The organism is Collimonas antrihumi, from assembly GCF_018304965.1.
Taxonomy (GTDB): domain Bacteria; phylum Pseudomonadota; class Gammaproteobacteria; order Burkholderiales; family Burkholderiaceae_D; genus Collimonas; species Collimonas antrihumi.
In genome coordinates this window covers 57,672-106,873 of sequence record NZ_JAGQED010000014.1, presented here as the reverse complement: position 1 = coordinate 106,873, position 49,202 = coordinate 57,672, and the positions used below count along the sequence as shown (strand labels likewise).

The following is a 49,202-nucleotide window of genomic DNA, read 5'->3' as shown; positions in this document are numbered from 1 at the left end:
TCTTCGCGTATTTGTCAAATCCAGCAATGGCAAGTGTCGTTTGTTTCATGGGCTTCATCCAAATTTGTTTCGAATACCTCGTCTAACGCTTCAATGCGGTCGGGCGTTTACTTAATCAGAGATTCCCTAATAAAACGACTTATAAAAGGCGCTCAGCGGCGGAAAACTATCCCGCCGGTACCATCGAGCAGAACATCATTAAAAATCAATGAGTTAGCCAATACTCAGAATCAAATTTTGACAAAACTGATACAAAATCAGAAGACCAAAAAATTAAAGCTCGCTACAGATATTCGGCCGTAAGCTTCTGTTATCACGAGGCGTTGTCTTTGTCGGCAGACCAACATGCACGCGCTGGCGATCGTTGACCGCGCCGTTTCGGGTCATGTTAAAGAAATCACTGCGACGTTCCCTCCCAAATTTCGGTCGGCGGAAATCACTCTGTGCCTTGGCTCATAAAATTCTTGAGGCCCGGTGTTGTAAGCCCATTTATCGTTGATACGACTCCACCTTTTTCGGTGGGTGGTCCGATATCGAGGTCTCGTCCGGTGAGCGGTTCTAGCGCAAACCTCAAGTCATACCCAAATTCGCCCCTGGCAATGCGCCGTATGCGGTAGTCGCAGCCATCAAGGACCATTTGACCTTCTATCCCGATTGTGTCGACACGATAGAGGAGCGCCCCGCGGCATAACCATCTCCACGGACGACATGGCGGTCCTCAATCGAACAAGATCGACGCAACCTTGCCCAGGCACTACAATATCCACCACCCTCAACCCGTCCGCCGCGCCCATGCTGACTCCCGCGTCCATTCTCAGCACCACAGCGTTGCTCAGCCTGACGATGATATTGGTGCTGGGGTCGCTGCTGCGCACCGGCATGCCCGGAGTGCGCGAATGGTTTGCCGCCAACCTCGCCGTAGTGGGCGCGCTGCTGTTGCTCGGACTGCGCGGCATCGCTCCAGATTTTATTTCCATCGTCGTTGCCAATACCTTGCTGGCCCTGGCGGCGGCCGGCTACTACGCCGGTTGCGCACGCTTTCTCGGCCGGCCGCCGCACTTGCCACGACTGACAGCCGGCGTTGTGTTGCTGATCCTGGCGCTGCTGACCTGGCGCTACATCAACGACAGCATTCCGATGCGGGTGCTGGCGACGACCATGTTCAGCAGCATCGTCTGCGTTGCCGTGGCAGTCCTGCTGCTGCGTCATCGTCCGGCCGGCAGGCGCCGCTACAACTATTGGTTCGCCGCCGGCCTGGCGCTGGTGTTTGCGCTGTGCCAGGCAGTGCGCGGTCTGTACTTCATCTTGCTGTACTCGCCATCGGACCCGCTGATGCTCAACAGCAGCTGGAACATGGTGTTGCTGATCATCGGCGCCGTGATTATGCCAACCATGACCATGGCCGCGGTCATGATGATCCATGACGCCATGCTGGAAGTCGCCGAGGACGCGACCAATCACGACCACTTGACCGGGGCATTGTCGCGCAAGCACCTGGAAACCCTGGCCCGCGAACAGATCGTACGTGCTGGCAAATCCGGCCGGTCGCTGTCGCTGCTGATTATCGACCTCGACCACTTCAAGCACATCAACGATACCCACGGCCACGCCGGCGGCGATACCGTTCTACGGGAATTCGTGCGCATGACGCGCTCCAGCCTGCGCGATAGCGATGCACTGGGTCGGATGGGCGGCGAGGAATTCGCAGTGCTGCTGCCGGACACCGACACCGTAGGCGCGCTGAGGATAGCTGAGCGCCTGCGCGAACAGGCGAAAATGCAGCGGGTCGCAGGTACATTTGGCGAATGCAGCTACAGCATCAGCGCCGGCGTCGCCACCTGGCGCGCAGGCGAAACCTTCGACCATTTGAGCATGCGCGCTGACCGCGCTCTTTATACTGCCAAGAGCGCCGGGCGCAACCGTGTACTGCCGGACGATGGCGTAGCAACTACAGAAACAATGCATGCAACGTCCTAGCCAACTGGCGGTATAGCACACAGCGGCATTGCTCTCGGTTCGATATCGGACCCAGGCTCTCCATAAGCAGGAATATCGGTCGCCTGGTGGTATTCCTTGGGTTTGTGCAGATGCTGGTGCGAATTGACCACTGCGCCGGTTCTGGCTGACCTGCCGTGTTGGCCCACGCTGACTTATCCTGATGGAGCTGGCCTTACGGGACGCGATTGACTCATGCGTGTTGCGACAGGCAGCAGACGAAACCGATGCGGACATTTGTGATTTATCACAGCGGAGATTCATTGCTGCTCATAACGATTACCGATCCCAGCGCTCTTCTACGTCATCGAACCTTGGTGGTTGTTTCAACCTCGCCATCACGCACAGGTCACTTTGCAGGCTTCGCGCCTCGTAGTCCGCGCGCCATGAACTCAGCAGCGATTCGCGTAGCTCACGCTTGTTCAGAAAAAGCCCTGGCGGCACCCAATACAAGCCCGTGCCAGGACCGTTTATACGCTCTACGTATCCAAACGCCAACGCCATTTCCAAACGTGCAAAGGCGTCATCAAAGGCGTCCGATCCACTCAGTTCGTGCTTCGACACTGATCGTAAGGTGTCGGCCATCAGTTCTGATCCTGGTAGGAGCTTGTCCTCATAGGCCGTTAGGAGCTTGAAGCGATCATATCCGCCGTCCGTAATAACTGTTCCAATATTTAATGCGTCGCCTAGCGCATATTTGTTGCTGCCGAAGTCCGCGACCATACCAACGAATTTCCCAATGCTGGATAAGCGCCTGAGCGGCGGCTGCCGGATCACCCCGTGATGTCCAGTACATGGGGAAGCGCCTGGATGGCGCGCGGTCAATTGCTGCCTTCAACGCCCATCCCATTCACCAGACCAACCGCACACGATTAGGCCGAACTGATCAAGTACTTGATCGAGAAGGCTGTCAAAGGCCGGCTCGTAAGTCGATAGTTCGCCCAGGGTATTGCGGATGCGCGTATCCAAGTAATCGCCGTGTAACTTAACTATGGTCAGGCCGGCATGCACAAGAGGAAGAGCGCCAGCCACGTGATTTGCCGCGGCGATCACGGTAACGGGGGATATTCGCACTGGCAAACTTGGACGCCGTGAGGCGCTCAAGACCTACAACCTGTCAGCCTGGTTAAAGACGGAGGCAACTAGATCTCGGAAACAACGACGGAATTTGAAACAGATGCACATTGATCTGTGTGCGTTGGGATTTGAGAGGTCGTATGACAGGGTTGCTGCCTTCGCGAGACAGTGGAGACTGGATCAATTAGAGCGGGTCAACTTCGCAAGCAAAGGGACACCATTGATTCAGAAGCCACAATGCACGATGAGTAAATTGAAGCATGTAGATACAAAACAAAACGGGCCACGAAAGCCCGTTTTGTTTGATACGATAAAAGCAGCCGGATTTTAGCGCCCAGCCCAACAATCTGCGATGACAGTTGCGCTGCCAGCAGTGCCGCCGATCGTCACACTTTTCGCCCCGGTATTATCCAATGTAAAAGTACCGCATTTGTCGGCAGTACCTGTAGGTGCCGCCGACAATTTGTAGGCGGGGCCCGTCCCAACACTGATACTTATATTGTATTTTGCAGTTCCATTCGCCGGTGAAGTAGGTACTGGCAATGTTGCACCCGCGACGGGATAAGTATTGTTAATCGTGAACTGTTGTTGCATCCAATTACCATTCTGCAATAACGCCGCCATTGCCGCAGCGCGGTCGCCCCGCTGGACATATTGGCGATAGTTTGGTATCGCAACTCTGGCAAGAATCGCAATAATGGCAACCACTACCATCAGTTCGATTAGCGTGAAGCCGCCTGGCTTATTGGGATTTCTATATTTCATCGTTATTCCCTTGTTCAAAACAAATATCGGCAGCAATTAGTTCGGTTTAATTGTTAGCTGATGCCATGTACGAACCGGTCCAACTCCAGTATGAACCTTGAGCTCATCCGCAACACCGCCATCCAACGGGTTACTTTTTTGCGCCCAATCCCCTTTACCGAGAGGTGCCGACGTTGTATTGGTTGCAGTTGCCCTAATCGTCACCGAACTAAGGAGGGCACCGTCCGTAGTCAACGCCAAGATGCCATTTTTATAAATCTTCGTGTTAGGAGACGCGCCCCCCGTCAGGAAATTGGCCGCCAGGACCTGCGACACCCCGCCAGCGACGCAAATGTCACCTGTGGGAGCGAGAGTGGTCGCTAACAAAACAACATTGTCGAGAATTTGCAAATCACCGACAACACGTTCGCCGCTAGCGGGAAAATCGACATACCAGCCAGATTTGCTAGTCCAGTCAACTGCGGTATTGGTCAGGGTACGGCCAATCAGTGCGCTGCTCGCATCGAATTGATTCGTCAGGGTTTGCACTTGCAAAGCAGTACGCCCGGACACTGTCGCCGCAGTCGTGGTCGCAGTTGAACTATCCCAGATGCCGTAAAGACTCTGCACCTGCGTAGTACTCTTATCTGTCGTCGCCAGGAACTTACCGGTGCCGATTGTCACCAGATATCCGCCCGAAGGATGAGGCCCGACAACTGGCTTTTGCACGATGGGCTGCGGCTGCGGGGTAGTCGCGGCATCCATAGCGGTAAATAATTTGCTTTTAGTCCAATTCGCCGCAGACGTAGCATCGCTTAAATCAAATCTCCACAAATTTCCGGCCAGATCACCTGCGTACGCACCTATAAGTTCTCGATTCGCATTAAAGATGAGAGCAGGAGCTGACAAACCGTTCGCAGTCCCGCCGAGAGAGAATTCCTTGATGACACTGCCGTCAGACAAATTCACCACAAAAAGAGCAGCTACGCCGGTACTGCTGTCGTAACCGTTACCAAATACGACTCCCCACGCTCCCGTGGTCAATTTGACGATAGTCGCTTGCCCCAAGACTTTGCCCATGTCGGCAAAACCGGTATCACCGGAACTTTTCTCCCATTTCACGCTGGTCGCATCCAGCGAACCGGGATTAGTTACATCCAGCGCAAAGATACTATTGGCTCCAGCCCCGGTTGATCCAACCACATACGTCTTCCACGCAGCAGCAGTTGCATCATACGCATCGCCCTCAGTCAAAGGCCCATCAACGTAGTACAAATGCGCGTAGCTAGGACTGCTGAGTGTTTGCAGCTTGTTGTAAATCGAATTCGGCACATAGGCAAATTTCTCCACTCCGGTAGTGGCATTGAAACCATGCAGCATACCGTCGTTGGCGCCGACATACACCATCGGTGTCCGTGACGATTTTCCACTAAGAAAAGTGTTATAGGTTGCTCCACCGCCGGTGAAGCTTGAGTAGAAATAGCCAAAGTCCGATGCCTGGACAAACAGAGGAGCGGAATTAACGATATCGCCCAATTTGTTTGCACGGTATCGATAGGTTCCGGGGCCACCGCCACCGGCAGTTTGTTCATTGCTGCCGTCGCCCCTCAAATAATCCAGCACCGTCGATGCCGACAAGGCTGTTTTTTGCGTCGCTGTCAGATTCGCCCAGCTAAAAGCCACCGCGGCGGGTGGTGTGCTTGACGGGTTCCAAGTGACGATATTGCGACTCGCAGCGGCCGGCAGCAAATCCGCCGCATCGCTCCCGCTCCACGCTTGGGTGCCGGTAGTGCCATTGGTGTTCAGATTGAAAGCCTTCAAGTGACCGATCCATGCGCCGGATTCAAAACCTGGCACGTAAATCACAGAGTTGCCGCCGCTCACTCTGCCGCCACTCACCGATACTGCTGAAGCAGCACCTGGTTGCTTGGCGATATCCTTCAATACGCTGCTCAAGCCATTCTGAAGTTGAACAGGATCGCGGGCGCTGAAGTAACTTCCCCTGCCATTGACTGCTGCATGCCATAAGTCATCGATGGTTGTGGGCCTATCCGCACTAGGCGTAGGCCAGGTGGTGGGCGTTGAGTTGGGCGTGTAAGTCAGTGTTCCATTGGCTCCCAGACCGATTGTGAAAGTTGTCATGTGCTGCCAGGTTGCCGTATCTCTGGTGTTCGTCGGCTTAACATTATCCGTCAACGTTGGCCGCAAATCAGTGGTGTAGTAATAGTTTGTAACGTCTGCCAGGGTAGTCCCAATAGACGACACCGGGAAGTTGGTATCGCTAGAGCTGTCATTCCAAAAGCCGTCGGTCGACAGGATGTGATAACTGGCACGGCAACTGACCAAGGATGCGTCAGTCGCTGTATTTCGATAAGGGTCATTATTTGTATAATCAAAACCGCTGAGCGTACCTTGATAAAGTTGGCCGATTCGGTTCATTTGGGTACGTAACGGCGTGCCTTGGCCTGGGCTAATCGCATACAGCGCAGCATAGAACGCCTGCTTTTGAGTTGCATCGAAATCGCGAATGGTCAGCCAATCAGCGCCATCCGTAACGTCGCTATTGTTATAAGTAATGCCACCACTTGGATCGATCGCGTTAATGGTGTTGAACCCCACTCTGAACTTTGGCGTATAAGTTGAAGATAGCACAGGATCAATAGTCGAAAAAGCTAGACCTAAAGCCGTCTTTGTCATCAAAATCCGGGTGCGAGCATAAGAAAACCAGTTAGCGAAATTCTGGATTTCCTGCGCATAGGTGCAAGTTGAGCCGGTGCCGCAATCGGTTCGCGTCGACGCCTTGGGATAGGTTGTGGTAGTCGGAATAATATCCGTTCTTGGATAATTTGTATCGGTCTCAGTATTGCTGCCATTTGGTGTTCCGCTACCCTTCCAGGTGTAATAAAAAGCATACTGCGCGATGGCTTTTGTGTAGGTTCTATCCGAAGGATTACAATTAGCGGAAGATCCTCCGCTCGGCGTAAAATATGGACTAAAATCTGTTGGTCCATATAGTGGCAACGTTATCGAAGCAGATGGCCGAATGTAACAAAGAGCACTGACATCAATAGTCGCGCTAGTGCCGTTTATTGTTGGATACGGATCAATCGGGGCGCTGGTGACAGAAGTGCCCATTGCTACACCTTTGTAATCCACCCCGGGTGTGTAAGTCGTCGCCGGATTGTAATAAATTCCGTTGTAGGCGCTTGCGTAGTAAGCGCGTTGTGTCTTGCGTGAATTGAATTCGGCCGTAGCGTCGGTTCCCGTCACCGATCCCCACACCATACTGCCTGAATTATCCAGCGTGTACATGATGTTCGGATTGGGCGGCGTCACCACGAATAGCGGTGCATCCCCCACGGTAGGCGAAACCGCAGCAGACGACATGCCCGATACTAACGCCATCCCCAGACAAAGACTGTGCGCCAGAAATTTATGCATCCGGCCGCTGATCGTCCGACCTGAAAAAATAGTTTGCAGCATGGAGATTTTTCCTATCTCAATCAAAATTTTAGATAACTCTGCAGCATCACAACGGAATTATCGCTAGCCCCCACACCTCTTGCGGTAACCCGATACACCTGGATGCTGTCGTCCTTCTTAAGCTGAGTTGTATCCAATTTCAGAGTACTCTTTACGTCTTCCACCATGCACCTTGGCTGCGAAGAAACACCAGTAATTGTGCTTGTAATCTGTACCGAATTTGTGTCTGCCCATTTGGTCATGTCATCCCACAGATTTGTTGTGGCAAGCGGCGTCAGAATTGTTGGCTGTGTACCGGAACCGGTCAGCACAGCGTTTTCACAGGCCCGCAATGCCTGTTCCGCAGCCTGGAAAGCCAGTTCCTGGCTGCGCGTATTACCAGCCATTTTTTCTCCCAGCGTGACGTTACGTATCGCAGTCACGCCGAGCAGGAGCATGACGACCACAAAGATCAATACGACCGGCAATGCGATCCCTGATTGTGAATATTTTTTCTTTAACATAATGTTCTTAAGAAGTTCACGCTTTGGACTAAGTCGGACTAGAAAGCAAGAGTAGGTGCAGCACGATTTCGCAACGTGAATGTACGTGTCAAGGCGGCGTGCAATTTTTTATCTGTAGCGGTAGTACTTGTTGCACTGCAATTCAAATAAGTCTGTGCGCCATTTGTCGTAACAGAATTAGCACTATGAAGCTCCAGACAAATCGTGACACTGACGACCTGATCCCAATTCTTCTTGTTGTTACCCGTATTAGGCGGCAACGCAGCTACCGAGCTGGCGCCGTTGACGGAGAAAAATTTCGTAACAGCGTTAGCGCCGGTAGTATCGACACCGTAGGTCACCACCATTTTGTCGACATTGTTCAATATCGGTTGTGAGGTCGTGCTGCCGTTGCCACTGCAAAATAAAGACTGTGAACTTTCACCGCTCTTGGTAGCAATGAAAAAACTGTTGGTTACCATGCCGCCGGCGTCGTTGCCGTTGCAATCCGCACCGGCGCCTGACGTCGGGCTATTGGTAGCGTCATATGCATCAACTGCGTAAGCCACGGTAAGCCCGGGCTGGCCGCCGGATGTTGCACAAGTAAAATCCGGGGCCGTCGCGAGCGGATCTGTAAAACCGTTATCGCAAGCAGTCAACCCTTGTCCGACGGCCAGCCCTCGCCCCGCCAATCCTTTAAGATTTGTGGTGGTTGCAGTTACCATCTTTCCATAACCCGCCTGCATTAAATTGCGGCCGATTACGGTCAATGCAAAATTTCCGTCTTCTTGCAAGCGCGCATTGTCGTCATTCAGGCGGAAACTGCCTTTGCTGTTGAAGTACAGGCTGCTGATGAATATGAGCAGAACCAAACCGATAGTGACCGACACCATCAGTTCTATCAGGGTGAAGCCATGACTTCCCGCATGACGGATTCTGGTGACTTGATTTTTTTGCGAATTTTTCATGGCAGGAAATTTGTTTTAAAGCACCGCATATTTGTTATGTCCGTACCAGATGCAAACGCTGCAGATCTGCAATTTGCGCCGCCGGCGCTGCCGTCTCCTGGCTCATTGAAATACACAGTAACGACAAAACCATTAGTACTATCTCCCGACACCTCACCCCAGCCCCCTGCCATTGCGCTACCCAAGGCTTTGCGCCAGTTGTAAAGATCTCTTGTCGCAATCTGGTCTGGAGTACAGGTTGCGGTGGCGGCTACGTCAGTGCAGTTTTGAGGACTCGATGGCAGAGCTAGATAAGTGTCGGTGGTAACATACATGTGATTCGCTGAGTTGGCCCCGGCGACATTGGCACGGATGCGATCTGCCATATCTGCGCTGTATTGACTCGCCAACGAGCGAAATTGTGCTGTCTTCTGATACTTCAAGGCAGTCACTTGCAAGCCCGCCAGACCAAGCAGTGCAAACGAAGAGATCGTGATCGAAATCAGTACTTCGATCAGACCGACACCTCGTTGCCGGCTTCGGTTCGGCAGGGGTTTGTTCTTCATAAAAGCCATATCTTGTATATCTCCTGTCGAACTCAACAAGCCCTGGCTCGCCCGCTAGGGTCAAAGCACACGGAACGTGACTGCCCATTGAAGGCGAATGCAAAAGTGCTTGGCGGCGCTTGCGTCGGCGCACCCATTGCGTTGTACACGATTGAAGTAGGAGTAGTGGCTGTCGAGGTAGGTGTCACCGTAGTGCCGACAACCAAGGTTCCTTGACGCGCCAACACCTCGTTCTTGGTACTGTCGCTGCTGTTTTCTACCAGCACCAGCCACCCGGTTTTCCAATCGTTGTCCGAGGTGTCGCAGGTAATGGTTGAGGAAACGTCTGCACTGACGCTACGACAAATTTTTACCGCTCCCCCTCTCTTAATTGCCTCGGAGCGAGCCAACATGGTTGCAGCAATAAATTCATTGGCGTTCCCCGATAAGCGATTCTGCGCGATAAAACTCTGCATCGAAGGGATCGCCACAGCCAGCAAGATCGTCATCACAACAATCGTGATCATCAATTCAATTAGCGAGAAGCCTGCGCTGGAAGAACAGATGGTGTATTTGTTGTTTTTCTTAAAAAACACGTAATTTTTGGCATTTCCACACACACTAGGCTCCCAAGAAACGCAGATTTAAACCGATGCTGAATTATAGGTTTTACATTTCCACAAAGAAATCATTTGATCTTCCGCCCATCGCCATACCCATACCGCTTATCCAGAAAAATGGCTAAAAAGCTAATTTTATTGATTAAACCACCGGTAACCTTCAACATCTTGCAAAGACAGACAGTGTCTCGATGTAATAACTGCCAAATGCTATAATCCGGGCTTCGTTAAGCGGACAGAAATACGCACGAAGTCCGGCTCAGCGCGAAAGCAATGAGCCATTTGCGCGGTTGCGCCTCAAAATATCAGCCGCCTTGTTTGATCTTGATGCTGCGCTTTTCCAATGCCATGAGCAGATACGGCATGGTTTTCATTGAATGGAGTTTGCTATGTCGGCAACAATGCGGCCAATCCGCCTATTTATAATTTTCCTGCTGGCGACGCTAGCCTGTTCCGCCATGGCTGCAGAGCGCGACTTCCCCGCCTCAACCCAACGCGGCAAGCTGGCCATCACCAACTACCCGATCGTCACCGTCAATGGCAATGCGCTGCGGCTATCCCCCGGCTCGCGCATCTGGAATACCCAGCAGTTGACCCAAATCCCCAACTCGCTCGGCACCGATACTTACCTGGTGAATTACACCCTGAACGCCCAAGGCGATATCGACCGGGTCTGGATCCTCACGCCAGACGAAGCCAGCCAGAAAATTGAGACGCAGCGCAACGGCAACAAGTTGTAATTCAGTAGTAACTCAGTTGTAATTAAAGAGTAGTCATGGAAAAAACGATGCAAAAGAAAGTATTCATCAAGACCTTCGGTTGTCAGATGAACGAGTACGACTCGGACAAGATGGCTGATGTCTTGAACGCCTCCGACGGCTTGATCAAGACCGATCGCCCGGAGGATGCTGACGTGATCCTGTTGAATACCTGTTCGGTGCGCGAGAAGGCGCAGGAGAAAGTGTTTTCCGATCTGGGCCGCCTGCGCGAACTGAAGCGCAACAATCCCGATCTGCTGATCGGCGTCGGTGGTTGCGTGGCTTCGCAAGAAGGCGCGGCTATCGTCAAGCGTGCGCCGTATGTCGACATGGTATTTGGCCCGCAGACCTTGCACCGCCTGCCCGAGATGATCAGCCAGCGCCGTGCCACCGGTCATTCTCAAGTCGACATCAGCTTTCCCGAAATCGAGAAATTCGACCATATGCCGCCGGCCAAGGTCGAAGGTGCGACCGCATTCGTCTCGATCATGGAAGGCTGCAGCAAATATTGCAGCTACTGCGTGGTGCCTTACACTCGTGGCGAGGAAGTCTCGCGCCGGTTTGAAGATGTGCTGACTGAAGTGGCGGGACTGGCTGAGCAGGGCGTCAAGGAAATCACTTTGCTGGGCCAGAACGTCAATGCCTTCCGCGGCGCCATGGCGGATGGCGAGATTGCCGATTTCGCGCTGCTGATCGAATACATCGCCGAGATTCCTGGTATCGAGCGGATCCGCTTTGTGACCAGCCATCCGAAAGAATTCACGCAACGCCTGATCGATACCTACGCCAAGGTGCCGAAGCTGGTCGACCATTTATATCTGCCGGCGCAGCACGGTTCGGATCGTATTTTGTCGGCCATGAAGCGCGGCTATACCGTGCTGGAATACAAATCGGTGATCCGGCGTTTGCGCCAGGTGCGTCCTGACATCACTATTTCGAGCGATTTCATCGTCGGCTTTCCGGGTGAGACCGATGCCGATTTCGACGCGCTGATGAAACTGATTACCGATATCGGCTACGACAACAGCTTCAGTTTCATTTTCAGCCCGCGTCCGGGAACACCGGCTGCCAATCTGCAGGATGACACACCGCATGAGGTTAAACTGAAGCGGCTGCAGCAGTTGCAGGCAGTGATCGAAGAAAATATCGGCAAGATCAGCGCGGCGATGGTCGGTACTGTGCAGCGTATCCTGGTTGAAGGTCCGTCCAAGAAAAATCCAGCCGAGTTCCAGGGCCGGACCGAGAACAACCGCGTAGTCAACTTTGATGCCGGCCCTAACGGCGCGCGTCTGATCGGTCAACTGATCGATGTGAAGATTACGGAAACCTATACCTACACATTGCGCGGTGAAATCGTACTGGCAGAATAATTGGTAGCTTACGAGACAGCACCCACCCACCAGGCACACAAGATAAGCAAACCACAGCTTGAAAACTAAAACTCCTACCCAGCCGCACTACTTCATCCCGCAACCGCTAGACAATACGCGGCTGGCGCACCTGTGCGGACCGCTCGATGAAAATCTGCGGCAGATCTCGGCGGCGCTGGATGTGTCGATTTTCCGGCGCGGCGACAAGTTTATCGCCGCCGGCAGCAACGCGGAACGCGCGGTGGAAATCCTCGATCAGTTTTACGCGATCGCCAATAAAGTGATTTCGGTGGATGAAATCCAGCTGGCGCTGGTTGAGCAACGGGCCAAGCTGGGCATGGGGAAGAAGCCGAAAGCCGCCAAGAACAACGGGAAAGCTACTAGTGATTCAGGCGACGAAGTTGGTGTTGATCCAGCCGATGCAGAGCTGACCGAGACCGATATCGAAAGTCCGGTTCTGAAAACCCGCCGCAGCGATCTGCGTGGGCGCACTCCGCATCAAAGCCAATATATCCGCTCGATCCTGGAGCACGATGTGACGCTGGGCATTGGCCCTGCCGGCACCGGCAAAACCTATCTGGCGGTGGCCTGCGCGGTCGACGCGCTGGAGCGCGATGCCGTCAAGCGTATCGTACTGACCCGGCCGGCAGTTGAGGCCGGTGAGCGCCTGGGTTTCCTGCCTGGCGACCTGGCGCAAAAGGTCGATCCTTATCTGCGCCCGTTGTATGACGCACTGTATGATTTGCTGGGCTTTGACCGCACCCAGAAAATGTTTGAAAAGCAGGCAATCGAAATCGCGCCGCTGGCATACATGCGCGGCCGCACGCTGAACCATGCTTTCATCATCCTGGACGAAGCGCAAAACACCACGCCGGAACAGATGAAAATGTTCCTGACCCGGATCGGCTTTGGCAGCAAGGCCGTGGTCACCGGCGATGTTACACAGATCGACCTGCAGCGCGGCCAGAAAAGCGGCTTGATCGACGCCATGAACATTCTGAAAGATGTGCGCGGCATCGCTTTTACCCGTTTCAATAGCAGCGATGTGGTGCGTCATCCTTTGGTGGCACGGATTGTCGATGCGTATGAAACAGCATCGCAGGCAGCGCCGGTAGCATCCACCCATGGTGTAATCGAAACGGCCACGCCTCAAGCAATCAAACCAACCAAACCGGTGCAAACCGGTATTACCAAAACCGCCCGCAGCCGCCATGCCGTCAAAAAATAAACTTTCCTTGTCGGTGCAATATCCCGACCCGCGCCTGCAAGACAGCGTACCGCGTCCGCAGTTGAGGCGTTGGGTGCAGGCGGCGTTGTTAGCGCCGGCAGAACTGACGATTCGTTTTGTCGACGCCGAAGAAGGCCGCACCTTGAACCGCGACTATCGTGGCAAGGATTACGCCACCAATGTGCTGACTTTCGCTTACTCCGAAGATCAAAACGAAGATCAAGGCGAAGATAACGGTATCACCCGGGCCGATATCGTTCTTTGCACCGATGTGCTGGAGCGTGAAGCGAAAGAGCAAGGCAAGACGCCGGTAGAACATGCCGCGCATCTGGTGGTGCATGGCGTCCTGCATGCGCAGGGTTATGACCATGAGGACGATGAAGAAGCGGCCGAAATGGAAGACCTGGAAATTGAAATATTGGGCAAGCTGGGCTGGCCCAATCCCTATGCTGATCGATAGTTTTCTTCATTCCTCGACACAAACGCCGCTTCTGCGGCGTTTTTTATTTCTGCAATTCATTTCCATAAACAAGTCTACATTTTGTTTCTTAAAATCAATGACTTGCATTCAAAAATATTGCAACTAAGATATCCGATATCTCTTCTTATCTTTTTAATTAATAAGATTATGATGAATGCATGTAATGAACCGGCTTGGCCTGCGACTAAGCCACATGAAAACCGTCATTACACAGCTCCCGGAGACAAACGTGAACCAAATCATGTTGTTCCAGTTGATCGACCTCCCTCTTGTACAGGTGGCCTGAATGTCCTCCTCTACACTCAAGAAACCGGTCGTTCATCCGATCTGGCTACGCGTCACCCACTGGCTCAACGCGCTTGCCGTGATCATCATGATCCTGAGCGGCTGGCGCATCTATAACGCATCGCCGATTTTTCCGTTTCGCATTCCCAGCGAGTGGACCTTGGGCGGTTGGCTAGGCGGCGCGTTGCAGTGGCATTTTGCGGCGATGTGGCTGCTGTTTTTTAACGGGCTTGTCTATCTGCTGCTCAATACTGCCAGCGGCCGCCTGTGGAAAAAATTCTTCCCGCTACGCCCCGCTGAGGTCATCCAGGATCTGTTCAAGGCACTCCGCGGCAAGCTGCAGCACGATGCCCTCGACCACTACAACGCGGTACAAAAGCTGGCGTACGTCTCAGTCATCCTGGATTTGATACTGCTGGTGGTGTCTGGCCTGGCGATCTGGAAATCGGTGCAGTTCCCGCTCTTGCGCGAACTGATGGGTGGCTTCGACAACGCCAGGATCGTGCATTTCTGCGCGATGAGCTTTCTGGTCGCGTTTATTGTGGTGCACATCATCATGGTGGCACTGGTTCCACGCACGTTGCTAGCCATGCTGCGCGGCCGCTGAGGAGATGATCATGTTCAAGAAAACTCTCAACTCGACGCTCGACACGGAATCGATACTGAAAGACGCTCGCAGCGAATTGGCACTGCCATCGCGCCGATTATTCGCAAAACGGGCACTTACCCTGGGCGGCCTGTCGCTGCTGACGGGCTGCAATATCACCGACGAACCCTCTGTCAATCGCATGCTGGAGCGCATCTCGCGTATGAATGATGGTGTGCAAGGATGGCTATTCGATCCGAAGCGCCTGGCGCCAACTTACACCCAGGCTGAAATGACCCGGCCCTTCCCATTCAACGCGTTTTACGGCATTGAGGAGGTGCCGGAGATCGATGAAGCCGATTATCAGCTGGAAGTGACAGGCCTGGTGACCAACAAACGGCCCTGGACGCTGGAGCAATTGCACAAACTGCCGCAAAACGAGCAGATAACGCGCCATATCTGCGTCGAAGGCTGGAGCGCCATCGGCCGTTGGGGCGGTATCCCGTTCTCTTATTTTCTGCAACAGATAGGCGCCGACCTGAGCGCCAAATATATCGATTTTCAATGCGGGGATGATTATCACACCAGCATCGACATGCCGACTGCATTGCATCCGCAAACCCAACTGACCTTGACCTACGACGGCCAGATTCTGCCGCCGAAATACGGTTTCCCGATGAAGCTGCGGATGCCGACCAAGCTCGGTTACAAGAATCCGAAACACATCGTGTCTATCGAAGTAACGAATAAATACCCTGGCGGTTACTGGGAAGACCAGGGGTACAACTGGTTCGGCGGCTCCTAGATGCTGGCCCTGCAACCGTATTTATTGATTTTTTTGGCGCTTTTGCCACTTTTACCTGGAGATTGAAATGAAAAAAAACCTCACTACCCTGTTGATTACCTGCCTGATGATGACTGCTGGCGGCGTTTATGCGCAAGATGCAATGAAGAAGGACGACATGTCCAAAGACGCTATGTCGAAGGATGCCATGACCAAGCCGGCAATGGAAAAAGATGCGATGGGCAAAGACGCTATGGGGCACGATGAAATGGCGAAGAAGAAGCCGCACAAGAAAATGCATATGAAAAAAGATACGATGAGTAAAGATGGCATGGCCAAAGATGAAATGAAGAAAGACGACATGGGCAAAGATGAAATGAAGAAATAATTATCGTTTTCCCAATACGACGAATAATGCCGCAGGGCATTATTCGTCTTTTTTATGCAAGAAAATAGCCTGCCGGAATCACGATATAAGCTTTCCGACCCATGCGTTTCGTCGTCCTGTCACATATTTGTTGTATGCTATTGCTTCCGAAACAATGTGAAACCAAGGCTAACGCCATATGCCAGAGCACCCTAGTAGCGTCAAATCATTTGACGCTAAACCCCACCGGTCATTATTTGAACGCCTGACCGCACTGATTTCTCCCGAACCTGAAAATCGCGCCGAACTGCTCGATGTGCTGCAAGATGCACACGAACGCAACCTGATCGACGCTGACGCGCTGTCGATGATCGAAGGCGTATTCCAGGTCTCCGATCTTTCCGCCCGCGATATCATGATCCCGCGTTCGCAAATGGACATGATCGACGTCACCAAGCCGATAGAAGACTGGATGCCGGAAGTCCTGTCGACTGCCCACTCACGCTTCCCTGCTGTCGACGGCGAGCGCGACAAGGTGATCGGCATCCTGCTGGCAAAAGACTTGCTGCGCTACTACGCCGAAGATTCTTTCGACGTGCGCGACATGCTGCGGCCGGCGGTTTTCATCCCTGAATCGAAACGCCTCAACGTCTTGCTGCGCGACTTCCGCGCCAATCGCAATCATATGGCGATCGTGGTCGATGAATACGGCGGCGTCGCCGGCCTGATCACGATTGAAGACGTGCTGGAACAGATCGTCGGCGATATCGAAGACGAGTACGACTTCGATGAAGAAGAAGATAACATCCTCGCCATCCGCGACGGCGACCACGGCAGCCGCTGGCGCGTCAAGGCGCTGACCGAGATCGAACAATTCAACGAAACGCTGGAAACGGCACTGGTCGATGAAGATGTCGATACCATTGGCGGCCTGGTCGCCAATCACCTGGGACGGGTACCGCGTAAAGGCGACGAGTTCACGATAGATAATGTGCGCTTTGAAGTGCTGCGCGCCGATGCCCGTCAGGTGCATGTCTTGCTGGTTGAAAAATTATCTGGACCGACTCAGGAAGAAGCCTGAAAAAAGTAGATCAGGACAGCGCGGCTCCGCGCTGTTCCGACCTGCCCAACTAAGAGCAAGAAAGAGCAAAATCGCCGCTGCCTATGAGTTTTCGTCCCACCCCGATTTTTAAACTTCCGCTGCCGTTGGCCGCTTTATTAGCTGTATTAGTCGGCGCCATCAATGTATTCGCCTTCGCGCCGTTCGGGCTGTGGCCAATTCAATTGTTAACGCTGGCGCTGTTTGTGTTCTGCCTGCTCCGCATTCCTACCATCAAACAAGGCGCACTAGTGGGCTGGGCCTATGGCTTCGGCTGGATGGCGCATGGCGTCTACTGGATTTATATTTCACTGCACGATTTTGGCGGCTTGCCGGCTTGGCTGGCGGTGTTGGCGGTAGCGTTACTGGCAGCTATCCTGGGCCTGTACACGTCCATGTGCGCCGCCGCCGCGCTCTGGTTGCGGCAACACTGGTCGAGTTCACCGCTGCTGTTTGCACTGGCGATCTTCCCGGCCCTGTGGGCGCTGGCAGAATGGGTGCGCGGCTGGCTGTTTACCGGCTTCCCGTGGCTGATTTCGGGCTATGCCCACACTGGCAGCCCGCTGGCAGGTTTTGCGCCGCTGATCGGGGTGTACGGCATAGGCGGCATCTCGGCCTTGATCGCCGGTTGCCTGGCTTTGCTGCCGCGCTATAAGCTGCCGGCCGTGGCGGCTTTGCTGATACTGGTCGCGGGCCTCGGTTTGCACCAGATTAACTGGACCGCGCCACAAGGCAAACCTATCTCCGTGCGCCTGCTGCAGGGCAATGTGCCGCAGGAAGAAAAATTCAACACTGCGCAGATTGTGAATTCCCTGCGGCTTTACATCGATATGATCCGCGCCGCGCCGGCAGACCTGATTGCCACGCCGGAGACCGCAATACCGATCCTGCAAACCGAGCTGCCACCGGATTATTTACCTGCCTTGGCAGATTTCTCGCGGCAAACCGGCAGCCATATCGCGCTGGGAATTCCCTATATCGACGGCCCTTATCGCTACTCGAACAGCGTGATCGGCATCGCGCCCCAGGCCCAGGATCCCGCCTCCCGTTATTTTCGTTACGATAAACAGCACCTGGTGCCGTTCGGCGAATTCGTACCGTTCGGTTTCCGCTGGTTTGTCGACATGATGAATATCCCTCTCGGCGATTTCACCCGCGGTGCAGTGGTACAAGCACCGTTCGCGGTGAAAGACCAATGGGTATTGCCCAATATCTGCTACGAAGATTTGTTTGGCGAAGAAATTGCCGGCCAGCTGGCCGCCGCCAACGCAGCCGGCAAACCGGCAGCCACATTGTTGCTGAACATGTCGAACATCGCCTGGTTCGGCAACACAATTGCATTGCCGCAACATTTGCAGATCTCGCAAATGCGCAGCCTGGAAACCGGCCGTCCGATGCTACGCGCGACCAACACCGGCGCCACCGCCCTGATCGATCCGCACGGTGTTGTCAGCGTTCAGCTGGCCCCATATGAGCGCGTGACGCTGGCGACATCCGTGCAAGGCTATAGCGGCTCCACGCCGTATATACTGCTGGGCAATCGGCTAGTGGTGATCCTGGCCCTGCTGATGCTGGTGGGCAGCTGGTACAACTGCCGCCGCAAAGCGCGCAAGCAGCCCTAAATCAGTCAAAACCCGCTAAAATCGCTGGTCTTAGCGCTCGTCATCACCTGCTTCAGTGGGCCGCTGTACTTGATCCGCCATACTTAATCGATTAACCGGCACTTAGCCGTATGGAAAAGCAACAAAACGATGCTTACATTTCAACAAATAATTCTTAAATTACAAGATTACTGGGACGCTCAGGGCTGTGCCCTGCTACAACCCTACGACATGGAAGTCGGCGCCGGCACTTCGCACACCGCAACCTTCCTGCGCGCAATCGGCCCCGAACCCTGGCGCGCCGCCTACGTGCAACCGTCGCGTCGTCCCAAAGACGGACGCTATGGCGAAAACCCTAATCGCTTGCAGCACTACTACCAATACCAGGTCGTACTCAAGCCGGCGCCGGAAAACATCCTGGATCTCTACCTTGGTTCGCTGGCCGCGCTCGGCCTGGATCTCAAGCGCAACGATGTGCGCTTCGTCGAGGACGACTGGGAAAATCCGACCTTGGGCGCCTGGGGCCTGGGCTGGGAAGTCTGGCTGAACGGCATGGAAGTGACGCAGTTCACGTATTTCCAGCAAGTCGGCGGACTCGATTGCAAGCCGGTGCTAGGTGAGATCACTTACGGTATCGAACGGCTGGCGATGTACCTGCAGGGCGTAGAAAACGTCTACGACCTGGTTTGGACAGAGCGGGTTGAAAACGGCGTCACCAAAAAACTCAGCTACGGCGATGTGTTCCATCAAAACGAGGTCGAGCAATCGACCTACAATTTCGAGCACGCCAACACCGAATTCCTGTTCCCGCTGTTCGGCAACTATGAAGCGGAAGCCAAGCGCCTGCTGGAAGTGCCACTGGCGCTGCCAGCTTATGAAATGGTATTGAAAGCGGCGCACACCTTCAATCTGCTGGATGCGCGCGGAGCGATCTCGGTCACCGAGCGCGCCGCCTATATGGGCCGGATCCGTAACCTGTCGCGCGCAGTGGCGCAAGCATATTACGATTCACGGGCCAAACTGGGCTTCCCGATGTGGGAGATCACCAAGGAAAATGGCGATCTGTTGTTGCAAGAATTTGGAGATGAATACATGGCGGCAGTAGCGCAGCGCGCAGGGGAAAAGGCATGAAGGACACACTCATGAGCCGCACCCTGCTGATCGAAATTTTTACAGAAGAACTGCCTCCGAAAGCACTGGCAAAACTTGGCGATGCGTTTGCCGCAGGTATTTTCAACGGCTTGAAATCACGCGATTTCCTGGAAGACGGCGCCGTCGCCACCGCATTCGCCACACCACGCCGCCTGGCAGTCGCCATCGGTAATGTGCGCGCCGTTTCGCTCGATAAAACCATGCGCGAGAAGGTGCTGCCGGTGTCGGTAGCACTGGATGCGGATGGCCGGGCAACCGCGCCGCTGGTGAAGAAACTGGCTGCCATGGCTGCGCAATGCGGCAAGGTGATGATCACCCCGGCCGAACTGGAACGTGCCCCCGATGGCAAGGCTGAAAGCTTTTTCTTCAGCTACACCGCCAAAGGCGTGGCGTTGCCTGTCGGTTTGCAAGTGGTGCTGGAAGATACGGTAGCCAAGCTGCCGATTCCGAAAGTGATGAGCTATCAGCTTCAACATGGCCATGCCGCCGGCCACACCGTACGCTTTGTGCGGCCAGCGCATAGCCTGGTGGCGCTGCACGGCGACCAGGTGTTGCCGCTGACCTTGCTCGGACTGGATGCCGGCCGCCAGACCGAAGGTCACCGCTTCCTGTCGCAAGGCCGCATCACGCTGGCCGACGCCGACGGCTATGCGACTACGCTGGCAGAACACGGCAAAGTCATCGCCGGTTTCAGTGAGCGCAAGGAAAAGATTCGCGCTGCCCTGTTGGCAAGCGCTGCGGATGATCAGGTATTGATGCCGGAAGCGCTGCTGGATGAAGTCACGGCGCTGGTCGAGTGGCCGGTAGTGTATGCCTGCAAATTCGAAGATGAATTCCTCAGCGTTCCTCAGGAATGCCTGATCCTGACGATGCAAACCAATCAGAAGTATTTTGCCTTGACCGATAGCGCCGGCAAATTGCGTTCGCGCTTCCTGATCGTCTCGAATCTGCAGACCAACGAGCCGCATTACATCATCGAAGGCAATGAACGTGTGGTCCGGCCGCGCCTGTCCGACGCCAAGTTTTTCTTCGAGCAAGACCAGAAAAAGAAACTGGCCGATCGCGTGCCTTTGCTGGGCAATGTGGTCTATCACAACAAGCTTGGCAACCAGTTGCAACGCACGGACCGGGTCAAAGCCCTGGCGGCGGCAATCGCCACACTGCTGGGCGGCGATGCAGTATTGACCACCCAGGCCGAACGTGCAGCACTGCTGGCCAAGGCCGACCTGCTGACCGACATGGTGGGTGAATTCCCTGAGCTGCAAGGTATCATGGGCAACTACTACGCACGCCATGACGGCGAAGCGGAACACGTCGCGCTGGCAATCTCGGAACACTATCAGCCGCGCTTTGCCGGCGATGCCTTGCCGACTACCGATACCAGTGTGGCAGTCGCCCTGGCAGACAAACTGGAAACGCTGATCGGCATCTGGGGCATCGGCCTGCAGCCAACCGGCGATAAGGATCCGTTTGCCTTGCGCCGCCATGCGCTGGGTATCTTGCGCATGCTGCTGGAAAAGCGCCTGCCGATATCGCTGGCGCAATTGCTGAGCAGTGCGGCGCAACAGTTCGCCGGCAACGCCAATTTCAAAGATCCGGGCAACGACGTGCTGCCGTTCCTGTACGAGCGCTTGCGCGGTCTGCTGCGCGAACGTGGTTATTCGCCAAATGAAATTGAAGCGGTGGTGGCGCAGCAGCCCGACCGGCTCGACAACATCATCGAACGCCTGGATGCGGTACAGGCGTTTGCCGCCTTGCCGGAGGCAGAAGCGCTGGCTGCCGCGAACAAGCGCATCACCAACATCCTGAAAAAGACCGAAGGCGTTGGCAACACGGTACAGCAGGATTTGCTGCGCGACAGCGCCGAACAACAGTTGTTCGCGGCGATGAATACGCTTAAACCCGAGGTTGACGCTGCCTTCGCCAAAGGCGATTTCACCACGGCGTTGAAAGCATTGGCGCGGCTGCGGGAAAACGTCGACGGCTTCTTCAACGACGTAATGGTGATGGCAGAAGACGAGCAATTGCGTAACAACCGTCTGGCGCTGCTGGCGAACCTGCATGTGATGTTGAATCAGGTCGCCGATATTTCCAAGCTGGCCGCTTGAATTGACACTGAAAACTTTCCACTGCGTCATTCCCGCGAACGCGGGAATCCAGCTTAGTCGGCAAACTGGATTCCCCACCTTGGTGCCCGCGTTCGCGAGGATGACGGAAATTATAGAATCGCCCACTAGCCAATATGAAACTGATCATCCTAGACCGCGACGGCGTCATCAATCACGACTCTGATGCCTTCATCAAATCGCCAGATGAATGGATGCCGATCAAGGGTTCTCTTGAGGCGATAGCACGCCTGAACCAGGCCGGTTACCGGGTAGTTGTGGCAACCAACCAGTCGGGTATTGCACGCGGCTTGTTCGACATGCAGGCGCTGATGGCGATTCATCAGAAAATGCACGAAGCCGCGCAACTGGTCGGCGCCGAAATCGATGCGATCTTTTTTTGCCCGCATGCGGCCGACGACAACTGCGATTGCCGCAAGCCCAAACCCGGCATGTTCCAAGACATCGGCAAGCGTTTTGAAATCAGCCTGCGCGGCGGAGTGCCGACGGTAGGCGACTCGCTGCGTGATTTGCAGGCAGGTTTTATCGCCGGTTGCGCGCCCTATCTGGTGCTCACCGGCAAAGGCGAAAAAACCCGCGACAAGGGCGGCCTGCCACCCGGCACATTGATCTTTCCGGACCTGGCGGCGGTGGTTGAATTCCTGTTGAAGAAACCGGTGGAGCTGTCGGTTTGATTTAATTAAAAAGACCATGAGTAACTCCTGCGGCGTCATTCCCGCGCACGCGGGAATCCATTTTCATCAGTAACTTGGATCCTCTGCCTTGGTGCCCGCGTGCGCGGGGATGACGAAGTTTTGAAGCGTTTAAGATTATCTGGAGTTTGCATGTTGCGTTTTTCCCTGTTTTTGCGTTCCCTGTCGTTCTTCCTGCTGATGACCGTCTTGACGGTAGTCTGGTCCTTCGCCTGCATCCTGTTTGCGCCCTTCCCTTACGCTCGGCGCTATTATTTGACGGCGCGCTGGAACGTCATGGTGATCTGGATGGCCAAAGTCATTTGCGGCATTCGCTATGAGGTCAAGGGCTTTGAGAACTTCCCTGATGCACCAGCGGTAGTGCTGAGCAAACATCAGTCGGCCTGGGAAACGATTTTCTTGCTGCAGATGACGCCGCGTCCCTTGGTGTTCGTGTTCAAGAAATCGCTGACCTACATCCCGTTCTTCGGCTGGGGCATCGCCCTGCTGCGCATGATTCCGATCGACCGCAGCAAAGGCCGCGACGCCTTCGCGCAGGTGGTGGTGCAAGGCCGCAAGCGGCTGGCTGACGGCCAATGGATCATCATGTTCCCGGAAGGGACGCGGATTCCGGTTGGCCAAACCGGTAAATACAAGGCCGGCGGCACACGCCTGGCGGTAGAAACCAATACACCTGTGGTGCCGATCGCGCACAACGCAGGTGAATGCTGGCCGAAGAATTCCTTCATCAAGAAACCGGGGCTGATCACCGTTTCTATCGGCAAGCCGATTTATCCGGAAAACCTGGATAGCAACGCGCTGATGACTAAAGTCGAAAATTGGATAGAATCTGAAATGCGCGTGATTTCACCGCATGTTTATTCCAAGAAACAATAATTCCCTAATCTGGTCGCCATTGAAACTATTGCATCAAAAGCCAGCAAAGCCACGTCTGGGACCACATAGCAGGCCCCAGGGCAAGCTACCGCAGCAGCAAGCGTTGCAGCTGGATCTGTTTGCCGACGATTTGACCACCAGTACCCCGTCTGTCGAAGCACCGCCAGCGGGGCCGCAATCAAGAGCGAAGCCCCCGGCTCTGCCGCCGAGCGAATCGACTGCGCTGGCGCCAGGCAAGCGCCGCCTGCACTTTGGCGAACATGTACTCGATTACACCCTGTTGCGCTCCAAACGGCGCTCCATCGGCTTTCTGATCAGCGACGATGGCTTGCGCGTGACTGCACCAAAATGGGTCACGCTGGGCGATATCGAAATCGCCATTCGTGAAAAGAAACGCTGGATTTTTACCAAGCTGAGCGAATACCGCGATCGTTCGACCCGCCGCATGCAACCGCAAATGGTATGGCGCGACGGCGAGACGCTGCCCTACATGGGCCGCAACATTACGCTGCGCATTCACGCTACCCAGAGGGCAGGAATTCATTTCGACGAGGCCAGCGAGGAATTGACCGTATGCCTGCCGGCCGACGCCGGCGAACAGCAGCTGAAGGATCGCGTATTGGGCTGGCTGCAGCTGGAAGCCAAGAGGGTGTTCGCTGAACGGCTACCGATATATGCGGAAAAGCTCGGCGTCACCTACCAGTCGTTTGCGTTGTCGTCGGCGACTACCCAATGGGGTTCTTGCACTTCGGAAGGCAAGATCCGACTGAACTGGCGGCTGATGCATTTTGCACTGCCGCTGATCGATTATGTGATTGCGCATGAGTTGTCGCATTTGCGCGAGATGAACCACAGCCCGCGTTTCTGGGCCACGGTGCAATCGATTTTCCCCGAATTTGAAACGGCCCGGAAAACCCTGCGCGACAGCGCCCAGGAAACCTTGCCAGTATTCTAGTAGGGTGGGCACGCATTTGTACCCACGCTTTGCCAAGACAAACCAACCATCGAGAAAAACCATGCGAATCCTCCACACCATGCTGCGCGTCGGCAATCTGCAACGTTCCATCGATTTCTACACCAAGGTACTCGGCATGAAACTGCTACGTACCAATGACAATCCTGAATACAAATACACGCTGGCTTTTGTCGGCTACGGCAGCAATCCCGATCATGCGGAACTCGAATTGACTTATAACTACGGCGTCGACAGCTACGAGCAGGGTACGGCGTTCGGCCACCTCGCAGTCGCCGTCGAAGACGCCTACAAAGCCTGTGAGGCAGTCAAGGCGCAAGGCGGCAACGTAACGCGCGAAGCGGGGCCGGTCAAGGGTGGCAGCACGGTGATTGCCTTTGTGCAGGACCCCGACGGCTACAAGGTGGAATTGATAGAACGCAAAGCAGGACATGGCGCCGACGCCACTTTATAAGTTGCTGCGGCCGGCGCCGGTTATGCCTGGTCAGATCAAGATCATCATGGCAAACGATTCGCCAACGCCACAAACAGTTCCATGGAGACGGTTTCAGGCCGCGCTTGCGGATCGACGCCGGCATCGATCAAATCATTCTCCGTAAACATGCCAGCCAGGCAGTTCCTGATCACCTTGCGTCTTTGCGTAAACGCTTTCAGCACGACGTCTTCCAGTTTTTTCTGATCGCAAGCCAAGGGTTGGGCAATCGGAATCATCCGCACGATGGCTGATTCAACCCTAGGCGGCGGATCAAACGCAGTCGGCGGCACGATAAACATCAACTGCATGGTGTAACGCCATTGCAGCATGACCGACAGGCGGCCGAACGCTTTGCTGCCGGGTGCGGCGACCATGCGCTCCACCACTTCCTTTTGCAGCATGAAATGCTGGTCCTGCACCTGCGGTGCGATCTCTGCCAGGTGGAACAGCAAGGGGCTTGAGATGTTGTAAGGAAGATTCCCGACCACACGCAATTTGCGATTGCCGGTCAGGGGAATACTGCTGAAATCGAACTTCAACGCGTCGGCGGAATGCACGTGCAAACGGGCCGGATCGAAATTCTTTTGCAGGCGCGCTACCAGATCGCGATCCAGCTCGACTACGTGCAATTGTTGCAGCGACTCCAGCAGCAGACGCGTCATGGCGGCCAGCCCGGGCCCGATCTCGACCATGTTATCGTCGGCTTGCGGATCGATCGCGGCGATGATGTTGTACAACACGGTATCATCGGTGAGGAAATTCTGACCGAAGCGCTTGCGGGGTATGTGATTCTTCATATTTTTCTTTTTTAATTGCGGGTTTGGTAGGGTGGTCACGTAGTGCCCACGCGGAATGCACACCCTACGCCCACCCTGCGCGCACCATTTGCGCCGCGACGTTCAACGCCGCCAGCATGCTGCCGTGATCGGCCCGGCCCAAGCCGGCTGCGGCGAGATCCAGAGCCGTGCCGTGATCCACCGAAGTACGTATAAACGGCAAGCCCAGCGTGATGTTGATGCCATGGCCGAAGCTGGCATATTTCAATACCGGCAAACCTTGGTCGTGGTACATCGCCAATACGCAATCGGCGCCTGCCAGATACTTTTGCTGGAACAAGGTATCGGCCGGATAAGGACCGCGAACGTCGATGCCGAGCGCTTTAGCCGCTTGCAAGGCCGGGCTGATGATATCGATTTCTTCTCGCCCCAGGTAACCGCCTTCGCCTGCGTGCGGATTCAAACCCGTCACCAGGATACGCGGCTGCGCCAGGCCGAATTTCTTTTGCAAATCAGCATGCAGGATGGCGATGGTCCGGCTGAGGCTGTCAAAGGTAAGCGCTGCCGCGACATCTTTCAACGCCAGATGCGTGGTCGCCAGCGCTACCCGCAACGGCGGCGTGGTCCGGTCGGTAGCCAGCATCATGACGACCTGCGCGGTTGCGCTTTTTTCAGCAAGATATTCGGTATGGCCGGTAAACGGCACGCCGGCATCGTTGATCGTGCTTTTTTGCAAAGGCGCGGTAACCATGCCGTCGAAAATACCTTGCTGCGCACCGTTGATGGCGATATCCAGCGTGCGCAATACGGCGCGGCCATTGCGTGCATCCAGGTGGCCCGGTTGCACATGCGCATCGAGCTGACAATCGATCACTGCGATCTGATCATGGGGAAAATTCGGCAAGCCGTTGTTGCGCAAGGCTTGTTGCGACAATGCCACGAGACGGATTTGCGGATCGATCTCAGCGGCGATCATCGCCAGGAAAGCAGCATCGCCAATCAGCACGCTGTTGATTTCAGCGCGCAGCTGCCAGGCCGCTTTGATCGCCACTTCAGGACCGATGCCGGCCGGCTCGCCACAAGTGACGGCCAATACCGGCCTCGGCCGCCCTGGCGATTTCAGCGGCGCTACTGTTGATTGCGCAGCTGATTGCACAACAGATTGATCAGGCATGCACTACTCTCGATACTGGCTGGGGGCTAACTCAAATGCAAACTTAAATACCACGCACGTAATCAACGCTCGTCGCCACGGTATTCCACATAAGTCCGGTCGCGCAACTGGCGCAACCATTCGTTGGTAGCTTCTTCCGTTTTACGTTCACGAATCGCCATCCGTGCCGCCAGGCGTTGACGTTCCTTGGAGACGTCGTTGGTCTTGCGCTCCACCACCTCGATCAGGTGATAGCCAAACGGCGACTCGATCGGATCGCTGACCTGGCCCGGTTTCAGGGCATCCATCGCGCGTTCGAATTCAGGTACAGTATCGCCCGGGTAAACCCAGCCCAGATCGCCGCCCTTGGAGGCCGACAAATCGTTCGAATACAACTTTGCCAGATCTTCAAACGTTGCCGCCTTGTTGTCGATACGTTCCTTCAGGTCGACCAGACGGCGGCGTGCCTCGGCCGCGGTGACGGTCGGTGTCACCTTGATCAGGATATGCCGCACATGGGTTTGCTGGACTGGCGCTGCCGCGGTGTCGGTCCCGGCTGCGGGCGCGGCACGCTTGCTAACCAGTTTGACGATATGAAATCCATTGGCGCTTTTCAGGATGCTCGATACCTGGCCCACGTTCAAATTTGCGACCGCTTCGACAAACAGCGCCGGCAGGCGATCTTGCGAGCGCCACCCCATGTCGCCGCCCTTCAAGGCATCGCTGGCGTCGGAAAATGCAGCTGCGATGGCGGCGAAATTGCCGCCAGACTTGATTTGCTGCATGGCTTCTTCAGCACGTTTGGCACGCTGTGCAATCTGTTCGGCCGAGGCATTTTCCGGCACACGGATCAGAATCTGCGCCAAATCCAGTTCCTGCGCGGTTTGCTTGTTGCTCTTGTCAGCGGCAATGTAATTATCCACTTCCGATTCCGAAATCTGGACCTTGTTGTCGACTTCACGCTCACGCAGACGTTGCAATAGCATCTCTTGTCGAATTTCCTCGCGGAAAGACGCGTAAGGAATTTTTTCCTGCGCCAACTGCTTTTGGAAATCCGGCATCGACAGCTTGTTCTGCTCGGCAATCCGGCTGATCGCGCGATCCAGCATGACGTCGTCTATCGACAAACCGTTTTCTTTCGCCAACTGAACTTCGGCACGCTCAAGAATCATGCGTTCCAGCAACTGCTTTTGCAGCTCGGCGGCAGGCGGCAACTGAATTTTTTGAGCCTGCATGCGTTGCACCACATCCACCATGCGCTTGTTCAATTCCTGCTGGGTAATCACGTCAGTGTTCACTACCGCGATAATGGCATCGACGGTCTGCGGCGCTGCTTTGGCTACGCCAGGCTTGGCGGCCGGAGCGGTAGCCGGTGCAGCGGGTGCGACAGCCGGCGGCGCCGGCTGATGCGACACCGCTTGAGCCCAGGCACCGCCGGCAGTAGCTGACAACAACGAGAATGCGATTGCAGCGAGTTGGGTTTGATTGGTTTTACGCATAATTGGAAAAACGTTCATAAGTGAAAATGACGGATTCAACGGCTAATGAAAGAGTCGGGTTGATTAACATTCTGATAACCTGGGACACCGCTACGCAGGGCTTGCATCGGATTCGACCCGATACTTGATAAACCATTCAACTCAAGTTGCACGAATATACCCGTAGTCGAGCGGGTTGACGATGTCGGCGTACGTTGTCCCACCACGCGGAAGACCCAGCAATCGGCTTTGTATTCAAGTCCAAGCAAGCTTTGGCCGACTGTTTTTTCCTGCAAAGAGTAACTGACACGGCCGACGCCATACCAACGGCGGCTGATAGGCCATTGAGCCGATACGTCAAACTGCTTCAGGTATTTACTGTCCAGCAGCAGCGGATCGACGTTGTTGTGATCCAGCTGGTAAGAGAAATTGATTACCTTCTTCGGACCTGGCTGCCACTTGATGGTGGAGTTGGCGCGTACCCATTGGTTATTGCTCTGGCTGTATTGGATCGTATTGTCGACACCCAGTTCCTTCGTCACCTGTCCGCCCGCCGCCAACAGCAAATCTGAACGGCTGCTGGTGATCGTGTCGGTCGTGCCCCCGAGCGACACGCGCGGTTCCGTGAAGTAAAAACGCTGACCGATACCCAGGCGCAAGCGTTCCACCCCGGATTCCTCGATAAAACGCGAAGTCACTGCCGCGGTGAGTTGATTGGCGTCACCGATACGGTCATGGCCGCTGTAACGGTTTTCAGTAAAAATCTGGGCAAAATTGAAATCTGCCACACCACTGTCGAACAGCGGGAACTGGCTCTGATCACGGAACGGCGTGCGCACGTAGAACAAGCGCGGCTCCAGCGTCTGCGTCATCGGATTGCCGAAAAACTTTGCGTCGCGCTCGAAAATCAAGCCGGTATCGAACGAGAAAGTCGGCAGCACCCGGTTATAGCTGTTACCCAGCGGTGTTGCACCCGTCGGAATTGGATTCGGTGTGTCAAACTTGTTCGGCGTGATGTTATAGGCAGTTGCATCCAGCTGGATTTTCGGCGTGATGAAATAACCCGGACGAATAATCGGATAAGAAAGCTGCGGGTTGATGTAGATGCGGTCGCCGCCCAACGGCAACAATGTGCTGCTAGTACCCGGGAAATCATACTGACTGTTTCTGAAACGTGTGTATTGCGCGTTCACGCTCCAGTCAAAACCGTAAATATCCTGTTTACCCGCGGTTACAGTAACTTGGGGTAAACGGTCATACGGACGGCTAAGCGTTGGATTGCCATTAGCGTCAAAATCCTGCAGTACCTGATAGCGCGAAGCCAGCGCTGCCACGTTCCAGAACGAGCCAGCGTAGTTCAAATCGAATTCCCGATTCAATATCCGCGTTGAACTTTGAGTGATCGAACGCGTGAAATCGTCTGGATAATGATTATCCGAAGCAAAGTTAACGTTCCAGCCCATGCTCAGACCAGGCACCAGCGTCTGCGCATGAATCGATTGCAAGGCGTAGCGATTACTCTTGGTCAGCTTGTCGTCCGGCAAAAATTCGACCTTGGTTTGCCCGCTGTAGCCATCCCCTATATAACGGGCGTCAGCCCCCATTTGCAAACCGCGCTGGGTGATGATGTTGGGATACAGCGTCAAATCGCGATTAGGAGCGATATTGAAATAATAGGGGAGATTGAACTCGAACCCGCCATTGTTGGTGCTGCCGATTATCGGCGGCAACACGCCGGACTGGCGCTCATTCGACAAGGGGAACGACAGCACCGGCGAACCAAGGATGGGCACGCTCTTGAAGTAAAGAATGCCATTATGGGCAACGCCCTCACCCAGGCCGCTATCGACGTCCAGCGTACTCGACTTGATATACCAGTCCGGCTTGGTGCCGGGGCAGGTAGTGTAGGTGCCGGTGATGATTTTCGACTTGTCTTCATCGATAAAATCGATGCGTTCGGCGTTGCCGTGGCCGTCATTGGCTTTAAACCAGTAAGTCGGATTGGTCAGGAAACCTTGCCCGGAATCCATATTCAGCTTCAGATCGTCGCCGGTGTATTTGTCGCCATAGCGATTCATCCGTACGCAACCGTGGGCTTCTGCCTCGTTCTCGACGATCCGGTAAGTCGCCTTGTTGGATTTGATCTCGGTTTGACCACGCGTCATGTCGACATCGTTATCCAGGTTGATCACCCGGTCCGGGCGGCCGGTCATCTGCTCAGCCTCTACCGTGGTCGGCGCATCAGAATCGTTGACCCGCGGCGGCTTGACGTTGTTTTGCGTGGTGGGAACGGCTGGCGTGCCAGGATCGATCGATTGCGCCCACACCCACATCGGCATGGATATCGCCGCGATAACCGAAGCTACCATGACGGTCATGCGCCGCAAGGCGGGCAATTGGGACGTGGAGCGACCTAGCGTGGTCCGACCCGAATTTGACTGAGATTGCTTTGGTAGCGCTGAGGAGGACCGGGTCATGAAATGAATTTGGCAAACACCATAGCAGGCGATTTTTTGAAATTAATCCCTTATTATATGGGAACTCACTACCTGCAACGCATTACGCGTGCTTATTACTGGAATGCTCAATGTCTTCATCACAGTCTGCCCCCGCTGTACCCGATCTGCGCCAGACCCAAATTGTCGAATGGCTAACTACGCTTAGCGCCACACCCACGCTGCCTGCAACGCTCCGCCCGGCCTCCGCCGACGCCAGTTTCCGGCGCTATTTCAGGCTCGATGCCGTCGATGGCAAAACCCTGATTGTGATGGACGCGCCACCGCCGCAAGAAGACGTCAAACCCTTCATTGAAATCGCCGGGCTGTTTGCCGGTATCGGCCTGTCGGTGCCGGAAATCCTGGCGCAAGACGTTGAACGCGGCTTTTTGCTGCTGTCCGACCTGGGTTCTACAACTTACCTGCAACAATTGAATGACGACAGCGCGCCAAAATTGTATATGGACGCCATCGACGCCCTGGTGTTGCTGCAAACCAAAAGTCAGCCAGGTGTGCTGCCTGAATACGACCGCGCCTTCCTGTTGCGAGAATTGCAAATATTTCCGGAGTGGTATCTCGGCAAGCATCTGAAAGCGAGCCTGAGCGACCAGCAAACCAGCGACCTGAACAAGGTTTTCGACGCCATCCTCGCCAACACCCTGGCGCAGCCGCAGGTATTCATCCATCGCGATTATCATTCACGCAACCTGATGGTGCTGCCAAGCGGTAATCCCGGCGTACTGGATTTCCAGGGCGCGCTGTTCGGGCCGATTACCTATGACATCGTGTCGCTGCTGCGCGATGTCTACATCCAGTGGGATGAAGCGCAAGTACTCGACTGGGCGATCCGCTACTGGGAACGCGCCAAACGCGCCGGCCTGCCGGTCAATCCGGATATCGACATTTTCTATCGCGATTTCGAATACATGGGCTTGCAACGTCACCTGAAAATACTCGGCCTGTTCGCTCGCCTGCATCACCGCGACGGCAAGGAAGCTTATTTGAAAGACATCCCGCTGGTCATGGAGTACACCCGCAAGACGGCGCTGCGCTACCGTGAACTGATCCCGCTGGTACGCTTGCTGGACAAGCTGGAAGATAAAGCGGTGCAGGTCGGCTATACGTTCTGAATAATTCGGCATAACTCTTTTGACAAAACATCCACTGTGTCATCCCCGCGAACGCGGGCACCAAGGTGGGGAATCCATTCTACGGTCAACATGGATTCCCGCGTTCGCGGGAATGTCGGGGACGCCTAGTCGGGGACGCCTAGTCGGGGACGCCTAGACGGCGATTTTATTAAAGCAACTTGAACAAAAGCATCCATGAAAGCAATGATTTTTGCCGCCGGCCGCGGCGAGCGCATGCGCCCGCTGACCGACACCATTCCCAAACCCTTGCTGACGGTCCGCGGCCGGCCGCTGATCGTCTGGCACATCGTCAACCTGGTGCGTGCAGGCATCACCGACATCGTCATCAACCACGCTCACCTGGGGCAGATGATTGAAGATGCGCTGGGCGACGGCAGTAAATTCGGCGCGACGATTACCTACTCGCCGGAAGCCGTGGCGCTGGAAACCGCCGGCGGCATCGCCAACGCCCGCCACCTGCTCGGCGAGGCGCCGTTCGTGGCGATTGCAGGCGATGTCTATTGCCCGCATTTCGACTTCGAGCAAGTCAAGAATACGCTGGAAGACAATGACATCTGGGGGCAGCCGTATGCGTTGGACACGCGCGACAACGCCTGGCTGTTCCTGGTAAAAAATCCTGCCCACCACCCGCAGGGCGATTTCGCGCTGCACAGTTTTTCGGTCAGCAACGAGCGTGAGCCCGGCCATACCTATACCTTCTCCGGCATTGGCGTTTATCGGCCATCGATGTTCGATGGCGTCAGCGCCGGCCAATCGGAAAAACTGGTGACCTTGCTGCGCGAAAATGCAGCGCGCGGCCAGATCGGCGGCGACGTGTATCGTGGCGAATGGACCGATGTCGGCACCATCGAACGCCTGAATCAATTGAACGCGCCGCTATAGCCGGCTCGACAACACATCGCCGCAGCACATTAACCTATTCCAGAAAGACGCCAGCATGACTCCTTACAGCACACGCCGCAGCACACTGATTGCGCAAATGCAGGCCATGGGCGGCGGCGTCGCCATCATCTCGACGGCGCCCGAGGCCGCGCGCAATGCCGACTCCGATTTTCCGTATCGCCACGACAGCAGCTTCTATTATCTTTCCGGCTTCACCGAGCCGGACGCCGTGATCGTCCTGGTCGCCGGCAAAAATTCAAAAGCGATCCTGTTTTGCCGGGAAAAAAATCTGGAGCGTGAAATCTGGGACGGCTATCGCTTCGGCCCTGACGCCGCCCGCCAGCAGCTCGGTTTCGACGCTGCGTTTGCGATCGACGCCATCGATACCGAAATGCCAAAATTGCTGGCCGATGCATCGGCGATTTTTTACTCGCTGGGCAAACAAGCTAATCGCGATACTCAGTTACAGGGCTGGCTCAACAAGCTCAGCGGCCAGGCCCGCATCGGCGTCAGCGCACCGGCCACCATCCATAGCCTGGATCCGCTGCTGGCTGAAATGCGTCTGTTCAAAGACGCGGGTGAACACGCCATCATGCAACGCTCCGGGCAGATTGCCGCTGGCGCCCATCGCCGCGCAATGCGCCTGGCGCGCCCCGGCTTGCGTGAATATCACCTGGAAGCAGAATTGCTGCATGAATTCCGCACCCAAGGCGCGGAGTCCCCGGCCTATACCTCGATCGTCGCCACTGGTGCTAACGCTTGTGTACTGCACTACCGCGCCGGCAACACCGAGCTGAAAGACGGCGAGCTGGTGCTGATCGATGCCGGCTGTGAATTCGAAAGCTACGCCTCCGACATCACCCGCACATTTCCAGCCAATGGCGTATTCTCGGGCCCGCAAAAAACCTTGTATGAAATCGTATTGGCGGCGCAGCATGCGGCGATAGCGGCAACCCGCCCTGGGCAGCGCTTCATCGATGGCCACAACGCGGCGCTACGGGTGCTGGCGCAAGGCATGCTGGATACCGGCCTGCTCGACAAGAACAAAACCGGCACGCTCGACGACGTGATCGCCAATGGCGACTATCGCCAGTTCTACATGCACAGTACCGGTCACTGGATCGGTCTTGACGTGCATGACGTCGGCGCCTACCGTGAACCCGGTGAAGCAGCCCCGGAAGGCCAGCAAAAGCCGTGGCGCAAGCTGCAGCCCGGCATGGTCACCACGGTCGAGCCGGGCATCTACGTGCGCCCGGCCGAGGGCGTGCCGGAACAATACTGGAATATCGGCATCCGTATCGAAGACGACATCCTGGTTACCGCGGACGGCAACCTCAGCCTGACCAGCGACGTCCCTACTTCGGTGGCCGAGATCGAAGCGTTGATGCGCAAATGAAGCGAGTGCGGCCCCAGGAACACGACGGAGTACAGACACGAGTATCATGACGTCCATGACAAACGCACCTCCCACCATCGTCGTCTTCGACCTCGGCGGCGTTCTCTTCGACTGGAACCCGGACTACCTGTTCCGCACGCTGATCGCCGACGAAAGCGAGCGGAAGTGGTTCCTCGCCAACATCTGTAACAGCGAGTGGAATCTCCAGCAAGATGCCGGCCGCCCGCTCAGCGAGGCAACTGCCATCCTCAGCGCTCGCCATCCGGATCACGCCCACCTGATCCACGCTTTCTATGCGCGCTGGACTGAAATGCTGGGCGGTACGCTGGCAGAAGGCATGGCGATTTTCGAGGCGCTGGAATCGGCTGGCGTGCCGCTGTATGCCTTGACCAACTGGTCGGGAGAAACTTTCCCCTACGCGCGCGACAACTATCCGTTCCGGCCTGTCATCCAACGGTTCAAAGATGTGGTGGTGTCCGGCGATGAAAAGCTGATCAAGCCGGATGCGCGTATTTACCAGCGCATGCTGGAACGCATTCGCAAACACTATCCCGATGCGCAACCGGCACAACTGGTGTTCATCGACGATGTCCGCAGAAATGTCGATGCAGCGCACGCGCTCGGCTGGCGCGCCATTCATCATACCGACCCCGCCGCCACCGTAGCCCAGTTGCGCAGCTGGGGGTTACCGGCATGAGTACCCCCCCCCTTCTGCAGCAGCAGACCGAGGTCGACATCGCCATCTGCGGCGCCGGGCCGGTCGGCCTGAGCCTGGCTGCGTTACTGGTCAAACGCGGCGTCGCAGCTGCGCGGATTGCGCTGATTGACGCCAAGACGGTTGAACTGGCACGGCAAGATCCGCGCTCCCTGGCGCTCTCTTACGGCAGCCGCCAGATCCTGCAAGAGATCGGCGCCTGGCCGATTGCCGCCACCGCAATCCATCAGATCCATGTATCGCGCCGCGCACATTTCGGCCGCACCCTGATCCAGCGCGAGGAATTCCAGCTGCCGGCGCTCGGCTATGTCACCCGCTACGGCAACCTGATAACGGCTTTAGCGGCACTGCCGGCGCTGGCTGGCATCCACTTGCTGCGGCCGGTGCAAGTCAGCGCCAGCACGGAACAAAACGACCACGTGGAATTGCAATTATCGGATGGCAGTTCGCTGCGGAGTAAATTGCTGGTGCAAGCTGAAGGCGGCATATTCGGCGCCCAGGATGACAAATCGCTGCAACGCGATTACCAGCAAATCGGCATCGTCGCCCATGTCCAAAGCAGCGCACCGATTCCACACCGCGCATTTGAACGCTTCACCGATCAAGGGCCATTGGCGCTGCTGCCGCAAGACGACGAGCACGGCAACAATTACGCCTTGGTATGGTGTGTGCGCCCCGATACTGCAAGCCAGCTGCTGGCGCTGGACGATGCGGCATTCCTGGATGCATTGGCACAAGCCTTTGGCGGCCGGCTTGGACGTTTTCTCAAGGCCTCGAAACGCAACAGCTTTCCGCTGGGCTTGAATGCTCGCCCCGCGGCTACGCTCAGGACTGTGGCCATTGGCAATGCCGCGCAAACTTTGCATCCGGTTGCCGGCCAGGGATTGAACCTGGGCTTGCGCGATGCCGCGGTGCTGGCGCGTTTGCTGGCCGGCGACATAACCCCGGATACCCTGCAACGGTTTGCCGCCGCCAGACAGGCAGACCGCAGCTTGACGATCCACCTGACCGACGTCATGGCGCGGATTTTTGCCAGCGCGCCAGACGGCGCCGTATCGCAAACCCTGCTTGGTTTGTCGTTGGGATTAGTGGATATCGTGAAGCCGGCCAGGCGATTACTGGCCCGACAAATGATGTTCGGACGACGCTAAACTTCGCCTCACTCATGCAATAAAAAAACCGCGGCGGTTTTAACCGGCGCGGTTTTTTTTATGGGAATGACCAACGCTTAATCAATCGCCTTCGCCATATCTTCAATCACCTTCTTGGCATCGCCGAACACCATCATGGTTTTATCCATGTAGAACAGCTCGTTATCCAGGCCGGCATAGCCGGACGCCATCGAACGCTTGTTGACGATGACGGTCTTGGCTTTGTAGGCTTCCAGGATAGGCATGCCGGCAATCGAAGACTTCGGATCCTTGGCAGCCGGATTGACGACGTCGTTGGCGCCTAGCACCAGCACCACGTCGGCTTGGGCGAATTCGCTGTTGATGTCTTCCATCTCGAACACCTGGTCGTATGGCACTTCGGCCTCCGCCAGCAACACGTTCATGTGGCCTGGCATGCGCCCTGCCACCGGGTGAATCGCGAACTTGACGGTAACCCCCTTGTGCGACAGCTTTTCAGCCAGTTCCATCAATGCATGCTGCGCACGCGCCACCGCCAGGCCGTAGCCGGGAACGATGATGACGGTTTCGGCATTCCCCAACAGGAACGAGGCATCGTCGGCGGAACCGGATTTTACGGGACGCTGGGCTTGCGCACCGGCCGATGTCGCAGCAGCAGCGTCGCCGCCAAAGCCGCCCAGGATCACATTGAAGAACGAACGATTCATCGCCTTGCACATGATGTAGGACAGGATCGCACCGCTGGAACCGACCAGCGAACCGGCGATGATCAGCATCGAGTTATTCAGAGAAAAGCCGATACCCGCTGCAGCCCAGCCGGAGTAACTGTTCAGCATCGACACCACCACCGGCATGTCAGCGCCGCCGATCGGGATGATGATCAACACACCCAGCGCAAATGCGATGATGGTCATCAGGATGAAAGGCAACCAGGACTGGGTCAGTACGAAGATAATCCCCAGCCCCAGCATCATCACGGCCAGCAGCAGGTTGATGAAGTGCTGGCCGCGGAAACTCACCGGCGCACCCTGGAACAGGCGGAATTTGTATTTCCCCGACAGCTTGCCGAAAGCGATCACCGAACCGGAGAAGGTAATCGCACCGACAAAGGTACCGATAAACAGTTCGATACGGTTACCGGTCGGCAGCAACTCGCCATGCGCGGCAATCCCGAAAGCCCATGGCTCCGACACCGCGGCAACCGCGATACATACCGCCGCCAGACCGATCAGCGAGTGCATCGCCGCGACCAGTTCCGGCATCTTGGTCATCTCGACGCGTTTCGCCAGGAAAGCGCCGATACCACCGCCCACCACCACGCCGCCGGCCACCAGCCAGAAACCGAGGCCGGCTCCTTGCGATTCCGCTTTCAGCTTGACGATCAGGGCAATCGTGGTAACGACGGCTATCGCCATGCCGCTCATGCCAAAGACATTACCGCGCCGCGCCGAAGACGGGTGCGACAAACCCTTGAGCGCCTGGATAAAACAAACCGAAGCGATCAGGTACAACATGGTCACCAGATTCATGCTCATTGGTGCGCTCCCTCTTTAGCTGCAGGCTTGGCCTTGGGCTCTTTTTTCTTGAACATTTCCAGCATGCGCTGGGTCACCAGAAAACCGCCGAATACATTGACAGCCGCCAGCGCCACCGCCAGCGTGCCGGCGACCTGGCCGACGATGCCTTCGGTCAGCCCGGCCGCCAGCATGGCGCCGATGATGATGATGGCCGAAATGGCATTGGTGACCGCCATCAGCGGTGTATGCAAGGCAGGTGTAACGGTCCAGACCACGTGGTAACCGACGTAGATCGCCAGTACGAAAATGATCAGGTTGGTGATGGTGTGGGTGACTTCCATGATTTTCCCTTCAAACGATCTCGAATAACTTCCGCTCCGTCATTCCCGCGAACGCGGGAATCCATCTTAGTTGCAACGCAATGCAGTAATTTGGATTCTCCGCCTTGGCGCCCGCGTTCGCGGGGATGACGAAATTTTTAGATCTTTTTTAAACCGGTGATACGGTTGTTGTCATCGACAAACACCACTTTCGGCACATAGCTACTTGCCTCTTCATTCGAAAGCGGGGCATAAGTACAAATGATCAGCAAGTCGCCCAGGTGGGCGCAGCGTGCAGCGGCGCCGTTCAGCGAAATCTCGCCGCTGCCGCGTTTGCCGCGGATCGCGTAGGTCGAAAAGCGTTGGCCGTTGTTGACGTTGTACAGCTCGATCTTCTCGAACTCGCGAATGTCGGCCGCTTCCAGCAGATCTTCATCGATCCCGCAAGAGCCCTCATAGTGCAGGTCGGCTTGGGTAACGGTTGCGCGATGAATTTTTGCGCGCAGCATGATGCGTTGCATATCTTGTTTCTCCAGTTTACGAAGCCTCCAGCCCAGTTGCGGCCGGATGCCTCTTTACAGCTATTAATTAAATCGGTATTTATTTCTGACTTGTATTTGTGCAGCTTATTTGCGCAGCACTTCGCCGCCGCTGCACAACAAGGTGCCGGCAACGATATCGTCCTCGCGATTAATCACCAGGCCGCCTTCGGCATTGACGATCAGCTTGAGGAAATCGAGTACGTTGCGCGCATACAACGCTGAAGCATCTGCCGCCACCAGCGCAGCCAGGTTGCCTTCGCCGATGATGTGGACGCCATGCTTGATGACGGTCTTGCCACTTTCGGACAATGGGCAGTTGCCGCCCTGGTCAACCGCCATGTCGAGAATCACCGAGCCCGGCTTCATCGCCTTGACGGTGTCTTCGCTGATCAGCACAGGTGCTTTGCGGCCGGGAATCAGTGCTGTAGTGATGATGATGTCGGCTTGCTTGGCGCGCTCGTGCACCAGTTCAGCCTGGCGTCGCATCCAGTCGGCCGGCATCTGCCGCGCATAACCGCCAACGCCCTGGGCGATTTCCCGCTCTTCATCCGTGATGAAAGGCACATCCAGGAATTTCGCGCCCAGCGATTCGATCTGTTCCTTGACCGCAGGCCGTACATCGGAGGCTTCGATGACCGCGCCAAGGCGCTTGGCGGTGGCGATCGCTTGCAAACCGGCAACGCCTGCGCCCATGATCAACATACGTGCGGCCTTGACGGTACCGGCGGCGGTCATCAACATCGGCATGAAGCGCTGATACGTATTGGCCGCCATCAGCACCGCTTTGTAGCCGGCGATATTGGCTTGCGACGACAGCACGTCCATCGATTGCGCACGCGAAGTACGCGGCGCCGCTTCCAGCGCAAACGCTGTCAGGCCATGACTTGCCATAACAGCAATATTGTCGGCATCAAAAGGATTCAGCATGCCGACCACGACCGTACCGCTTTTCAGCAGAGGCAGCTCATCAGCGCCGGGGGCACGTACCTTGAGTACGGTTTCCACGCCGAATGCCGCCGCCGCGGTAACCACCTCGGCGCCCGCAGCCGCGTAGGCTTCATCGGTAATGCTGGATAAAATGCCTGCGCCAGACTGCACCAGTACCTGATGCTTGGCTGCCACCAGCTTTTTTACCGTTTCCGGAGTCGCTGCAACCCGTGTCTCGCCAGGCCGCGTCTCGGCGGGGATGCCGATTTTCATGTACTTCTCCCACTAGGTTAGAAATTTTTTTGATTTGTTGAGGATTTTTCAGTCAATCACAACAAATATGTTGAGGACAGAGTAATTCACCACGCTACGGTGGTTCTTAAACTCTGTCCCGCAATTAGTTGTATGGAATCTTACACGGAAAAATTGCGACCCAACAACCTGACGTCTTGATGCAGGTTATTTATCCTAAAATTAATCATTAGTTGCGTGTATGACTACAATCACTTCTTCGCTCTGTGCTAGGCGCTGCGAAAGCCTTCCTTGCCGCTTCTCATCCAAAACCGGCAGGCAAGTTAAAATATCGGATTAACCGAGGAATTTATGACTGACGTTTGGAAACCCTCTGTCACAGTCGCCGCGATCATAGAGCGCGACGGCCGCTTTTTGCTGATTGAAGAAGCGACCAGTGACGGCATCCGCATCAACCAGCCAGCCGGCCATCTCGATCCCAACGAGTCGCTGCTGGAGGCGGTCGTGCGCGAAACGCTGGAAGAAACCGCCCATGATTTCACCCCTACCGCGCTGGTTGGCATGTATATGGCGAGTTATGTATCGGCGCGTACCGGCAAAGCGGTCACTTACCTGCGCTTCGCCTTTTGCGGCGATCTTGGCGCACAGCACGATCAGGCGCTCGATCATGGCATCTTGCGTACCCTGTGGATGTCGCGCGACGAACTCGCGGCCTGCCCCGAGCGCCACCGCGGTTCGCAAGTGTTGCTTTGCATAGACGATTACCTGCGCGGCCAGCGCGCACCGTTAAGCATGCTGAACACCCATCCAAGCGCTTACGGAGTGGCTAATGCCTAGTAAAAAACGCGTAGTCATCGGCATGTCGGGCGGGGTCGACTCTTCAGTCTCGGCCTGGATGCTGAAACAGCAAGGTTATGAAGTCATCGGCCTGTTCATGAAAAACTGGGAGGACGACGACGATTCCGAATACTGCTCGACGCGGCAGGATTGGATCGATGCGGTCAGCGTGGCCGATGTGATCGGGGTCGACATCGAAGCGGTGAATTTCGCCGCCGAGTACAAGGATCGGGTATTCGCCGAGTTCCTGCGCGAGTATCAGGCTGGGCGCACTCCCAATCCGGATGTCCTGTGCAACGCCGAAATCAAGTTCAAGGCCTTTCTCGATCACGCCATGAAACTGGGCGCCGATCTGATCGCTACCGGCCATTACGCCCGGGTGCGGCAAGCCGATTCGGGCCGCTTCGAGTTGTTGAAAGCGGTCGACGCCAGCAAGGACCAAAGCTATTTCCTGCACCGCCTGAACCAGTCGCAGTTATCGCGAACCTTGTTCCCGCTGGGTGAAATCCAGAAGACCGAGGTGCGCAAGATTGCCGAACAGATTCAATTGCCGAATGCTAAGAAAAAGGACTCGACCGGCATCTGCTTTATCGGCGAACGGCCATTCCGCGAATTCCTGAACCGTTACCTGTCTTATAAACCGGGACCGATGAAAACTCCGGACGGCGATGTGGTGGGTGAGCATGTCGGCCTGAGTTTCTACACGCTGGGCCAGCGCAAGGGCATCGGCCTGGGCGGCATGAAGACGCACAAGAATGCCGGTGGCGATAGCGATCCCTGGTATGTCGCCAGGAAAGATGTGGAAAACAACACTTTGTACATCGTCCAGGGACATGATCACCCTTGGCTGCTGTCGTCGACGCTGCAAGCCGGACAACTCAGCTGGGTGTCGGGCGAAGCGCCGGATAGTGAGTTTTTGTCTGCCAAGACGCGCTATCGGCAAGCTGACATGGCATGTGCATTTGAGAGCCTGTTATTGCCGGAAACAGGGACGAAAGCGGGGGCCGAAACAAAAACGGAAAACTTCGCGCTCAATTTCACCGATCCGCAATGGGCTGTCACTCCCGGCCAGTCTGCCGTGCTGTATGACGGCGATATCTGTCTCGGCGGCGGCATCATCGAGTCATCCGGCAGCATTGCCTGACCACTATCTGACCTATCTGACGCTGGTTTTGCATCTTGACGATGCGAAACCAGCGCAATTCCGACTGGCCGCTCTGGCCCGGTCGTTTCTACCCGCCTTACCTCCAAGCTTTCCCTGACTTTGGTTTGTTGTGCGCCTGCAGCAAAAAGTTTCCTTCTATTATTTCTATTTCAGAAATAGTTAATTTCCAATAAGGCCATTTATTGTTGATCGTGGAATCTCTACACTTAGCTTCATCGATGGGCGCAACACACAAGCAATATCAACAACGCAAGTGCGCCGCTCACCGAGGCAGGACCCGACGGGCTGCAATTCCGCCTGTTCCGCCGAGCCCGGTGCCATCAACTTACTGGAGAAAAACATGAACGCCAAACAACTTATCGCAGGTCTCGCAATCTTGGCCGCCGCTGGCAGCGCCATGGCCGTTACCCCATACCCACCTGAAACACCGTTCGTCTCGACCAAATCGCGTGCCGATGTCCAGGCCGAACTGTTGCAAGCGCAGAAAGATGGTTCGCTGGCTGTAGCGCGTAACCAATACCCTGTGATTGCGGCCGCAAGCAAACCGGCCAGCCGCGCTGAAGTCGTGAGCCATATCACCAAAGAAAATTCATCGGTCTACAACGGCAACTAAGCTGAGCTAAGCTGAAAAAGTATCTGATGCGACGCTGACGCGACGAGTTTCAGCGTTACGCAAAAACGCCAGCAATGCTGGCGTTTTGCTATTATTGAATCACATCCTCGTGCACCGCAAAACCCGGGGTTTTAGCAGATAGAAACGTTCAAACCAGTCATTCTATTTTGGGTTCACATGCGGTTATTTTCCCTCCCTAAGCATTACCCTTCGGCCAATCTGCTGCTGGCCTGCTCCTTTACGCTCCTGCTGAGCGCCTGTGCCGATTTTTCGGGCATCACTCCGCAATCCAAATTGACGGATGGTAATTCGCTCTCCGCCGGCGCGGAGCTGACAAACATCGCCAACACCACATGGCCTACAAGTGCCTGGTGGCAAAATTATCGCGATCCGCAACTTGATGCCCTGGTACAGCAAGCCATCGCTGACAGTCCTAATCTGAAGATTGCCCAGGCGCGCATCCGCCAGGCTTCGTCATTGGCCGGCGTGGCGCGCGCCGCCACACTGCCCAAGGTGGGCGCCGAGGCAAGCAGCACGCGCGGCTTGTACTCATCCGAATATATCTTCCCGCCACCACTCGGCGGCAGCTGGAACTGGGACAATGAAATTACCGTCAAGGCCAGCTACGACCTTGACCTGTGGGACAAGGATCGCAGCGCGCTGGAATCGGCACTCGATACCGTCCATGTCAGCGCCGCCGAAGCCCGCAGCGCCCAGTTGAATCTGGAAGTCGCCGTGGTACGCGGCTATCTGCAGCTGGCCACGCAATACGCGCTGCGCGACATCTCCAGCGCGACGCTGGCACAGCAAACTTCCATCGCCAGCATCGCGCAACGAAAACTGGCGGCAGGTCTCGGCACCCGGCTGGAAGTCAGCCAGGCCGAAACGGCATTGCCTGAGGCGCGCGCCAACATCGAGAAGATCGACGAGAACATCGCCCTGCTGCGCAACCAGATTGCCGCCTTAAGCGGCAAAGGTCCAGGCAGCGGCGAGGCGATTCAGCGGCCGCAACTGGCTGCCCGCCTGGTCGGTGCCGACAACCAGGCGCCGCTGGCTATCGGCTTGCCCGACAATGTGCCGGCGCACCTTATCGGCCGCCGCCCGGATGTGATTGCGCAACGCTGGCGGGTCGAAGCGATGGACAAAAATATCGATGTCGCCAAGGCGGCGTTCTATCCGGATATCAATATCTCCGCTTTCATCGGTTTGCAAGCGCTCGGCTTCACCAATTTCCTGAGTTCGTCTGCCGGCGTGCGCGGCGCCGGGCCGGCAATTTCGCTGCCGATTTTTGAAGGCGGCCGCCTGCGCGCCAATCTCGGCGCGCAAACCGCGGCACTCGACGGCGCTATCGAAAGTTACAACAACACCTTGGTGCAAGCCCTGCAAAACGTCGCCGACCAGATCGTCAAACTGAAATCGCAGCAACAGCAACGCGGACAGTCGGAACAGGCATTGGCGCTATCGCAGCAATCCTACGATCTGGCCAAGCGCGCTTACCAGGCCGGGCTGACACCCAATATCAATGTCATACAAACCCAGTTGACCCTGTTGCAGCAGCAGCAACGCGTGGCGCAAATCCGCGCCAGTTACCTGGACAGCTGGGCGCAACTGATGCAGGCGCTGGGCGGAGGTCTCGGCGACGATTTGCCGCAACCCGCTACCACTGCAGCTGCAGAAAAATAAGCGGCGCCAATCATGACAATCGTGAGCGAGATTGCAAGCAATCGGCAAAGCTGGCTGGATCATCTGAAACATGCGGCCGTCAGCTGGGTAGAAGGTCATGGCCAGGATCTGCTGCATATCAGCAAAATCCTGCTGGCGACTTTGCTGGCGCTGGGCCTGTCACTGTTATTCGACCTGTCCAAGCCCGGCACCGCAATGGTGACCGTCGTCATCGTGCTGCAGCCACGCAGCGGCCTGGTGCTGGCCAAGGGTTTTTATCGTTTCGTCGGCACCGCGGTCGGGGTCGTCATGTCGATCATCCTGGCAGCTTCGTTTTCGCAACAACCGGTCTTGTTCCTGGCGGCCGGCGCCTGCTGGCTGGCTTTTTGCACCGCCGGCTCGACCGTATTCCGCAATTTTCAATCGTATGCCTTCGTGCTGGCCGGATACACCCTGGTCATTGTCGGCTTGCCGGCGGCGCTGCAGCCTGATCAAGCCTTCGATATCGCCATGACGCGCCTCGCCGAAGTGATGCTGGGGCTACTTTGCGCCGGCGTCGTCAGCGACGTGCTGTTCCCCAAACAACTGTCCGACGTCCTCTTGCAGATTGCGCGTAAGCGCTTCGCCGATTTCAAGAGCTTCATAGCGTTGGATGACGTTGCTGCCGACTCGCGGCCAGTGCGTGAGCGAATGGTGCTGCGCTTTATCGGCGAAGTCGTTTCGCTTGAAGCCCTGCGCACTTCATCGGTATTTGAAAGCGCTGCCGGACATCTGCAAAGCCTGCGGCTAAGGCAGTTGAATAATGCCTTCATGACCGCCTCCACCACCTTTCATTCGCTCGACCAGCTGTTCGGCCGCTTGCAAGCCAATGGCAAACTAAGCACGCTCGATGCCTTGTTGATGGAGTACAAAGCGATCGTGCGCGCGCTGTCCAGCCAGAATCTCTCGCTGCTGACACAAGTGCGCGGTGAGCTGCCGCAACGCCTGACCGCCTTGCGCCGCGGCCTGGCTGCCAGCAGCGACAGCGACAGCAGCCACCTGCTCGATTTCGACTCGGCCACCGAATTGCTGACAAGATTCGCCTATGAACTGCAGATTTACGCAAGAATCCATGCCGTCGTGATCCAGACCGAGTTGCACCGGCCGGACGACGTCCAGCTGATCTCGCATTATGTGGCGCGCACCGACCCGACGATGGTCGTGACATCAGCCTTGCGGGCGGCGATCGGCTTTGGCGTATCGTCGCTATTCTGGATACAATCCGGCTGGGTTTCCGGCACCGACGCTGTCGTCATGGCGACCGTCGTCAGCGCCCTGTTTGCGGCAGCTCCCTCCCCCTCCAAGATCGTAAAGCAGTTCATGATCGGCGCTGCGCTGGGTGGATTTTTCGGATTCTTGTCGGCGTATTACCTGCAATCGCAAGCAGAAAATTTCTCCATGCTGTGCCTCTCGCTGGCGCCGTTTATCCTGATCGGCGCCTGGCTTAGCACCACCAGGAAATACGCCGGCATCGGCACCGGCATATTGCTGTTCTTCTTGTCCTACGCCAGCATCGGCAGCAATTATCAGTTCGACATGCCGGCGTTGCTCAACGGCATGGCCGGCGGCTTGATCGGGGTTGCGATTGCCCTGGTCATGTATCAGATCATCGACCCATCCGATAGCAGCTGGATCAAACGCCGCCTGGCGCGGGCATTACGACGCCAGGTGGTAGAGGCTTGCAGCCGGCCATTACCCGGATTGGCGGCGCGGTTCGAGAGCGGCACGCGCGATCTGCTGGCGCGCTTTGCGGTCACCCACTCGCTGGAAAATCCGGATGACCGCGATATCATGACCTGGTTATTATCCGTATTGGAAATCGGCCGTGCCGTGATCCAGCTGCGACAGGAAACGCTCAGTGTCACGGATCCTGCGGCGCACGAAAAAATCGAACAATGCATACGCAGCATCGCCCATCTTTTTGCGCGCCCCAACCAAACCCGCTTGCGCGCTGCGCTGGATGCCGTGCTGGCTGCGATTGCCGTTTGCGGCGAGCTGCCGTCCGTGCTGGCCAATTTGCATCTGATGCGCGGCGCCATGCTGGAGCGCATTACCGTGCTGACGCCAGCCGAAACCTCACCTATCATTTCGGAGACTTGACCATGCCGCGCGAAATCGCACTATTCGATGCGCTCATTCCGACCTTGCTGCTGGTATTTATCGGCTGCCTGTTTTTGCAGATGGCAATCGACTGGGTGTTCACCCGCCTGGGCTTGTTTCGTTATGTCTGGCATCCCAACCTGTTCCGGATCGCCTTGTTTTTTTGCATTTTCGGCGCTGCCGGATTGCTGTTGCACACCGCATAATTTGCCGTAAAAATTTGTTCTAAGGCCGACATGAAATCATCAACCATTTTAAAAACCTTGTTGCAGGTAGCGATCACGCTGATTGTGGTGCTGATCGCCTTCCTGCTGGCGCGCGCGCTGTGGGACCGCTACATGAATACGCCCTGGACCCGCGATGGCCGCGTGCGCGCCGACGTCATCAGCGTCGCCTCCGATGTCTCCGGCATCGTGGTCGCAGTGCCGGTAGCCGACAACAGCTATGTGCACAAAGGCGATTTGCTGATGAAAATCGATCCGGCGCGCTACACGCTTGCGTTAGCGCAGGCAGAAGCGGCGGTAGCCGAACGCCGGATCGGCCTGACCACCAAACAACGTGATGCGGCCCGTCGCGCCAAGCTGGATGGCGATGTGATTTCCAGTGAAAACCGCGAAAACTCCAGCGCCGACGCCTCCGCCGCCCAAGCCCTGTATCAAGCAGCCCTGGCCGCACGCGACAGCGCCAAGCTGAACCTGGACCGCACCGAAATCCGGGCCACGGTAGACGGCTGGATCACCAACCTCAACGTACATGCAGGCGACTTCGCCCAGGCCGGCACACCCAAGCTGGCGGTGATCGACGCCAATTCGTTTTGGGTGTATGGCTATTTCGAAGAAAACAAACTACCCCTGATGAAAGTCGGCGACGCCGTCGACATGCGCCTGCTCGGCAGCGAACAGATCATCAACGGTCACATCGACAGCATCTCGCGCGGCATCACCGACCGCGACAATGCGTTAGGCAGCTACGGCCTGGCCAATGTGAACCCGAGCTTCAACTGGGTCCGGCTGGCGCAGCGGGTGCCGGTGCGTATCCATATCGACAAGGTGCCGGATGGCATAACGCTGGCTGCGGGCATGACTTGTACCGTGATTGTGAAACCTGGGCAGCGGAACGACAAAAAATAAGGTCAGAGCCGCGCGGGGAGTGTAATTTTCGTAAAGGACGCGAGAAAAAACTACCCCCCATTTAACTATTGTATGTAGTTGCGCCATCCCAACGAATGATATTTGACATAGAATCAACTGAGCCAATTGGCCAGTTGATTGACGCGCGCTGCCTCATTCCAGCTTCGCATACTTGCCAAAACAGCATAAAATCCAAATACATACCCGTCGCCAGGGAGGCGCATGAGCGCTGCACCATCACAACACGCCGGCCTCAATCCGCCGCCACCCGTCAAACGGGTATCCCTGACGGACGTGATCGCCGGCCTGTCGATTGCCGGACTGCTACTCCCCGAAGCGGTAGCCTATTCCAGCATCGCCAATCTGCCACCGCAAACCGGCGTAATCGCCCTGTTTGCCGGCTTGATCTGCTACGGCTTGTTCGGCAGCAGCCGATTTGCGATCGTCTCCGCCACCTCCTCCTCGGCAGCGGTGCTGGCGGCAGCCACGGCATCGATGGCGAACGGCGACACTGGCCTGAGAATGACGCTGGCCATCGGGCTAGTGATGATTACCGGACTGCTCTTCCTTCTGGCCGGATTGGCCCGCATGGGCAGCGTTACCGATTTCATCGCCAAACCGGTGTTGCGCGGTTTTGCTTTCGGCCTGGCGATTGTCATCATTCTCAAGCAGTTTGCCGGCGTAGTCGGCGCCCATCCCGAACACAGCGACATGACCCGCTTCATTCCGGAAATGGTGGCGCAGATCGGCCGTTGGAACTGGATCAGCGTCGCCGTAATGGCAGTAGCGCTGGTATTGCTCTATTTGTTTGCGCGCCTGCGCCGCGTACCGGGCGCACTGCTGGTGATCGTCATCGGCGTCGTCGCCGGCGAATGGCTGCATTTAACCCGGTACGGGGTTGGCCTGGTGGGCAGCATCCACTTGCAACTGGCGACGCCGACGCTGCCCATGCTCTCACGTGCCGAATGGCTGCGCCTGGGCGAACTGGGCTTTGCCATGGGCATGATCTTGTATGCCGAATCGTATGGTTCGATTCGCGGCTTTGCCATCAAGCATGGCGATCAGGTGGCGCCTAACCGCGATTTGCTGGCGCTAGGCGCATCCAATTTGCTGTCCGGCCTGTTTCACGGGATGCCGGTAGGCGCCGGTTACTCCGCGACCTCCGCCAATGAAGCCGCCGGCGCTACCTCGCGCCTGTCGGGCTGGGTGGCGGCCCTGGTGATGCTGGCGATCGTCTTGACGTTGTTACCTGCCATCGCCCTGACGCCGGAGCCGGTGCTGGCCGCGATCGTGATTCACGCCGTCGGCCATACACTCAATCCCGCCATCTTCCGCCCTTATTTCCGCTGGCGCCGCGACCGCCTGGTGGTAATCGCCTCAGTCATTGCGGTGCTGTTGCTTGGCGTGCTGGACGGCTTGCTAGCCTCGATTGCCATCAGCCTGCTGATGATGCTGCGACAGTTTTCGCAATCGACTATCTCTGTATTGGGCCGGCTCGGCCAAGGCCATGACTACGTCAACATACGTACTCATCCGGAAGCACAGGCGATAACCGGCATCATGATCCTGCGCCCCAACGAGCCGCTGTTTTTTGCCAATGCCGAACGGATACTGGGCCAGGCACGCCAGAACATCCTCGCTGCAGCACCACCGGTACATACCGTCATTCTCAGCCTGGAAGAATCGCCGGACCTGGACAGCTCCAGCCTTGAAGGCTTGCACGATTTTTTCGAATTCGCCGGCGGCCGTGGCTTGCGCCTGTTGCTGGCACGTCTCAAAGATCCCGTATACGACATCATGAAAAGTGCAGTTGCGCCCTGCTTTCCGGCGGAGTCGCTGAGCGCACTGAGCGTAGCGGAAGCGGTGCATCTGGCGTTGACGCCGGTACAAATACAAGCAGGCCAGCAGACTACAGAGCAAACTATCGTAACCTGAACCGGAGAATAACCATGCGTGCAAGCTGGAAAATATTGGCCACCGCGCTATGCGCCACAATGACGACCGCTGCAGTGAATGCAGCAGAGATAGCCTTTTCGTCCCCGGGCGACTTTACCGAAATCGGCCTGAATATCAAAGATACTTATAGCGCCAATCCGGATGTGATCACGCTGGAAGTGACGCTGAGCCAGGATGCCCAGCAGCGCATGGCGGCAGCCAGCGGCGCCGCGCTGGGGCA

45 protein-coding genes and 1 pseudogene (1 of these 46 only partly in view) are annotated in these 49,202 nt (G+C 56.1%); 31 read left to right on the top strand and 15 right to left on the bottom strand.

The annotated features are described in order from the left end of the window. Nucleotides 1–792 precede the first annotated feature (792 nt). Nucleotides 793–1,977: a GGDEF domain-containing protein gene (locus tag KHU29_RS13605; RefSeq protein WP_211453328.1), complete on the top strand. Its 1,185-nt coding sequence runs from the start codon at nt 793–795 to the stop codon at nt 1,975–1,977. A 297-nt stretch (nt 1,978–2,274) separates the two neighbouring features. On the opposite strand, the gene KHU29_RS13600 is transcribed toward KHU29_RS13605, so the two are convergent. Then, a complete protein-coding gene (locus KHU29_RS13600) occupies nt 2,275–2,718 on the bottom strand; it encodes a hypothetical protein (RefSeq protein WP_211453327.1) in 444 nt (147 codons plus the stop codon). 391 nt (nt 2,719–3,109) lie between these two features. Here KHU29_RS13600 and KHU29_RS22545 point away from each other — a divergent pair. Next, a pseudogene (locus KHU29_RS22545) lies at nt 3,110–3,289 on the top strand (IS21 family transposase); the annotation flags it as partial. 110 nt (nt 3,290–3,399) lie between these two features. On the opposite strand, the gene KHU29_RS13595 reads toward KHU29_RS22545, so the two are convergent. The 6 genes from KHU29_RS13595 to KHU29_RS13570 all read right to left on the bottom strand — a co-directional run bounded on the left by KHU29_RS13595 (nt 3,400) and on the right by KHU29_RS13570 (nt 9,869). Continuing rightward, nucleotides 3,400–3,837: a type IV pilin protein gene (locus tag KHU29_RS13595; RefSeq protein WP_211453326.1), complete on the bottom strand. Its 438-nt coding sequence runs from the start codon at nt 3,835–3,837 to the stop codon at nt 3,400–3,402. Nucleotides 3,838–3,873: 36 nt separating this feature from the next. Next, nucleotides 3,874–7,299 (bottom strand): pilus assembly protein, encoded by a 3,426-nt coding sequence (locus tag KHU29_RS13590; protein WP_211453325.1) that lies wholly within the window; start codon nt 7,297–7,299, stop codon nt 3,874–3,876. A 20-nt stretch (nt 7,300–7,319) separates the two neighbouring features. Beyond that, nucleotides 7,320–7,802 (bottom strand): pilus assembly PilX family protein, encoded by a 483-nt coding sequence (locus KHU29_RS13585; RefSeq protein WP_211453324.1) that lies wholly within the window; start codon nt 7,800–7,802, stop codon nt 7,320–7,322. 38 nt (nt 7,803–7,840) lie between these two features. After that, nucleotides 7,841–8,575 (bottom strand): PilW family protein, encoded by a 735-nt coding sequence (locus KHU29_RS13580; protein WP_246541999.1) that lies wholly within the window; start codon nt 8,573–8,575, stop codon nt 7,841–7,843. 170 nt (nt 8,576–8,745) lie between these two features. After that, nucleotides 8,746–9,294: a type IV pilus modification protein PilV gene (gene pilV / locus KHU29_RS13575; protein WP_246541997.1), complete on the bottom strand. Its 549-nt coding sequence runs from the start codon at nt 9,292–9,294 to the stop codon at nt 8,746–8,748. Between the two features lie 32 nt (nt 9,295–9,326). Beyond that, nucleotides 9,327–9,869 carry a GspH/FimT family pseudopilin gene (locus KHU29_RS13570; RefSeq protein ID WP_211453321.1) on the bottom strand — a complete coding sequence of 181 codons (543 nt, stop codon included), beginning with the start codon at nt 9,867–9,869 and terminating at the stop codon, nt 9,327–9,329. Between the two features lie 413 nt (nt 9,870–10,282). Here KHU29_RS13570 and KHU29_RS13565 point away from each other — a divergent pair, with 413 nt between their 5' ends. The 15 genes from KHU29_RS13565 (at nt 10,283) to gloA (ending at nt 24,725) form a co-directional block, all read left to right on the top strand. Beyond that, nucleotides 10,283–10,633, top strand: coding sequence for a hypothetical protein (locus KHU29_RS13565; protein WP_211453320.1), 351 nt, complete (start codon nt 10,283–10,285; stop codon nt 10,631–10,633). 47 nt (nt 10,634–10,680) lie between these two features. Next, nucleotides 10,681–12,021: a tRNA (N6-isopentenyl adenosine(37)-C2)-methylthiotransferase MiaB gene (miaB, locus tag KHU29_RS13560; RefSeq protein ID WP_211453319.1), complete on the top strand. Its 1,341-nt coding sequence runs from the start codon at nt 10,681–10,683 to the stop codon at nt 12,019–12,021. A gap of 58 nt (nt 12,022–12,079) precedes the next feature. Continuing rightward, complete coding sequence (locus tag KHU29_RS13555) at nt 12,080–13,249, top strand: PhoH family protein (RefSeq protein ID WP_211453318.1); 1,170 nt, start codon at nt 12,080–12,082, stop codon at nt 13,247–13,249. Beyond that, the gene (gene ybeY, locus KHU29_RS13550; protein ID WP_211453317.1) at nt 13,233–13,709 is read left to right on the top strand and encodes an rRNA maturation RNase YbeY; all 477 of its coding nucleotides are present in this window, start codon (nt 13,233–13,235) and stop codon (nt 13,707–13,709) included. The genes KHU29_RS13555 and ybeY overlap by 17 nt, the downstream gene beginning before the upstream one ends. 307 nt (nt 13,710–14,016) lie before the next feature. Continuing rightward, nucleotides 14,017–14,622: a cytochrome b/b6 domain-containing protein gene (locus tag KHU29_RS13545; RefSeq protein ID WP_211453316.1), complete on the top strand. Its 606-nt coding sequence runs from the start codon at nt 14,017–14,019 to the stop codon at nt 14,620–14,622. Between the two features lie 10 nt (nt 14,623–14,632). After that, nucleotides 14,633–15,406 (top strand): molybdopterin-dependent oxidoreductase, encoded by a 774-nt coding sequence (locus KHU29_RS13540; RefSeq protein ID WP_211453315.1) that lies wholly within the window; start codon nt 14,633–14,635, stop codon nt 15,404–15,406. A 67-nt stretch (nt 15,407–15,473) separates the two neighbouring features. Next, nucleotides 15,474–15,773: a pentapeptide MXKDX repeat protein gene (locus KHU29_RS13535; RefSeq protein ID WP_211453314.1), complete on the top strand. Its 300-nt coding sequence runs from the start codon at nt 15,474–15,476 to the stop codon at nt 15,771–15,773. Between the two features lie 178 nt (nt 15,774–15,951). After that, nucleotides 15,952–16,833, top strand: coding sequence for a CorC family transporter (locus tag KHU29_RS13530; protein ID WP_211453313.1), 882 nt, complete (start codon nt 15,952–15,954; stop codon nt 16,831–16,833). An 83-nt stretch (nt 16,834–16,916) separates the two neighbouring features. Next, nucleotides 16,917–18,473, top strand: coding sequence for an apolipoprotein N-acyltransferase (lnt, locus tag KHU29_RS13525; protein WP_211453312.1), 1,557 nt, complete (start codon nt 16,917–16,919; stop codon nt 18,471–18,473). A gap of 129 nt (nt 18,474–18,602) precedes the next feature. Beyond that, nucleotides 18,603–19,583 (top strand): glycine--tRNA ligase subunit alpha, encoded by a 981-nt coding sequence (gene glyQ, locus KHU29_RS13520; protein ID WP_211453311.1) that lies wholly within the window; start codon nt 18,603–18,605, stop codon nt 19,581–19,583. A gap of 11 nt (nt 19,584–19,594) precedes the next feature. Further along, complete coding sequence (glyS, locus tag KHU29_RS13515; RefSeq protein WP_211453335.1) at nt 19,595–21,712, top strand: glycine--tRNA ligase subunit beta; 2,118 nt, start codon at nt 19,595–19,597, stop codon at nt 21,710–21,712. 134 nt (nt 21,713–21,846) lie between these two features. Then, on the top strand, nt 21,847–22,404 hold the full coding sequence (gene gmhB, locus KHU29_RS13510) for a D-glycero-beta-D-manno-heptose 1,7-bisphosphate 7-phosphatase (protein WP_211453310.1): 558 nt from the start codon (nt 21,847–21,849) through the stop codon (nt 22,402–22,404). Nucleotides 22,405–22,554: 150 nt separating this feature from the next. Then, nucleotides 22,555–23,298, top strand: a complete 744-nt coding sequence (locus KHU29_RS13505) for a lysophospholipid acyltransferase family protein (protein ID WP_211453309.1) — start codon at nt 22,555–22,557, stop codon at nt 23,296–23,298. Then, a complete protein-coding gene (locus KHU29_RS13500; RefSeq protein WP_246541995.1) occupies nt 23,276–24,253 on the top strand; it encodes a M48 family metallopeptidase in 978 nt (325 codons plus the stop codon). The genes KHU29_RS13505 and KHU29_RS13500 overlap by 23 nt, the downstream gene beginning before the upstream one ends. Before the next feature lie 61 nt (nt 24,254–24,314). Next, nucleotides 24,315–24,725: a lactoylglutathione lyase gene (gene gloA / locus KHU29_RS13495; RefSeq protein ID WP_211453308.1), complete on the top strand. Its 411-nt coding sequence runs from the start codon at nt 24,315–24,317 to the stop codon at nt 24,723–24,725. A gap of 44 nt (nt 24,726–24,769) precedes the next feature. On the opposite strand, the gene rsmA is transcribed toward gloA, so the two are convergent. The 4 genes from rsmA to KHU29_RS13475 all read right to left on the bottom strand — a co-directional run bounded on the left by rsmA (nt 24,770) and on the right by KHU29_RS13475 (nt 30,522). Next, nucleotides 24,770–25,543, bottom strand: a complete 774-nt coding sequence (rsmA, locus tag KHU29_RS13490) for a 16S rRNA (adenine(1518)-N(6)/adenine(1519)-N(6))-dimethyltransferase RsmA (protein ID WP_211453307.1) — start codon at nt 25,541–25,543, stop codon at nt 24,770–24,772. A 64-nt stretch (nt 25,544–25,607) separates the two neighbouring features. Further along, nucleotides 25,608–26,696: a 4-hydroxythreonine-4-phosphate dehydrogenase PdxA gene (gene pdxA, locus KHU29_RS13485; protein ID WP_246541992.1), complete on the bottom strand. Its 1,089-nt coding sequence runs from the start codon at nt 26,694–26,696 to the stop codon at nt 25,608–25,610. A 62-nt stretch (nt 26,697–26,758) separates the two neighbouring features. Continuing rightward, a complete protein-coding gene (locus KHU29_RS13480; RefSeq protein WP_246541989.1) occupies nt 26,759–28,174 on the bottom strand; it encodes a peptidylprolyl isomerase in 1,416 nt (471 codons plus the stop codon). 35 nt (nt 28,175–28,209) lie between these two features. Next, entirely contained in the window at nt 28,210–30,522 is a 2,313-nt protein-coding gene (locus tag KHU29_RS13475; RefSeq protein ID WP_246541986.1) for an LPS-assembly protein LptD, read from the bottom strand. Between the two features lie 218 nt (nt 30,523–30,740). Between KHU29_RS13475 and KHU29_RS13470 the strand changes: the two genes are divergently transcribed. The 5 genes from KHU29_RS13470 (at nt 30,741) to KHU29_RS13450 (ending at nt 35,943) form a co-directional block, all read left to right on the top strand. Then, nucleotides 30,741–31,778 carry an aminoglycoside phosphotransferase family protein gene (locus KHU29_RS13470; protein ID WP_211453304.1) on the top strand — a complete coding sequence of 346 codons (1,038 nt, stop codon included), beginning with the start codon at nt 30,741–30,743 and terminating at the stop codon, nt 31,776–31,778. A gap of 195 nt (nt 31,779–31,973) precedes the next feature. Further along, nucleotides 31,974–32,681 carry an N-acetylmuramate alpha-1-phosphate uridylyltransferase MurU gene (gene murU, locus KHU29_RS13465; protein ID WP_211453303.1) on the top strand — a complete coding sequence of 236 codons (708 nt, stop codon included), beginning with the start codon at nt 31,974–31,976 and terminating at the stop codon, nt 32,679–32,681. A gap of 55 nt (nt 32,682–32,736) precedes the next feature. Further along, nucleotides 32,737–34,077 carry an aminopeptidase P N-terminal domain-containing protein gene (locus KHU29_RS13460; RefSeq protein ID WP_211453302.1) on the top strand — a complete coding sequence of 447 codons (1,341 nt, stop codon included), beginning with the start codon at nt 32,737–32,739 and terminating at the stop codon, nt 34,075–34,077. 46 nt (nt 34,078–34,123) lie between these two features. Continuing rightward, nucleotides 34,124–34,774 (top strand): HAD family hydrolase, encoded by a 651-nt coding sequence (locus tag KHU29_RS13455; protein WP_425514475.1) that lies wholly within the window; start codon nt 34,124–34,126, stop codon nt 34,772–34,774. Further along, entirely contained in the window at nt 34,771–35,943 is a 1,173-nt protein-coding gene (locus KHU29_RS13450; protein WP_211453301.1) for a UbiH/UbiF/VisC/COQ6 family ubiquinone biosynthesis hydroxylase, read from the top strand. The genes KHU29_RS13455 and KHU29_RS13450 overlap by 4 nt, the downstream gene beginning before the upstream one ends. A gap of 77 nt (nt 35,944–36,020) precedes the next feature. Here KHU29_RS13450 and KHU29_RS13445 read toward each other — a convergent pair whose 3' ends face one another. From KHU29_RS13445 to KHU29_RS13430, 4 genes are all read right to left on the bottom strand, one after another. Beyond that, the gene (locus KHU29_RS13445; RefSeq protein WP_211453300.1) at nt 36,021–37,457 is read right to left on the bottom strand and encodes an NAD(P)(+) transhydrogenase (Re/Si-specific) subunit beta; all 1,437 of its coding nucleotides are present in this window, start codon (nt 37,455–37,457) and stop codon (nt 36,021–36,023) included. Next, nucleotides 37,454–37,780 carry an NAD(P) transhydrogenase subunit alpha part 2 gene (locus KHU29_RS13440; protein ID WP_092416095.1) on the bottom strand — a complete coding sequence of 109 codons (327 nt, stop codon included), beginning with the start codon at nt 37,778–37,780 and terminating at the stop codon, nt 37,454–37,456. The genes KHU29_RS13445 and KHU29_RS13440 overlap by 4 nt, the downstream gene beginning before the upstream one ends. Before the next feature lie 137 nt (nt 37,781–37,917). After that, nucleotides 37,918–38,280: an aspartate 1-decarboxylase gene (gene panD / locus KHU29_RS13435; protein ID WP_061541468.1), complete on the bottom strand. Its 363-nt coding sequence runs from the start codon at nt 38,278–38,280 to the stop codon at nt 37,918–37,920. Between the two features lie 105 nt (nt 38,281–38,385). Beyond that, nucleotides 38,386–39,501, bottom strand: coding sequence for a Re/Si-specific NAD(P)(+) transhydrogenase subunit alpha (locus KHU29_RS13430; protein WP_211453299.1), 1,116 nt, complete (start codon nt 39,499–39,501; stop codon nt 38,386–38,388). 330 nt (nt 39,502–39,831) lie between these two features. On the opposite strand from KHU29_RS13430, the gene KHU29_RS13425 reads away from it, so the two are divergent. From KHU29_RS13425 to KHU29_RS22375, 9 genes are all read left to right on the top strand, one after another. Beyond that, the gene (locus KHU29_RS13425) at nt 39,832–40,317 is read left to right on the top strand and encodes an NUDIX hydrolase (protein WP_211453298.1); all 486 of its coding nucleotides are present in this window, start codon (nt 39,832–39,834) and stop codon (nt 40,315–40,317) included. Next, a complete protein-coding gene (gene mnmA, locus KHU29_RS13420; RefSeq protein WP_211453297.1) occupies nt 40,310–41,461 on the top strand; it encodes a tRNA 2-thiouridine(34) synthase MnmA in 1,152 nt (383 codons plus the stop codon). Before KHU29_RS13425 ends, mnmA begins: the two co-directional genes overlap by 8 nt. Nucleotides 41,462–41,822: 361 nt before the next feature. Continuing rightward, the gene (locus KHU29_RS13415) at nt 41,823–42,095 is read left to right on the top strand and encodes a DUF4148 domain-containing protein (protein ID WP_211453296.1); all 273 of its coding nucleotides are present in this window, start codon (nt 41,823–41,825) and stop codon (nt 42,093–42,095) included. Between the two features lie 177 nt (nt 42,096–42,272). Further along, complete coding sequence (locus tag KHU29_RS13410; protein WP_211453295.1) at nt 42,273–43,778, top strand: efflux transporter outer membrane subunit; 1,506 nt, start codon at nt 42,273–42,275, stop codon at nt 43,776–43,778. A 12-nt stretch (nt 43,779–43,790) separates the two neighbouring features. After that, nucleotides 43,791–45,896 (top strand): FUSC family protein, encoded by a 2,106-nt coding sequence (locus KHU29_RS13405; RefSeq protein ID WP_211453294.1) that lies wholly within the window; start codon nt 43,791–43,793, stop codon nt 45,894–45,896. 2 nt (nt 45,897–45,898) lie between these two features. Continuing rightward, a complete protein-coding gene (locus KHU29_RS13400) occupies nt 45,899–46,102 on the top strand; it encodes a DUF1656 domain-containing protein (protein ID WP_092416102.1) in 204 nt (67 codons plus the stop codon). 30 nt (nt 46,103–46,132) lie between these two features. Beyond that, the gene (locus KHU29_RS13395) at nt 46,133–47,026 is read left to right on the top strand and encodes an efflux RND transporter periplasmic adaptor subunit (RefSeq protein WP_211453293.1); all 894 of its coding nucleotides are present in this window, start codon (nt 46,133–46,135) and stop codon (nt 47,024–47,026) included. 222 nt (nt 47,027–47,248) lie between these two features. Further along, on the top strand, nt 47,249–48,961 hold the full coding sequence (locus tag KHU29_RS13390; protein ID WP_211453292.1) for a SulP family inorganic anion transporter: 1,713 nt from the start codon (nt 47,249–47,251) through the stop codon (nt 48,959–48,961). Nucleotides 48,962–48,975: 14 nt separating this feature from the next. Continuing rightward, nucleotides 48,976–49,202, top strand: partial view of a hypothetical protein gene (locus KHU29_RS22375; RefSeq protein ID WP_211453291.1) — the start only. It continues 895 nt past the right edge of the window; the window shows 227 of its 1,122 coding nt (coding positions 1–227); it begins with the start codon at nt 48,976–48,978; its stop codon lies off the right edge, out of view.

Excerpts from the sequence above, each read along its gene's own strand:
- KHU29_RS13605 (WP_211453328.1), top strand. The coding sequence starts at position 793 with ATGCTGACTCCCGCGTCCATTCTCAGCACCACAGCGTTGCTCAGCCTG.
- KHU29_RS13600 (WP_211453327.1), bottom strand. The coding sequence starts at position 2,718 with ATGGTCGCGGACTTCGGCAGCAACAAATATGCGCTAGGCGACGCATTA.
- KHU29_RS13595 (WP_211453326.1), bottom strand. The coding sequence starts at position 3,837 with ATGAAATATAGAAATCCCAATAAGCCAGGCGGCTTCACGCTAATCGAA.
- KHU29_RS13590 (WP_211453325.1), bottom strand. The coding sequence starts at position 7,299 with ATGCTGCAAACTATTTTTTCAGGTCGGACGATCAGCGGCCGGATGCAT.
- KHU29_RS13585 (WP_211453324.1), bottom strand. The coding sequence starts at position 7,802 with ATGTTAAAGAAAAAATATTCACAATCAGGGATCGCATTGCCGGTCGTA.
- pilV (WP_246541997.1), bottom strand. The coding sequence starts at position 9,294 with ATGAAGAACAAACCCCTGCCGAACCGAAGCCGGCAACGAGGTGTCGGT.
- KHU29_RS13565 (WP_211453320.1), top strand. The coding sequence starts at position 10,283 with ATGTCGGCAACAATGCGGCCAATCCGCCTATTTATAATTTTCCTGCTG.
- miaB (WP_211453319.1), top strand. The coding sequence starts at position 10,681 with ATGCAAAAGAAAGTATTCATCAAGACCTTCGGTTGTCAGATGAACGAG.
- ybeY (WP_211453317.1), top strand. The coding sequence starts at position 13,233 with ATGCCGTCAAAAAATAAACTTTCCTTGTCGGTGCAATATCCCGACCCG.
- KHU29_RS13545 (WP_211453316.1), top strand. The coding sequence starts at position 14,017 with ATGTCCTCCTCTACACTCAAGAAACCGGTCGTTCATCCGATCTGGCTA.
- KHU29_RS13540 (WP_211453315.1), top strand. The coding sequence starts at position 14,633 with ATGTTCAAGAAAACTCTCAACTCGACGCTCGACACGGAATCGATACTG.
- KHU29_RS13535 (WP_211453314.1), top strand. The coding sequence starts at position 15,474 with ATGAAAAAAAACCTCACTACCCTGTTGATTACCTGCCTGATGATGACT.
- KHU29_RS13530 (WP_211453313.1), top strand. The coding sequence starts at position 15,952 with ATGCCAGAGCACCCTAGTAGCGTCAAATCATTTGACGCTAAACCCCAC.
- lnt (WP_211453312.1), top strand. The coding sequence starts at position 16,917 with ATGAGTTTTCGTCCCACCCCGATTTTTAAACTTCCGCTGCCGTTGGCC.
- glyQ (WP_211453311.1), top strand. The coding sequence starts at position 18,603 with ATGCTTACATTTCAACAAATAATTCTTAAATTACAAGATTACTGGGAC.
- glyS (WP_211453335.1), top strand. The coding sequence starts at position 19,595 with ATGAGCCGCACCCTGCTGATCGAAATTTTTACAGAAGAACTGCCTCCG.
- gmhB (WP_211453310.1), top strand. The coding sequence starts at position 21,847 with ATGAAACTGATCATCCTAGACCGCGACGGCGTCATCAATCACGACTCT.
- KHU29_RS13505 (WP_211453309.1), top strand. The coding sequence starts at position 22,555 with ATGTTGCGTTTTTCCCTGTTTTTGCGTTCCCTGTCGTTCTTCCTGCTG.
- KHU29_RS13500 (WP_246541995.1), top strand. The coding sequence starts at position 23,276 with ATGTTTATTCCAAGAAACAATAATTCCCTAATCTGGTCGCCATTGAAA.
- gloA (WP_211453308.1), top strand. The coding sequence starts at position 24,315 with ATGCGAATCCTCCACACCATGCTGCGCGTCGGCAATCTGCAACGTTCC.
- rsmA (WP_211453307.1), bottom strand. The coding sequence starts at position 25,543 with ATGAAGAATCACATACCCCGCAAGCGCTTCGGTCAGAATTTCCTCACC.
- pdxA (WP_246541992.1), bottom strand. The coding sequence starts at position 26,696 with ATGCCTGATCAATCTGTTGTGCAATCAGCTGCGCAATCAACAGTAGCG.
- KHU29_RS13480 (WP_246541989.1), bottom strand. The coding sequence starts at position 28,174 with ATGCGTAAAACCAATCAAACCCAACTCGCTGCAATCGCATTCTCGTTG.
- KHU29_RS13475 (WP_246541986.1), bottom strand. The coding sequence starts at position 30,522 with ATGGTAGCTTCGGTTATCGCGGCGATATCCATGCCGATGTGGGTGTGG.
- KHU29_RS13470 (WP_211453304.1), top strand. The coding sequence starts at position 30,741 with ATGTCTTCATCACAGTCTGCCCCCGCTGTACCCGATCTGCGCCAGACC.
- murU (WP_211453303.1), top strand. The coding sequence starts at position 31,974 with ATGAAAGCAATGATTTTTGCCGCCGGCCGCGGCGAGCGCATGCGCCCG.
- KHU29_RS13460 (WP_211453302.1), top strand. The coding sequence starts at position 32,737 with ATGACTCCTTACAGCACACGCCGCAGCACACTGATTGCGCAAATGCAG.
- KHU29_RS13455 (WP_425514475.1), top strand. The coding sequence starts at position 34,124 with ATGACGTCCATGACAAACGCACCTCCCACCATCGTCGTCTTCGACCTC.
- KHU29_RS13450 (WP_211453301.1), top strand. The coding sequence starts at position 34,771 with ATGAGTACCCCCCCCCTTCTGCAGCAGCAGACCGAGGTCGACATCGCC.
- KHU29_RS13445 (WP_211453300.1), bottom strand. The coding sequence starts at position 37,457 with ATGAGCATGAATCTGGTGACCATGTTGTACCTGATCGCTTCGGTTTGT.
- KHU29_RS13440 (WP_092416095.1), bottom strand. The coding sequence starts at position 37,780 with ATGGAAGTCACCCACACCATCACCAACCTGATCATTTTCGTACTGGCG.
- panD (WP_061541468.1), bottom strand. The coding sequence starts at position 38,280 with ATGCAACGCATCATGCTGCGCGCAAAAATTCATCGCGCAACCGTTACC.
- KHU29_RS13430 (WP_211453299.1), bottom strand. The coding sequence starts at position 39,501 with ATGAAAATCGGCATCCCCGCCGAGACGCGGCCTGGCGAGACACGGGTT.
- KHU29_RS13425 (WP_211453298.1), top strand. The coding sequence starts at position 39,832 with ATGACTGACGTTTGGAAACCCTCTGTCACAGTCGCCGCGATCATAGAG.
- mnmA (WP_211453297.1), top strand. The coding sequence starts at position 40,310 with ATGCCTAGTAAAAAACGCGTAGTCATCGGCATGTCGGGCGGGGTCGAC.
- KHU29_RS13415 (WP_211453296.1), top strand. The coding sequence starts at position 41,823 with ATGAACGCCAAACAACTTATCGCAGGTCTCGCAATCTTGGCCGCCGCT.
- KHU29_RS13410 (WP_211453295.1), top strand. The coding sequence starts at position 42,273 with ATGCGGTTATTTTCCCTCCCTAAGCATTACCCTTCGGCCAATCTGCTG.
- KHU29_RS13405 (WP_211453294.1), top strand. The coding sequence starts at position 43,791 with ATGACAATCGTGAGCGAGATTGCAAGCAATCGGCAAAGCTGGCTGGAT.
- KHU29_RS13400 (WP_092416102.1), top strand. The coding sequence starts at position 45,899 with ATGCCGCGCGAAATCGCACTATTCGATGCGCTCATTCCGACCTTGCTG.
- KHU29_RS13395 (WP_211453293.1), top strand. The coding sequence starts at position 46,133 with ATGAAATCATCAACCATTTTAAAAACCTTGTTGCAGGTAGCGATCACG.
- KHU29_RS13390 (WP_211453292.1), top strand. The coding sequence starts at position 47,249 with ATGAGCGCTGCACCATCACAACACGCCGGCCTCAATCCGCCGCCACCC.